Raw genomic sequence first — 45,300 nt, forward strand, 5'->3', positions numbered from 1 at the left:
CACGGGGGCCGAGATAGGCCGCCATAGCCTTGCCGCCCTCCTCCACCATCTGGGCAAGGTTGCGCGAGAAGACCTCGATGTCGATCCCGGCGCGCGCGCCCTCGCCGCTCCCGGCGCCGCCCCCCCCGCCAGCCGGCTTGGTGGCGGGCTTGGCTGCGGGTTGGGCCTCCGGTTTGGCCTCGGACTTGGAGGACGACGGACCCTTGGTGGCGGGATTGGCGCTTTCCGGGCTCGCAGCCGCGGTCTCGCGGGGCGACGGGGCCACGGGTTCGGGCGGTACGACGCTGAGATGCGGCGGCTTGTCCGCCGGCAGGATCTGCGCGCTCCCCGCCATGTTCGACGTCTCCTCAGCACGGGACATTCGTCATTTCCTTCTCGCGGGGCATACGAACGTTAGCCCATCTTTATCGCTGCCTGCGCTTTCGTCATACTCTAGAATGCGAAAATGACAGGATCGCGCCGTCCCGGACGGGCGAAGACATCCGACGCGCCGCATGCGCCACCGCTCCGCCTCCCGAAGCCACCGCTCCGGCGGCCGGCGTACACGGCCGAGGCCACGCAACCCCATCGAGGCTCATGACCCGTCATTTCTCAAAGCCGCGTTTCCGCTCCATCCCGTGTGTCGCAGTCGGATGGCGATTCGCCCGGGCCGCAGGTGCCGCGGCGGCCCTCACCTTGCTCGCCGCCTGCGCGGGCGGCGAGAGCGTGCCCGGCCTGACGCCGCCCAACCCGCCCGTGCCGCAGGTGCCGGAAAATGCCTTCCCCACCCTCGGCGCCCCCCCAGCGGACCGGCGGGAACCGCTGACGCCTGAAGGTCAGGCAAAGCTTCAGCGCGACCTGGAGCGCCTTGCGCGGACCCAGTCCAAATAGGCCCGCGCTCCCGCCAAAGGTGATTGTGCGGCGCCGCATTCGCGGCTTCGCCCCACTCCTATCGCATTCGTTGCTTTTTCATTCACCGAACAATGCTACAAAGCCCGACTGCCGCGCCGGGAGAAACAGCACGCGCGGCCTCTGGAGCCATTGAGATGACGACCGATTTCCACCGCATTCGCCGGCTGCCGCCCTACGTGTTCGAGCAAGTGAACCGTGTGAAGGCCGCCGCCCGCAATGCCGGGGTGGACATCATCGACCTCGGCATGGGCAATCCCGACCTCGATGCGCCGGCGCATGTCATCGAGAAGCTGAAGGAAACCATCGGCAAGCCGCGCACCGACCGCTATTCCGCCTCCAAGGGCATCCCCGGCCTGCGCAAGGCGCAGGCGGGCTATTACGAGCGGCGATTCGGCGTGAAGCTCGATCCCGAGCGGCACATCGTGGCGACGCTGGGCTCGAAGGAAGGCTTCGCCAACATGGCGCAGGCCATCACCGCCCCGGGCGACGTGATCCTGACGCCCAACCCGTCCTACCCCATTCACGCCTTCGGCTTCCTCATGGCGGGCGGCGTCATCCGCTCGGTGCCGGTGGAGCCGGGGCCGGAATTCTTCCACGCCATGGAGCGGGCGGTCCAGCACTCCATCCCGAAGCCCATCGCCGTGGTGCTGTGCTATCCCTCGAACCCCACGGCCTGCGTGGCGGATCTCGAGTTCTACAAGGACGTGGTGGCCTTCGCGAAGAAGAACGACATCATCGTTCTCTCCGACCTCGCCTATGCCGAGCTCTACTTCGACGGCAACCCGCCCCCCTCGGTGCTGCAGGTGCCGGGCGCCATGGACGTGACGGTGGAATTCACCTCCATGTCCAAGACCTATTCCATGGCCGGCTGGCGCATGGGCTTCGCGGTGGGCAACGAGCGCCTCATCGCCGCCCTGTCGCGGGTGAAGTCCTATCTCGACTACGGCGCCTACACCCCCATCCAGGTGGCGGCCACCGCGGCGCTCAACGGCCCGCAGGAGTGCATCGCCGAGATGCGCGAGACCTACAAGAAGCGCCGCGACGCGCTGGTGGACAGCTTCGGCCGCGCCGGCTTCCCGGTGCCCACGCCGCGCGCCTCCATGTTCGCCTGGGCCCCGATCCCGGAGCCCTTCCGGGCCATGGGCTCGGTGGAATTCTCCAAGCTTCTCATCGAGAAGGCCGAGGTGGCGGTGGCGCCTGGCGTCGGCTTCGGCGAGCACGGCGACGATTATGTCCGCATCGCCGTGGTGGAGAACGAGCAGCGCATCCGCCAGGCGGCCCGCAACATCCGCCGCTTCTTCGAGCAGGCAGGCACCACGCTCCATAACGTGGTACCCCTCAGCGCCGCGCGCTGAACGCCGAGAGCCGAAGAAAGACACCGGACCAGACCATGAGTGAACTGAAAGTGGGCCTCGCCGGCCTCGGCACCGTCGGGGCCGCCGTCTTCCGCATGCTCGCCCGCCGCGCCGAGGACCTCGAGGCGCGTACCGGCCGCATGCTGAAGGTGACGGCCGTCGCAGCCCGCGACCGCAGCCGGGACCGCGGTCTCGACCTCGCCGGCGTTGCCTGGTTCGACGATCCGGTCGCGCTCGCACGCGAGGGCGACATCGACGTGTTCGTGGAGCTGATGGGCGGCGACGGCGACCCGGCCAAGGCATCGGTCGCCGCCGCGCTCGAGCGCGGCATTCCCGTCGTCACCGCCAACAAGGCGCTGCTGGCGAAATGCGGCGTGGACCTCGCAGGACGCGCCGAGGCTTCCGGCGCGGGCCTCCATTTCGAGGCGGCGGTGGCGGGTGGCATCCCCATCGTGAAGACGCTGCGCGAGGCGCTGGCCGGCAACGTCATCGACCGCGTGTCGGGCATCCTCAACGGCACGTGCAACTACATCCTCACCCGCATGGCGGAGGAGAAGCTCTCCTTCCACGTCTGCCTCACCGAGGCGCAGCGGCTCGGCTATGCGGAGGCGGACCCGACCTTCGACATCGACGGCTTCGACACCGCCCACAAGCTCTCCATCCTCACCTCCCTCGCCTTCGGGACACAGGTGGACGCCGAATCCATCTATGTGGAGGGCATCCGCCAGCTGACCCTCGCCGATCTGGAAGCCGCCGACGACCTCGGCTACCGGGTGAAGCTGCTCGGCGTGGCGGTGAAGACCGACACCGGCATCGAGCAGCGCGTGCATCCCACCATGGTGCCGAAGCACTGGCCCATCGCCCAGGTGTCCGGCGTCACCAATGCGGTGGCGGTGGATGGCGATGCGGTGACGCTCACTCTGGTCGGCCCGGGCGCCGGCGGCGACGCCACCGCCTCCGCCGTGGTAGGCGACCTCGCCGACGTGGCCCGCGGCGCGAAGGGCTTCGCCTTCGGCCTGCCGGTGGCGCAGCTCCAGAAGGCGGAGCGCGCGCCCATGCAGCGCCACGAGGGCGGCTACTACATCCGCCTTGCCGCCGTGAACAAGCCGGGCACCGCTGCCACCATCGCCCGGCGCATGGCGGACGAGCAGATCTCGCTGGAATCCATCGTCCAGCGCCGGCCGGGGGGCGCCGCGCCCGCCGAGACCGCCCATGTGATTCTCATCACCTATGCGACGACGGAGGCCGCGGTCCGCCGCGCCATTGCCGCCATCCAGGCGGACGGCGTGGTCGCCTCATTGCCCCAGGTCATCCGGATCGAGAAGGACTGATCCGGCTGAGTACGGTTTGACGGCGCGGGAATCGACGGGAGAAGGATCGACGTCATGGCCGCTGCGCGGATGCCCCAGGTGCTCGACCGCCGCCTCGCCCTCGACATGGCGCAGGCCATGGAGCGCTGCGCGGTGGCCGCCGCCCGGCTGCGGGGACGGGGCGACGAGCAGGCCGCCGACCTCGCCGCCATGGCCGTCTGCCACCGCGAGATCAACCAGATCCCCGTCTCGGGCACGCTGGTGATCGGCGAGGGCCTGGAGGGCGAGTGCGAGCATCTGTTCGTCGGCGAGGCGCTGGGCTCCGGCGGCGTCGCGGTCGATCTCGCCGTGGATGCGCTGGAAGGCTCGACCCTCTGCGCCAAGAACATGGAGGGTTCCCTCTGCGTCCTGGTGCTGGCGGAGGCGGGCACCCTGCTCAAGGTCCCGGGCTGCTACATGGACAAGATCGCCATCGGCCCGGGCTATCCCGAGGGCATCGTCTCCCTGTCCCAGAGTCCGCAGGACAATATCCGCGCGCTGGCCGAGGCCAAGGGCGTGCCGCCCACCGAGGTTTCGGTTCTGATCCTCGACCGTCCGCGCCACGCCGGGCTGATCGACGCGGTGCGCAAGACCGGGGCGGCCATCAAGCTCATCACCGACGGCGACGTGGCCGGCGTGGTCCACACCACGACCCCCGAAAAGAGCGGCATCGACATCTATCTCGGCCTCGGCGGCGCGGCCGAGGGGGTTCTGGCGGCCGCGGCCATGCGCTGCATCGGCGGCCAGATGGAGGGGCGCCTCGTCCTCGACAGCGACAAGAAGCGCGCCCAGGCCAAGGCGCTGGGCATCCGCGACCCGTCCAAGATCTACAAGCTGGAAGACATGGTGCGGGGCGACTGCCTGTTCGCCGCCACGGGCGTCACCGACGGCGCCCTGCTCAGCGGCGTGCGATTCGGCCGCGAGGTGATCGTCACCGACACCATCGTCATGCGCGCCGCCACCGGCACGGTGCGCCGCATCGCCACCGAGCACCGGGACTTCTCCAAGTTCCGCCTGGATTCCTGAGCGCACGCGCGCCTTCGTCCCAGGCCCGGCGAGGTCTGCTGCCGCGCCCAAGTCTGCTATATCTTGAGCCAACTTAAGCTCAGGTGTCCCAGACTCAGGCTGTGTCATGGAGCATGCCGTGGACGAGCTCATGTTCCGCCTTGCGGTGGCTCTCGCCATCGGCCTCGTGGTCGGGGTGGAACGCGGCTGGCGCGAGCGCACCGATCCACCCGGCAGCCGCACCGCGGGCGTGCGCACCTACGCCCTGTGCGGCCTGCTCGGCGGCGTTTCGGCCGCCCTCGCCCAGGCGCTCCAGAGCCCGGCGGTGCTGATTGCCGCCAGCCTCGGCTTCACTGCGGTGTTCTCGGTCTTCAAGTATCGTGAGATGGTGAAGGACCGCGACTTCGGCATCACCGGCCTCGTCGCGGCTCTGCTCGTTTTCGCGCTCGGCGCCCTCGCCGTGGTGGGGGATGCGGCGGCGGCAAGCGCCGCGGCCATCGCGGCAACCGGCCTGCTTGCTGCCCGCGAGCGGCTGCACGGCCTGCTCGCCCGCCTCACCTGGGTGGAATTGCGCTCGGCGCTGGTGCTGCTCTCCATGACGGTCATTGTCCTGCCGCTGCTCCCCGACCGGACCATCGACCCGTTCGACAGCATCAATCCGCGCCAGATCTGGCTGTTCATGGTGCTCACCGCGACCATCTCGTTCGCCGGATATGTGGCGGTGAAGGTGGCGGGGCCGGAGAAGGGCATTCTCATCAGCGCGCTGGGCGGCGCCCTCGTCTCCTCCACCGCCGTCACGGTCGCCTTCGCCCGGCGCGCGGCGGCGGGCGAGCCGGCGGCGCTGCTGGCGGGGGGTGCGGCGCTGGCGGCCATGGTCTCGCTGCTACGGGTGATGGTGATCTGCATGGTGGTGGCGCCGGGCCTTCTGGCGACTCTCGCCCCGCCGGCGCTGGCCGCCGCCCTCGCCTTCGCCGTCGCCGGGGGCGTGATGGTGCGAAACTCAGGCGGCACGGCGGGAGAGACGGAGCCGGGCAATCCATTTGATCTCGGGCCGCTCGCCGCCTTTGCTCTGATGTTCGGCGTGGTTTCCGGCATCAGCGGCCTGTTGCTCGACAAGGTGGGGCCGCAGAGCCTCTATCTGGTGAGCGCGGTGGCCGGAATCATGGATGTGGACGTGCCGTCGCTGAATGCCGCCCGCCTCGCCGGCGGGGCGCTGACCTTCCAGGGCGCGGCGCTCGCCATTCTCATCGCCATCGGCATGAATGCCCTTGGGCGCGTGGGCTTTGCCGCCGCAGCCGGTTCCGCCGGCTTCACCTGGCGCCTCGGCGCCGCCACCGCGGCTGCGGTCGGAGCCGCCGCTGCGGTGCTCGCGGTGGCAGGGCTGTGAGCCTTGCGCTCGACGCGGAGCGCCGGGTCTGGCTTCATGCCGGCGTGAACATCGCTCTGCCGAATCGCCTCTTCCTCGACGTCGCCCGCTCGGTTACCGGCCGATCCTGGCGCGAGCGGCTCGACGCGCGCGGCGCGCAGACCGCCCTCGCCATGGCCCAGCGCACCGGCATCAGCGAGCTGCTCGCCCGCGTGCTCGCCGGCCGCAACGTGCCGCTGGACGAGGTGGAGCGCTATCTCGACCCCTCCATCCGCACCCTTCTGCCCGATCCCGACACCCTGACGGACATGCCCGCCGCCGTCGGCCGCCTCGCCCGCGCGGTCACGACCGGCGAACAGGTGGCGGTGTTCGGCGACTATGACGTGGATGGCGCCTGCTCGACCGCGCTGATGGTGGGCGTGCTGCGGGCGGGAGGGCTCGACCCCTTCTTCCACATCCCCGACCGCATCTTCGAGGGCTACGGCCCCAACGTGCCGGCCATCGAGCAGCTCGCGGCGCGGGGCGTGACCCTGCTGGTGACGGTGGATTGCGGCACCACCTCGCTGGAGCCTTTGGCCGCTGCGCAACGGCTTGGCATGGACGTGGTCGTCATCGACCATCACCAGGCCGGCGAGACGCCTCCTCCCGCTACCGCCATCGTGAATCCGAACCGGGAGGACGACCTCTCCGGCCTCGGCCATGTCTGCGCCGCCGGGCTCGCCTTCGTGGTCGCCGTGGGCCTCGTGCGCGCGCTGCGCCAAAGCGGGCATTTCAATGCCGACCGCCCTGCCCCGGACCTGCTGGACGCCCTCGACATCGTGGCGCTGGCGACGGTGGCGGACGTGGTGCCGCTCATCGGCCTCAACCGCGCTTTTGTCGCCAAGGGGCTCATCGCCATGCGCAGGCGCGGCCGCATCGGCCTCACCGCCTTGATGGACGCGGCGCGGCTCGACGGGCCGCCCCGGCCCTTCCACCTCGGCTTCCTCATCGGCCCGCGCATCAATGCCGGCGGGCGCATCGGCGAGGCGACCCTGGGCGCGCGCCTGCTATTGACCGACGATCCCGCCGAGGCGCGGGGCATCGCCGCCGAGCTGGACCGGCTGAATGGCGAGCGGCAGGAGGTGGAGCGCGCCATCCTCGCCGCCGCCGAGGCCGAGGCGCAGGCGGCGCTGGGCGTCTCGGACGACGGCGCCGTCGTGGTGGTGAGCGGCGAGGGCTGGCACCCCGGCGTGGTCGGCCTCGTGGCCGCGCGGCTGAAGGAGCGCTTCCAGCGCCCGGCCTTCGCCATCGCCTTCAACGGCGAGACGGGCACCGGGTCGGGCCGCTCCCTTCCCGGCGTCGACATCGGCCGCGCGGTGCGCGCCGCGGTGGAAAGCGGGCTCCTCGCCAAGGGCGGCGGGCACGCTATGGCGGCGGGACTCACGGTGGAGCGCAGTAAGCTCGGCGCGCTGCGCGCCGAATTCGAGCAGCGGCTCGCTCCCGACGTGGCGCGGGCGCGGGCGGAGGGGACGCTGTCCATCGACGGCGCCCTCACGGCGCGTGGCGCCACCGTGGACCTCGTGGAGACTGTGGCCCGCGCCGGTCCCTTCGGCGCCGGCAATCCCGAGCCGGTGTTCGCCTTTCCCGGCCACCGCATCAGCTTCGTGGAGAGCTTCGGCGCCGGCCATGTGCGCGCCCGCATCGCCTCTCCCGACGGCACGACGCTGAAGGCCACCGCCTTCCGCAGCGCCGAGGAGCCCCTCGGCCGCGCCCTCCTCGCCGCCCGCGGCCGGCCGCTCCACGTGGCCGGATGCCTGGAGCTCGATACCTGGCAGGGCGAGACTCGCGTCGCCCTGCGCATCCGCGACGTGGCGGAGGTGGGATGAGCCGGAAGGCCGCGTTTTCGCTTTCCGCTCCGGGAGCTTCCATGTCGTGAAGCGCTGGCTTGCGATCCTGCTCTGCTTCAACGCCGGCTTCGTCGACGCGGCCGGATTCGTGGCGCTCGGCGGCCTGTTCGCCGCGCACGTCACCGGCAACATCGTGACCATCGCGGCATCCCTCGCCCACGGTCACGCGCCGGCGCTCGCCAAGGTCATCGCCATGCCGGTCTTTGCCGTCGTGGTCATCATCGCCCGCCAGGTGAGCCGGGCGGCGGCGGAGCGCGGCAAGGACGATTTCCGTCTGCTCATGGCCTGCAAGCTTGTGCTGCTCGCCCATGCGGGGCTGGTGGCCGTCCAGGCCGGTCCCTTTCCCGACGCCGATGCGCCCGGCGCGATCATGATGGGGATGACGCTGGTGAGCGCCATGGCGCTGCAGAACGCGCTCCACCGCACACACCTGACCGACAGCCCGCCCTCCACCATGATGACCGGCACCTTCACCCAGATGCTGGTGGATCTCAGCAGCCTGTGGCGCCCGCCCGAGGGCGCCGACATGACGGCGACCCGCAGCCGCCTCGGCCGGATGAGCGCCAACCTTGCCGCCTTCGCCGCCGGATGCGCCGCCGCCGCCCTGCTCTATCTGACCGTGGGCATGTGGTGCCTGCTGATTCCGGCCTTCGTGGCGGTGGCGGAGATCTTCGCCCTCGGCCCGGACCCGCAGACCCAGTCCACCGCCTGAGCCCTCGCCTCAGCGCTCCTCGGACACCCGCAGCGCCGTGCGGCCGGTGATCCGGCGCTTGCGTGGCGCCGGCGCGACTTCGGGCGGTGCGACCTCGGGCGAGGGGGCGACCTCGGGCGACGGGGTGGCGGCCGGCTCTCTCGCCGCCGCTGCCTTTCGCCCACCAGCCTTGCGCGCCGGCTTCGCAACAGGCGCGGCAGGGGCGCAGCTGCCGTCGGCGAGGGCGAGCAGAGCCTTGATGCGATCGGCAGGCTGGGCAAGAGCCGGGGCATGCGGATCGACGCGGACGAGCAACTGCTTCGCCTTGGGCGCCGCGACCCCGTCCAGCGCCTCGGCGAAGCCGGCGGCACCAAGCAGGCTGCGCATGGCCTGAAGGGCGTCGAGCCCGGTCGTGTCCGCGGCGAGCTGGGCGCGGACGATCTCGTTCACCGCCTTGCGCGCGAGGTTGCCGGCGGCGGCGAACATCTCGCCGCGGCTGCCGATGGCCGCGAGCAGCCGAAAGAAATCCGTCTCCTCAGCCATCGAGCCGTCTCCGTGTCTCGCTCACCAGGTCGCGCACCGCATCGACCGCCCTGTACCATTTCTGTTCGAACGAGGGGGCATAGGGAAAGTTCTCGGGGTCCATGGCCCGCTCGATGGCCGCGAGGTTGTTCACCACCACGTCGTACATCTCGAACAGGGCGTTCTCCTCGGCCGCCTCCTCGCGCAGCGCGAGAAGGGTCTCGCGATGCTGGATCTTGTGGGCGTTCACCCGGCTCGCCAGCACCAGCGGCCGCCGCCGCGGCTGCGGCAGGGCCGAGCGCGTGACGTGGGCATTCTCCCACACCGAGGCGCGGAACGCATCGAAGCCGAGGGTGGAGAGATAGTCGGGAATGGTGGGCACGATCACCATGTCGGCGAGGCGGATGGCGACCTCGGTGAAGGCGGAGATGCCCGGCGCGCAGTCGAACAGCACCACGTCGTAGCGCGCCCGCAGGACGCCGAGCGCCTCCTGCAGCACCTTGAGCGACTGGCCCTCCAGCGAGCGGATGCCGTAGTTGCTCTCCGCGAGGCGCAGCACGATCTCGCGCTCCAAAAGGCGCAGGCGGGGGCTCGCCACCACCATGTCGATGGCCAGTTCCTCGCCCGCCTTCATCACATGGCAGATGCCGGGAGAAATATAGTCGGCGATGGACGTGCGATCGCCATAGAGCAGGCGGTCCGCGAGGAACGACGTGATGGAGCGGCGCTGGTCGAGGATCGCCCGCAGCTCCTCGTCGGGGGCGAAGCAGTAGGAGGCGTTGGCCTGGGCGTCGAGGTCGACCACCGCAACCTTCGACCCCGCCTCGGCGAAGCCTTCCGCCAGCATCACCACCGTCGTGGTCTTGCCCACGCCGCCCTTCATGTTGGCGACCGCGATCACCCGCCCCCCGGCGTCGGCCATGGTCCGTCTTCCCCCGAAAGCCCGTCCGTTCCGCCCGCCGAGGCGCCCCGCGCGGCGGTGTGGTCCGGCTCAATACAACCCGGTCAGGTAATAGAAGGCGATCACGAAGAACACTGCCATGGTCTTGATCAAGGTGATGGCGAAGATGTCCCCGTAGGATTGCCGGTGCGTCAGGCCCGTCACCGCGAGGAGGGTGATGACCGCCCCGTTGTGGGGCAGCGTATCCATGCCGCCGGAAGCCATGGCGGCGACGCGGTGCATCACCTCCAGCGGAATGCCGTGGGCCTGGGCCTGGGCGATGAACTGCTCCGACATGGCGGCGAGCGCGATGGAAAGGCCGCCGGAGGCCGAGCCGGTGATGCCGGCGAGCGTCGTCACCGTGATGGCCTCGTTGACCAGCGGATTGGGAATGGCGGTGAGGGCCGCCTTGATGACGAGGAAGCCCGGGAGCGCCGCGATCACCGCGCCGAAGCCGTATTCCGTCGCCGTGTTGAGTCCGGCGAGGAGCGCGCCGCCGACCGCGTCCTTGGAGCCGGCGGCGAAGCGCCCGGCGATCGCCCTGAAGCCGAACACCGCGACGGTGAGGATGCCGAGGAGCAGCGCCGCCTCCACCGCCCAGATGGCGGCCCACGTGTTGGTGGGGACGCTCACCGCCGGGGCGCCCTCCACCAGGGTGGCGCTGGCGGTGGGCCCGAACCAGCCCGGGATCAGCTGGGCGAAGATGAGGTTGGCGACGCCCACCACCACCAGCGGCAAAAGGGCGAGCAGCGGCGACACCAGCGGCACGCTCTCGTCCAGCTCCACCTCGTTGCTGTGGCCGGTGCCGTAGCCCTCCCCGGCCCGGCGCGCCTGCCGGCGGCGAAACTCGAGGTAGGAGATGCCGCAGACGAGGATGAACAGCGTGCCGACGACGCCGAGGATGGGCGCCGCATAAGCGGTGGTGTGGAAGAAGGTGGTGGGGATGATGTTCTGGATCTGCGGGGTACCCGGCAGGGTATCCATGGTGAAGGAGAAGGCGCCGAGCGCCACCACCGCCGGCAGCAGGCGCTTGGGGATGCCCACCTGGCGGAACATCTCCGCGCCGAACGGATAGACGGCGAACACCACCACGAACAAGGACACGCCGCCGTAGGTGAGCAGCGCGCCCACGAGGACGATGGAGATGATCGCCCGCGCCGGCCCGAGCAGCTTCACCACCGCCGAGACGATGGAGCGCGAGAAGCCCGACAGCTCGATGAGCTTGCCGAACACTGCGCCGAGCAGGAACACCGGGAAGTAGAGCTTGATGAAGCCCACCATCTTTTCCATGAACAGGCCGGAAAAGATGACGGGGACCGCCGCCGGATCAGTGAGAAGCACGGCGCCAATGGCCGCAACCGGGGCGAACAGGATGACGCTGAAGCCCCTATAGGCCACGAACATCAGGAAGAAGAGCGCGGCGAGGCAGACGAGGAAGCTCATGGGCGGTGATCCGGCGGAGGGAAGAATCCCCTCAAGAGACAGGGAAGCTATTCTGTCCTATCCGCACCCGCCAGCATACGTGAGTAGGGGGCACCGACTTGTGACAGCGCCCCGCGCACCATCATCCCCCACAGCCGGATGACGCGCCGGAGCGGTGCTCCGGCGCCAGCTTCCTTCAGGGCATCAAGGCGATCTGGTCGAGCCCCAGAGTCTCGGGGAAGCCCATGAGAAGGTTCATGTTCTGCACCGCCTGCCCGGACGCCCCCTTCACCAGATTGTCGAGCGTCGAGATGACGACGGCCCGGCCCGGCAGGCGGTCGGCGACCACCCCGAGGAACACCATGTTGGAACCGCGCACGTGCCGCGACTGGGGCACCTGCCCGAACGGCAGCACGTGGACGAAGGCCTCGCCCTTGTAGAAATCGGCAAGGATGCGATGCAGGTCCTCGGCGGTGGCGCCGGCGGTGCGCACGTAGATGGTGGCGTAGATGCCGCGATTCATGGGCGCCAGCACCGGCACGAACATGGGGCTCACCGGCCGGCCGGCGGCCTTGGAGAATTCCTGGTCGAGCTCGCCCATGTGCCGATGGCCGGAGACGGCATAGGCGTGGATGCCCTCCGACACCTCGGAGAAGAGCATCGCCTCCTTGGCCGAGCGCCCGGCGCCGGACATGCCGGTCTTGGAATCGATGACGATGCTCTCCGGCTCCAGCGCGCCGGCCTCCAGCAGCGGCACCAGCGGCAGGATGGCGGTGGAGGAATGGCAGCCCGGATTGGCGACCAGCCGCGCCTTGCGGATCTCGTCGCGATAGATCTCGACGAGGCCGAACACCGCCTCCTGCTGCAGTTCCAGCGCCTGGTGGGGATGGCCGTACCAGGTCTCGTAGGCGCCGGGATCCTTCAGGCGGAAGTCGGCGGAGAGGTCTACCACCTTCACGTTCGGCGCCGCGTCGAACACCTTCTTGATGACGAGCTGGGTCGTGGCGTGGGGCAGCGCGCAGAACACCACGTCCACGGCGGTGAAATCCACCTCGTCGATGGTCACCAGCTTCGGCAGGGCGAAAGGCGCGAACTGCGGGAACACCTCGGCCATGCTCTGGCCGGCCTTCCTATCCGCGGTGAGCGCAACGATCTCGACGCGGGGATGGCGCAGCAGCAGGCGCACCAGTTCGGAGCCGGTATAGCCCGAGGCGCCGAGAACCGCGATCCTAGCCTTTGCGTCAGCCATCTTGATCTCCCGCGAGGTCATCCGCCGTCAATCCCGGCGCACCGGGCCCGAGGGCAGGGCCACGGTCCTTACACCCTTTCTCCTGTCAGGGAAAAGACGCCGGCCCTGCGGGAGCAGCAGGGCTGCCCTTCCGCTGGGACGCAGGACGGCAGGCAGTGGGCCGCCGAAAATGTTGCCATTCCGTTCCCCTGCCCCGCCGGCTCTGCCACACTGGGGGCAACCCGGGCCGCGGCCGTGCCGTGAGTCGCGTCGCCCGTTCCCTTCTGCTATCGAGCGCCCATGTCCGACACCGACGACGATCTCTTCGGCTCCGCCTCCCGCCCCCGCCCGTCCGCCAAGGCAAATGCGAAGGCCAAGCCGCCCGCCGTGCCCACCATGGCGAACGATTATACCGCCGCACATATCGAGGTGCTGGAAGGGCTGGAGCCGGTGCGGCGCCGGCCGGGCATGTACATCGGCGGCACGGATTCCAAGGCGCTGCATCACCTCTTCGCGGAGGTGATCGACAATTGCATGGACGAGGCGGTGGCAGGCCACGCCACCTTCATCGAGGTCCAGCTCGGCGCCGACGGCTATCTCACGGTCTCCGACAACGGCCGCGGCATTCCGGTGGAGGACCATCCGAAATTTCCCGGCAAGTCGGCGCTCGAGGTCATCATGACCACGCTGCATGCCGGCGGAAAGTTCGACAGCAAGGTCTACGAGACCTCCGGCGGCCTGCACGGCGTCGGCGTCTCGGTGGTGAACGCCCTCTCCGATGATCTGGAGGTGGAGGTCGCCCGCAACCAGACGCTCTATCGCCAGAGCTTCTCCAAAGGCGTGCCGCAGGGTCCGCTGAAGGAAGTGGGGCGCATCACCAACCGCCGCGGCACCCGCGTGCGCTTCCATCCCGACCCGGAGATCTTCGGTCCCGCCGCCCATTTCGAGCCGGCCCGCGTGTTCCGCATGGCCCGCTCGAAGGCCTATCTGTTTGGCGGCGTGGAGATCCGCTGGTCCTGCGACCCGGACCTGCTGAAGGCCGGCGACGGCATTCCCGAGAAGACCGTCTTCCGCTTCCCGGGCGGCCTCAAGGATTATCTGGCCGCCGACCTCGAAGGCCAGACGCTGGTGCATCCGGACATCTTCTCCGGCCGCATCCAGAAGACCGGCGGGCATGGCTCGGTGGAATGGGCGGTGGCGTGGGTGGCGGACGCCGACGGCTCCATCTCCTCCTATTGCAACACCATCCCGACCCCCGACGGCGGCACCCATGAGAACGGCCTGCGCACGGTGCTGCTCAAGGGCCTGAAGGACCATGCGGAGCGCTCCGGACAGGGCAAGCGCGGCTCGGTCATCACCGGCGACGACGTCATCACCGGCTGCGCCGCCATGCTCTCCGTGTTCGTCCGCGAGCCGGAGTTCCAGGGCCAGACCAAGGACCGCCTCGCCACCGCCGAGGCCGCGCGCATCGTCGAGCAGGCGCTGCGCGATCCGTTCGACCACTGGCTCGCCGCCAATCCGGTGCAGGCGAGCCGCCTGCTCGACCACGTCATCGACCGCGCCGAGGAGCGGCTGCGCCGCAAGCAGGAGAAGGAGGTCTCCCGCAAGACCGCCGTGCGCAAGCTGCGCCTGCCGGGCAAGCTCGCCGACTGCTCCAACACCGAGGCGGCGGGATCGGAGATCTTCATCGTCGAGGGCGACTCGGCCGGCGGCTCGGCCAAGCAGGCGCGGGACCGCAAGACCCAGGCGGTGCTGCCCCTGCGCGGCAAGATCCTGAACGTCGCAAGCGCCACCCGCGACAAGCTCGCGGCCAACCAGCAGCTGGCCGATCTCGGCCAGGCGCTCGGCTGCGGCATGCTCTCTCACTATCGCGAGGCCGATCTTCGGTACGAGAAGGTCATCATCATGACCGATGCCGACGTGGACGGGGCGCACATCGCCTCGCTCCTCGTCACCTTCTTCTTCCGCCAGATGCCGAAGCTGATCGAGGAGGGCCATCTCTTCCTCGCCGTGCCGCCGCTCTACCGCATCACCCAGGGGGCGAAGACCCTCTATGCGCGGGACGACGCCCACAAGGACCAGCTGCTCAAGAAGGAATTCTCGGCCAAGGGCAAGGTGGACGTCGGTCGCTTCAAGGGCCTCGGCGAGATGATGCCGGCGCAGTTGAAGGAGACCACCATGGACCCACGCACGCGCTCGCTGCTGCGCGTCACCATCGAGGACGCCGAGCGCGCCGGCACCACCGACCTCGTCGAGCGGCTGATGGGCAACAAGCCGGAGGCCCGCTTCGCCTTCATCTCCGAGCGCGCCGCCTTCGCGGGCGAGGAAATGCTGGACATCTGAGCCGGCGCGGGGGCGCCGGGCTTGGATCGAAAGCATGAGTGCCGCCATTGCGGCACCGGTGGCGGCCAGCCTTGCTCTGGCGACGCTGCTGCCGGGGACGGCGCAGGCCCACTCGTTCGGCAATGACGAGCAGTCCTGCGTCTACTACGGCGACTGGGCGGTCTGCGTCATCGATCTGGCGGCGAGCCAGGGCTGCGACGTGAAGCGCGCCAAGGACGTACTTGTGCCGGGCCCCCACGCCCAATGGTGCATGCGCCAGTCCGCCGCCTCCGTGGCCAGGGCGACGCAGGTCCACCGCACGGGCGTGGTCGACCGCTGTGCCAAGCAGGGCGCTTCGGTGAAGATCAACATCTGACTGGCCGAGCCCGCCTCACTCCGGGGCGGGCTCCGCCTGCACGAAATCCACGAACGCGCGTAGCCGCGCTGGCGCGGGACGCGGTCCTAGACTTCGGAATGCGGGTGCGGCTCCGGTGTCACCCGTGCCTTGCGTGGGATGAGCAAGCCGGCGGGCGCGGCGAGCGCGATGAGCCCGACCCCGGCGGCGATGAACATGGGCACCACGCCGACGACGCCCGCCACCTGCGCCAGCACCAGCGCGCCGGACGCCTGTCCCACGAAGAAGGACGAGGCGAACAGCGCCATGCCGGAGCCGCGCGCTTCCGGCGCCAGCTCCGTGGCAAGGATCTGCATGACGTTGTGGATCATGTAGAAGGTGAAGCCGGAGAAGCCGAACAGCGCCGCCACCACGAAGATGTCCTCGACCCGCGCGACGGCGACGAACAGTCCGCCGGTCAAGGCGGCCCCGATGCCCACCATGCCGCCGAGGCCGAGGTGACGCACCAGATGCGGCACGGCGAAGGTATACAGCGCCCCGCCCACCGCGAAGGCACCGAGGGCGATGCCCGCCTCCTTCGCGTTGCCGATGCCGTGCGCCACCATCAGCGGCGCCACCAGCGGGAAGACGCCCAAGGTGAGCGCGCCCTCGATGGCGACCAGCCCATAGACCCTGACGGAAAGCGGATTGCGCAGCACCAGCGCGTAGCGGGCAAGGGAGTCGCGGAACGACAGGGGCTTGCGCGCGCTTTCCTCGGACAGGCCGAACGTCGCCGCCAGCGTCGCCAGCGCGGTGACGGCGAAGGCGCACCAGAACACCTCGCGCCATCCGGCAAGCTCGGCGATGAAGCCCGCGAGGGCGGAGCCAATGAGCTGGCCCAGCACCAGAGCCAGCAGCACGCGGCTGAGCGCCACCGGCCGCCGGTCGAAGGGCACGCGGTCGCCCACTGTCGCCAGCACGACGGGAATGATGCCCCCGGCGAAGGCGCCGGAGAAGACGCGCGAGGCGAGCAGCATCTCATGGCTCGTCGCCAGCGCCGACACCACAAGTCCGATGGAGAGCATGGCGAGGTTGAAGCGGATGAGGCGCACCTTGCCCACGGCATCGCCGATGGGGCCGAAGATCAGCTGCATGAGCGCGTAGGGCAGCGTGAAGGCGCTCGCCAGCAACGCCACCTGCTGGAGCGTGACCTTGAGGTCGGCGGCCAGGATGTTCAGCATCGGATCGACGACGCGCATGGAAAATGCGCTCGCGAAAGCGGCGAGGCCGAGGACGATGAGAAACGGCATGGAGACCCGCAGGTTGCGCGCCATCCGTGTAGCGCCCTCGCCAGATGGTCAACCCGACGCACGTGCATGGCTGCAGCGCTACACCATTCCCTGAGCGCATAGCGCGCCTCTGCGGAAAGAGAGATTGCCCACTTTTTGGCGCTCAACCCTGCCTTCATCCGGCCGAACCGTGCGGGAGAGCCGGAAAACATTGACACGGCGCACAATTTTCTTATGTTGCTCTGCGTCGTCCGAGATATGTCGAATCCAAGCGCGCCGACCGACGACCACTCGTCTGACCCCGTACGGCACGGGACGTTCGATCAGCGGCGCGCCGCCGCATCCAAAAGATGCAATGTCATTTTCCGAACTCGGCCTGAGCGAAAAGGTCCTCGCTGCGGTCGCCGCCACTGGCTACACGCAGCCGACGCCGATCCAGGCCCAGGCCATCCCCCATGTTCTGGCGCGCCGAGATGTGCTCGGCCTCGCGCAGACCGGCACCGGCAAGACCGCCGCCTTCACCCTCCCCATGCTGACGCTGCTGGAGCAGGGGCGCGCCCGCGCTCGCATGCCCCGCACGCTCATCCTGGAGCCGACCCGCGAACTCGCGGCCCAGGTGGAAGAGAATTTCACCCGCTACGGCAAGAACCACAAACTGAACGTCGCCCTGCTTATTGGCGGCGTCTCCTTCGGTGACCAGGACACCAAGCTGCTGCGCGGCGTGGACGTGCTGATCGCCACCCCCGGCCGCCTGCTCGACCATGTGGAGCGCGGCCGCCTGCTCCTGTCCGGCATCGAGGTGCTCGTCATCGACGAGGCCGACCGCATGCTGGACATGGGCTTCATCCCCGACATCGAGCGCATCTGCAAGCTCGTGCCCTTCACCCGCCAGACGCTGTTCTTCTCGGCCACCATGCCGCCGGAGATCCAGCGCCTCGTCTCGCAATTCCTCTCCAATCCGGTGCGCGTCGAGGTCTCCAAGCCCGCCTCCACCGCCACCACCGTGACGCAGCTTCTGGTTGCATCCGGCCGGGAGGATTTCGAGAAGCGCGAGGTGCTGCGCGAGCTGATCCGCAATTGCGAGGGGCTGCAGAACGGCATCATCTTCTGCAACCGCAAGCGCGACGTGGCGGTGCTCCACCGCTCGCTGCAGAAGCACGGCTTCAACGCCGTCGCCCTGCACGGCGACATGGACCAGCATGCCCGCATCAAGGCCCTCGACCAGTTCCGCGCCGGCGAGGCGACCCTGCTCGTCGCGTCTGACGTGGCCGCCCGCGGCCTCGACATCCCGGCGGTGAGCCACGTCTTCAATTATGACGTGCCCCACCATTCGGAGGACTACGTCCACCGCATCGGCCGCACCGGCCGCGCCGGGCGCTCCGGCACCGCGCTGACCATGGTCACGCATGTCGACGGCAAGTCGCTGGCTGCCATCGAGAAGCTCATCGGCAATCCCATCCCGTGGCAGGGCCCGCCCCTGGGCGAGGCTGCGCCGGGCGCGGAACGGCGCGAGCGGCGGGACGACGGCCGCCTGCGCGGCAAGCGCCGGGTGGAGCGGGAACCGCGTGAGGGCCGTCCCGAGCGCGAGCCGCGCCGCGAGCGCGAGCCGCGTCCTGAGCGCGAACCCAGGGCAGAGCGCGAACCCAGGGCGGAGCGCGAGCCGCGCGCGGAGCGGGAGCCCAGGCCGGAGCGCGAGCCCCGCGTCGCCGGCGAAGGGCGTTCGCCCCGTCCCGAGCGCACGGAGCGGGCGGAACGTCCCGAGCGCGCCGAGCCGGTGGAACGTGCGGCCCGGAGCGAGCGTCCCGAGCGGACAGACCGCGCCGAGCGTCCCGAGCGCAACCGCCGTCCCAGTCGCGAAGAGGCGGCTGAGGGCCGTCCCCCGCGCCGCGAGCGCACCCCGGCGAGCGAGCCGGCGGACATGTCCCACCTGCCGGCCTTCCTGCTGCGGCCGGTGCGGGTGAAGGCGGGCTGAGGCTCGCCGCATCGTCGCGCCGGCCATGGGCCCGGCGCGATCTCAGACCGGCGGGCGCATCTGCGGCGCCCGCGCGTTCGGCGCACTCACCCGGATTAGAGGCCGCGGCCGGCCTTGCGCCGTGATGCCGACCGGCCGGGCTGGGCCTTCACAGCTTCCGTGCCACGCGCGGGGGTTTTTGCGCCCGTTTTGCCAGCCGTCTTGGACTTGGCAGGTTTTTCGGCCTTGGAGGCTTGCGCCGAGCGGGCCACCGCGAGAGCGCGCCGCGCCAGGGTGGCGAGGTCGTCGCTGTCGTCCAGCGCCGCTTCCGGCACGGACCAGAAGCCGTTCATGGTGCGCACCGCACCCTTGGCCTCGTAGCTGAAGGGCGCCGATCCGCGCGCCGCCAGTTCCGCCGCCAGCGCCGCATCGGCCTTCAGATAGATGATGTCGCGCACCGCGACGGCGAACATCAGCCCGTCGGCATAGAGCCCCGCGCCGCCGAACATTCGCTTCACGCTTACCGGGCCGAAGGCGGCGAAGAGATCGGCGACCAGATCCGCGTCCATCGCCCCTCCTCCGCCGCTCAGGCGATCAGCGCGAGGAGGCGTGCGGCGGCCTCCATCTCCGTCCAACGGGCGGCGCGGCGGGCGCTGGCGATCTCGTCCTCGCCCCATTGCTCGCGGTTGAAATCCTCGTCCACATGGGCGGCGCTCCACGCGTCCTCGGCGCTCAGCGTGCCCTGCGCCACCGCCAGCGCCAGCAGCGCCGATCCGGTGAGCGTGGTCATGGAATGCACCGCCGCCAGCGCCAGTGCCGCGCGCGGCACCAGGGCTTCCACCTGGGCCAGTGCCTCGGCCGGCTGGGTCACGTGCCGCACCCCTTCGGCGAGGAAGAAACGCGCGCCGTGCTGCGCATGCATCCAGTCGAGCACCGGATCCCAGCGCGCGGCCTGCCGATCCAGCAGCTTCTGCGGCCCCTCGGCGCGGTAGAAGAGCATGTCGGTGCCGGCGTAGCGCGCCACCTCCGCCGCCACCGCATCCATCTCCGGCGCGACACGGTCGAGGGCGACGTTGACGAGCCGCGTCAGCGGCATGAGGAAGGGGTTGATCTCCTTCTCCTGCGCCGCCCATTCGGCGGCCAGGGCCTCCGCCAGCGCGCGCGTCGGTGCCAGCAGCAGACCGCGCGCCGGGGTGCGCACGGGCCGGCCGTCCAGAAGGATGGTGAAGCCGCCCTCGGCCTCCCCCACGCTCACCGCGCTGTAGAAGCGCTTGGGCAGCGAGATCTTCTGCGCGGCGCGCACGCGGGCGACCGGGTCTTCCCCCGGTTCGCCGGTGTCGATCTCCTCCAGGAAGTCACGCATGGCGGATCCTCACCCGATGACGACGCGCCGGCGCGCCAGAACGTCGGCGATGGCCGCGGGAACTTCCTCGAACCGGTGGACCACCTGGTCCGCGCCGGCCCGCTCCAGCGCCGAAGCCTCATGATAACCCCAGGAGACCCCAAGCGCCGAGGCCCCGGCCTGCAGCGCCATGGATACGTCGTAGGTGGTGTCGCCCACCACCACCGTCGCGTCCGGCCGTGCGCCGATCTCCCCCATGGCCTGGAACACCATGGCCGGATGCGGCTTGGAGGGCGCGTCGTCCGCCGTCTGGATGGTGGCGAACCAGCCCTCCATGGCATGGGCCGCCAGGACCCGGTCGACGCCGCGGCGCGACTTGCCCGTGACGATGCCGAGCACGATGTCCTCGCGCTGGCGCAGAGCGTCCAGCACCGCTCGGGCGCCGTCGAACATGGGCTCCGGCGGCTCGCCGTTGCGCAGGCGGTTGAAGGCGTTCTTGTAGGCGTCCACCATCGCTTCCACGGGATAGGACAGGTCGCCCTGGGAAAGCACGGCGAAGGCCTCCGGCAGGGACAGCCCGACCACCGAGAGCAACCGCTCGCGGTCCGGCAGGGGCACGCCGTGGGCGGCGTGGGCATCGCGCATGGCACCGACGATCATGTGCTGGCTGTCCACCAGCGTGCCGTCGCAATCGAACAGCACCAGGACCGGGCCATCTGGCGGGGAAGCGGGATCTGCGGCGCCGGGCGGTGAGGTCATCGCTGGGTCATCTGCTGGGTTGCCACATCATAGACCCATGTGATGCCCGATGGATCCACGAACAGCACCTGGCGGAAGCCGCGCTGCTCGCACTGCCGCGGGAACGGGCCGGCGACGATGAGCTCGGCCGCGGTCTTGGCCGGGAAATTGAACTTGATGGTGAGGGTGGTGGCATCTTCGCCCGACGTGGTGACCGTGAGGTCGAGGCCGTTCTGGGCGAAGCTGTCCTGCTTGCTCTTGGCGAAGGCGCGCCGCGCCTCGGCGTCCGCCGTGGGGACCGGCGGCGGGTTGGTCACGGTGGGCAGCGGCAAGCTCGCCTCCTGGCCAGCGCCGGGAGCGGTCGCGGCGGGCGCCGATGGCGTGCCGGGCTGGGCCTGGCCGCTCTGCATCTGGCCGGCCGGAGGCTGGGTGGGCTGGGGCGCGGGTGCCGCCGCCGGCGCAGCCGGCTGGGGTGCCGGCGCGGTGGCCACCACCGGCGGGCTGCCTTCGGGCGCGTCGTCGGGGGGTGCGGACATCACCCACCAGACGAGACCGCCCGAGATCAGTGCCACGGCCGTGCCGCCGACACCGACGAGGAAGGGCATCATCATGCTGGTGTGGAGCTTGCGGCCGCAGAAGGGGCAGTTCGCCTCTTCCGGATAGACCTGCGCCCCGCAGCCGGGACAGAAGTCGGGCCTGGGGTTCATTGCGATCACCTCCGCACGCGGCCCGGCCGAGGAAGCCGCGCCGCAAATCCTGTCCGTTGCCGCCGCGCGCACATGGACGCGTCGCGAATCGCCGGAGCCATTCCGCACCAGAAAGGCACGACGGGGCGGCGGACCCAAGCCCGCCGCAGCGCCCGCCGGCCGGTCCGCCACCCCGTCATGTCTTATCCGAATGCGCCCTTAGCAGGGCAGGCGCTGGCCTATCTGGAGGGTCCGAAGTCCAGCGGCGGCGGGGGCGGCGCCTCCAGCCCCGGCGAAAGGTTCTCGAACTGCTGCTGGATCTGCTGCTGATCGAGCTGCACGCCGCCGCTCTTGTAGTGGGTCACCATGCCGGGGAAGAGGATGATGAGCGCCACCATCACGAGCTGGATGCACACGAACGGCACCGCGCCCCAATAGATCTGGCCGGTGGTGACCGGCTCCATCATCTTTCCGGTGACACGGTCCACATAAGGCACCTTGGCCGCCACCGAGCGCAGGAAGAACAAGGCGAAGCCGAAGGGCGGATGCATGAAAGACGTCTGCATGTTCACCGCCAGCATCACCCCGAACCAGATGAGGTCGATGCCGAGCTTGTCGGCGGCCGGCCCGAGCAGCGGGATGATGATGAAGGCGAGCTCGAAATAATCGAGGAAGAAGGCCAGCACAAAGACGAGGGCATTCACCGCGATGAGGAAGCCCATCTGCCCGCCGGGCAGGGAGACCAGCAGTTCCTCAACCCATTTGTGCCCGTCCACGCCGTAGAAGGTGAGCGAGAACACGCGGGCGCCGAGCAGGATGAACAGGACGAAGGCGGAGAGCTTGGCGGTGGAATAGGTCGCCTGCCGCATCAGGTCGAACTTCAGCCGGCCGCGGGCAAAGGCGAGGATGACCGCGCCGAGCGACCCCATGGCGCCGCCCTCGGTGGGCGTCGCGACGCCGATGAAGATGGTGCCGAGCACGAGGAAGATCAGCGCCAGCGGCGGCACCATCACGAACACCACCTGCTCGGCCAGCTTGGAGAGCAGGCCCAGCCGGAACACGCGGTTGATCGCTGCCACCACGAAGGCGAGGCCCACCGTGGCCGACATGGTCAGCACCACGTAATCGGCGCCGAACTTCACGCCCGTCTCAGTCATCAGCAGGATGCCGCCGAAGATGGAGAGCGCGAGCACGATGAACAGCGAGGGGGTCAGCAGCTTCGCCGTGCCGGACATCACGAAGAACAGCAGCACGAAGGCCACAACGCCCCACAGCGCCATGTTGGCGACGCCGGGGATCAGCCCCGCCGTCAGCTGGGGGAGCGAGCCGGTGGCGATGAGATAGGCAAAGCCCGCCGCGGCGACGGCACCGAGGACCTGCGAGGGCACCGTCTTCTGATCCGGGTCGCGCAGGGTCTGCGCCTCCAGCGGCAGCCCGGGCGCGGCGGAGGGGAAGATGGTGGAGATGAAGAAGATGTACAGCGCATACAGGCCGGCGAGCAGCAGGCCGGGCACGAACGCGCCCTCGTACATGTCGCCCACCGAGCGGTTCAGCTGGTCGGCCATGACGATGAGCACGAGGGAGGGCGGGATGATCTGCGCCAGCGTGCCGGACGCCGCGATCACGCCCGATGCGACGCGCCGGTCGTAGCCGTAGCGCAGCATGATGGGCAGCGAGATGAGGCCCATGGAAATCACCGAGGCGGCCACCACGCCCGTCGTCGCCGCCAGCAGCGCCCCGACGAAGATCACCGCATAGGCGAGGCCGCCGCGGATGGAGCCGAACACCTGACCGATGGTGTCCAAGAGATCCTCGGCCATGCCGGACCGCTCGAGGATGAGGCCCATGAAGGTGAAGAACGGCACCGCGAGGAGCACCTCGTTGTTCATCGTGCCGTAGACGCGCTCAGGCAGCGCCTGCAGGAACTTCGGCTCGAACAGGCCGAGGCCGATGCCCACGAGGCCGAAGATGAGGCCGTTGGCCGCCAGCGAGAAGGCCACCGGGTAGCCGAGCAGCAGGAACAGCACCAGCGCGCCGAACATGATCGGCGCCATGTTGTGGATGAACCAGCCGCGGAAGCCGGGCTCGGCGGCAAGGGCCACGTCGGGAAGGGCAATGAGCAAAGCCGCCAGGAGCGCCACGGCGAGCGCGGCGCCGGGACGACGCTGAAGGAGCGTGCGGACGAACGACATGGGCGCGCTCCTACTTCTTGGCGGCAGGGGCGACGGACGCGCCCTCGGGAAGATCGGCATCGGCGAGCAGGCGCTCAGCCTCGGCTGCCAGCGCCGCATGGCTGCCGCCCGAGCCCTCGTGGGGGTCCTCCATCTTCCCTCTGAAGATGGCGATGCGTTTGATCAGCTCGGAGAAGCCCTGCAGCGTCAGGAAGAAGAAGCCCACCGGAACGAGCAGCTTCGCCGGCCACTGGGGCAGGCCGCCGGCGTTCAGCGACTGCTCGTTGATCTCGAAGGAGGCGAGGAAGAAGGGCCAGGACGTCCACAAGAGCAGGATCGAGAACGGCAGAAGGAAGAAGATGTGGCCGAAGATGTCGATGCCGTCGCGGGTGCGCTTGGGCAGTCGGGAGTTCACGATGTCGATGCGGATGTGCTCGTTGTCGATGAGGGTCCAGGACGCGCACAGCAGGAACACCGCGGCGAACAGCACCCATTGCAGCTCCAGCCACGAATTGGAGCTCATGTCGAACGCCTTGCGGATGATCGCATTGAGGGCCGACACAAGGATGGAGACGAGAATCAGCCACGCGGCGGCCTTGCCGATCCGGGTGTTGACGGCATCGATCCCCCGCGAGAGGGCGAGAAGGGCTGACATTGGGATCATTTCCCTCGGGCTCGGCCGGAGATCGCTCCGGACTGCTTCTTCTTTGGCCTTCAGGCCTTGGCGCGCACCATAGGGGAAGATGCTGTGACTTCAAGCCGGAGGGAGATACCAGATTACCGAATGCGGCAGCGGTGAGACCAAAGTTGAAGACGCCGGCTTCAGCGCGGCGCGGGCGCATCCGGCCAGGGTGGCGGGCCGGGGAGACGCTGCCCTTCCGTGAAGCGTGCCGTGGCCCGGTCCCACGCCAGAGCCCGGCCTGTTCCCGCGACGGGGCTGGGCACGACGCACCACACCGCAAGGTCGGTGCCCTGGCGCGGCAGCAGCGTGATGGCCCGGCCGAGGCCCTCGAACGCTGCCGTGCTCTCCTCAACCTCCTGCGCCTCGGTGCGGCAGAGGCTTTCATCCTGCGGGGGCATCACCCTGTCGGTAACCAGCGTCCACTGCCCGGACGCATGGGAATAGAAGCGCACCCGCCCGCCGAACGGCACGCCGCCGCGCAGTGCGCGCTCGCTGAGGCCGAGCAGCGGGAATCCCTCCCGGTCGAGCCACACGGCGACTTCAGTGACGAAGTGCGCCGCCCCGTCCCCATCGCCCCGGTCGTCGATGCGCAGGTAACCCTGCGCGACATCAAGGGTGAGCGTCACCCGCGCCAGCGGGCCGTAGAGCCGACCTCCGAAAGCCGTGGCGCCGACGCCCTGTCCCCGGATCTCATAGTCAGGGAACCCGTCCGACTGTGCGATCTGGAGGTCGCGGAACAGGTCGAGCACGTTGGCCCGTGCGGCACCGGCCGCAGCCACCGGCGCAACAACCAGCGCCGCAGCAACAAGCCACCGCCGGGCGGCGCGCCTCATGCCTCGGGCGCCTCGAGGATGGGATCGTACTGGGAGGCGTCGAAGCCGAGCACCGCAAAGGACTGGGCCATGTGTGGCGGCAGCGGCGCCGAGACGTCGATCACCCCCTGCCCGCGCGGATGCGGAATGACGAGCCGCCGCGCCAGCAGATGCAGACGGTTCTGCAGGCCACCCGGCAGCTCCCAGTTCTCGATGTCGAAATATTTGGGGTCGCCGACGATGGGGTGGCCGATATGGGCGAGGTGGGCGCGCAATTGATGGGTTCGGCCGGTGACCGGCTTCAGCGACAGCCAGCTCATCTTCTGGGCCGCCTGATCCACCACGGCATAATAAGTGATGGCGTGACTCGCCTCATCCTCCCCATGGCGAGCGACGCGCATCTTCTCCTCGTCCTCGTCGCGGGCGAGATAGGTGGAGATGCGCCCCTGGCGCGGCTTCGGCACGCCGGGCACCAGAGCCCAGTAGATCTTGCGCGCCTCCCGCGAGCGGAAGTTCTTGGCCAGAACCGAGGCGGCAAGGCGCGACTTGGCGATGAGCAGGCAACCGGAGGTATCCTTGTCGATGCGATGGACGAGGCGTGGCTTCTGCCCGTCTTTGTCCTTCAGCGCCTCCAGCAGGCCGTCCACATGGCGGTAGGTGCCCGAGCCGCCCTGCACCGCGAGGCCGAACGGCTTGTTCAGGACCATCACGTCCCTGTCCTCGAACAGGGTGATGGATTTGATGAAGGCCCGGTCCTCCTCCAGCTTGCGGACTGCTGGGTCTTTCGAGGCGCGGGACTTGGCCGGCGGATGGGCACCGGGCTCGGCGGAGGCCGTGCGGGCGCCGTCCTTGCCGGCCTCGCCGCTGCGCGCGCCATTCGCCGGGGCGGGCGACGCGTCAGGGTCTTCCATCCCAAGCGGGGGAATGCGCACGCTCTGGCCCGGCTCGACGCGGGAAGAGGTCTTCACCCGGCCGCCGTCCACCCGCACCTGTCCGGTGCGCACCAGCTTCTGCAGGTGCCCGAAGGAGAGGTCGGGATAGTGAACCTTGAACCAGCGATCGAGGCGCATGCCCGCCTCGTCCTCGGCCACGGTCTTGGTCACGACGGCCATGGTCGCAGCGCCTCACGGGTTTCCAGTGGAGGCAGACACATAGTCCATGCAGCCGGCCACGTCACGCCACCCGAGCCCACGAGCTAGCCGGCAGCGCTCACGCCAGGCTGCGCACCAGCATCATGCCCGCATAGACCCCGGCAAAGCCGAGCGCCACCGAACCTGCGGCATAGCCCAAGGCCAGGCCGTAGTCCCCCCGCTCCATCAGGTAGAGGAAGTCGAGGGAGAATGTGGAAAAGGTGGTGTAGCCGCCTAGCACGCCGGTGGTGAGGAAGAGCCGCGCCGTCTGGCTCCACGCCTCGCCATCGCGGAAGGCGAAATAGCCGGCGATCAGCCCCATGAGGAAGCTGCCCGACACGTTGATGACGAAGGTGGCGGCGGGAAAACCCGTGCCCAGGAGCTTCGGGACCATCAGGTTCATGGCATGCCGGATCATGCCGCCGAGGCCGGCGCCGATAAACACGACAAGGGCGGGGGGAAGGGAGAGAGCCATCGAACCGATCAAGCCTTTCTGTCCCGCGCCATGTGGATCACGGCGACGACTTCCACGTCGCCCGACGCCAGGACGCGATAGGTGACGATGTATCGTGTCCCCGGGACGACGGTCGCCCGAATACCCGCGCGCGACGTCAGGTGGCCCGAGTAGGGAAAGGTCGAAAGGCGCTCGAACGTGACGAGCAGCTGGCGAGCGGTGCCTGCGGCCGCAGCCGGGCTCTGCGCTCTCAAATAAGCATCGATTCTCTCGATGTTCTTACGGGCCGTCGCGCGGAGGCGGAAGCTCACGCGCCAAGACCACGCAGAAATCGACGGGCCTCGTCCTCCTCAAGCCCCGGTTCATCGTCCTCCAGCGCCTTGCGGACCTCCTCCTCCTGCTCGGGGGTCAGAACGAAGACTTCGCCGCCGTCGAGCACGTGAAGGAACTCGCGCGCCAGGGCATCCTGCTCCGCATCGGGCAGGGCCTCGAGCTTCTCGATCAGTTCGCGCATCAGCCTGGTCATGGTCGCCTTCGCCGGTGACGGACCCGTCAACCCAAGCATAGCGGAAGGCAGCCGCCGCCGCTATTTCCCGCCGCGCTCGGTGCGCAGCCGCGACCAGTATTCGAGGCGCTTCCTGATCTCGCGCTCGAAGCCGCGCTCCACCGGGTGGTAGAAGCTCTGCCGGCCCAGCGCCTCGGGGAAATAATCCTGGCCCGAAAAGGCGTCGGGCTCATCGTGGTCGTAACGGTATCCGGCGCCGTAGCCCTCGCCCTTCATGAGCTTGGTGGGGGCATTGAGGATGTGCTTCGGCGGCACCAGCGAGCCGCCCTCCTTGGCCGCGCGCTTCGCCGCCGAGAAGGCCTTGTAGACGGCGTTCGACTTGGGGGCGGTCGCCACGTAGACGATGGCCTGGGCCAGCGCGAGCTCGCCCTCCGGGGAGCCGAGGAAGTCGTAGGCCTCCTTCGCCGCATTGGCGACCACAAGGGCCTGCGGATCGGCATTGCCGATGTCCTCGCTCGCCATGCGCACGATGCGCCGGGCGAGGAACAGGGGGCTTTCCCCCGCATCCAGCATGCGCGCCAGATAATAGAGCGCCGCGTCCGGGTCCGAGCCGCGCACCGCCTTGTGCAAAGCGGAGATGAGGTTGTAGTGGCCGTCCTCGCTCTTGTCGTAGATGGGCGCCCGCCGCTGCACCACCTCCGCAAGGCCCGCCACGTCGAATACCTCGCCCGGCCTCGCGGCGCGCCAGACCTCCTCGGCCAGGGTCAAAGCGGCGCGGCCGTCGCCGTCGGCCATGTTGACGAGGGCGATGCGCGCTTCGTCCGTGAGCGGCAGCGCCCTGCCCTCCACCTCCTCCGCCCGCGCGAGCAGGCGCGCGACAGCCTCGGCGTCCAGCGACTTGAACACCAGCACCCGCGCGCGGGAGAGCAGCGCCGCGTTCAGCTCGAACGACGGATTTTCCGTGGTGGCTCCGACCAGCGTGACGGTGCCGTCCTCCATCACCGGCAGGAAGGAGTCCTGCTGGGCGCGGTTGAAGCGGTGAATCTCGTCCACGAACAAGAGCGTCGCCGTGCCGGTGAGGCGGCGCCCCCGGGCCTGCTCGAACACCTTCTTCAGATCGGCGACGCCGGAGAAGATGGCCGAGATCTGCTCGAAATGCAGATCCGTCGCGGAAGCCAGCAGCCGCGCCACCGTCGTCTTGCCGGTGCCCGGCGGCCCCCACAAGATCAAAGAGCCGAGGGAGCGGGTCTCCAGCATGCGGGAGAGCACGCCGTCCGGCCCCACCAGATGCTCCTGCCCCACCACCTCGGACAGATGCTGGGGGCGCAGCCGGTCGGCCAGCGGCCGTGGCACCCCCTCCCCCAGTCCCGCCGCCTCGAACAGGTCGCCCATCGCCCCCTCAGCCGCGCAGCACCGCGGTGATGTTGCGCCCGCCGCGCGCCACGGTCACGCGCCACATGCGCTGGGGGGTGGCGGTGAGCCCGCTGAGGTCGCGGGTGCGGGTAACCTTCTCGTTGTTCACCTCCACGATCACGTCGCCGGGGCGGAAGCCCGCGGCGGCCGCGGGGGAATTCTCCTCCACGTCATAGATCACGACGCCGCTGGCGTTGCCGTCCACCTTCAGCTCCTCGGCGACGGCGGGCGACAGATTGACGATGGTGGCGCCGGCGAAGGGCGAGCGGCCGCGCAGCTGCACCTCCTCGCGCGGCACCGTCTCCGGCGCGACTTCCAGCACCACCAGCAGGCTCTTCTCCTTGCCGCCGCGGCTGACCGCGAGGGCCGCCTTGCCGCCGATGGGGCGCGTGGCGAGCCGGTAGTTCAGGGATTCGGGATCATCGATGGCCTGGCCCTCCACCGCCACGATGAGGTCGCCAGTGGCAAGGCCGGCCTTGGCGGCGGGACTGTCCGCCGCCACGCTCTGCACCAGCACACCGGTGGGCCGGGGCAGGCCGAGGCTCTCCGCGATGTCCGGCGTCACTCGCTGGAGGCGGGCACCGAGCCAGGGCCGGCGCACCGACTTCGATCCGCTTTTCGCCTGCTCGATCACCACCCGCGCCATGTTGACCGGGATGGCGAAGCCAATGCCGTGGGAGCCGCCGGAGCGCGAATAGATGGCGGTGTTGATGCCCACGAGGCGCCCCGCCATGTCCACCAGCGCGCCGCCGGAATTGCCGGGATTGATGGCGGCGTCGGTCTGGACGAAGAATTGGTAGTCGGAGACGCCAACCTGCGTGCGCGCCAGCGCCGATACGATGCCCTGCGTCACCGTCTGGCCGACGCCGAAGGGGTCGCCGATGGCGAGCACGAGGTCGCCCACCGCCAGGGCATCGGAATTGCCGAGTTCCAGCGAGGCGAATGCTTCCTTCGCCTGGGTCTTGATGCGCAGCACCGCAAGGTCCGTGCGCTGCTCGCGCAGCAGCACCTCGGCCTCGAATTCGCGCTTGTCGTTGAGGGCGATGCGGATCTCGTCCGCCCCCTCGATGACGTGGAAATTGGTGACCACGAGACCCGCCGGATCGACGATGACCCCCGAGCCGAGGGAGCGCTGCACCCGCTCAGGCGCGCGCAGGCCGGGGCCACCCTGGGGATCGGGCATGCCGAAGAAGCGGCGGAAGAAGGGATCGTCGAAGAAGGGATTGGTCCGCTGCTGGGCCGTCTTCAGCGCATAGACGTTCACCACCGCCGCCGCGGTCTTCGCCACCACCGGCGCGAAGGACAGCGTCACCTCCGCCTGGGATGCCGGCACGCGCGGCTGGACGGCGGGCTGAGCGGAGGCGCGGCCCGGCGCGATCAGGACCGAGGCGGCGAGAGCCGCCGAGACCAAGAGACGTATGACCATTCCGCCACCCTTGAAACCTTGCCCGGCCCGAGGCTCAAACCATCACTCCTGCCGCACGTCGCAAGCCGCGTGCGGCACGGCCCGAATCGCCCCTCAGGCAAACCACCCCTGAACGCAAAAAAGGGCGGCCCGAGGACCGCCCCTTCACATCCCGTGCGGGAGAAGCCTCACGCGGCCTCGGCGGCCGCCGCGGTGCGGGCGTGGTCGGCGGCGCCCTTGGCGTCCACGTCGCGATCGACGAACTCGATCACCGCCACCGCGGTGTTGTCGCCATAGCGGAAGCCGGCCTTGACGATGCGGGTGTAGCCACCCGGACGCTCGGCATAGCGGGGCGCCAGCACGTCGAACAGCTTCTTGACCACGGCCTGGTCCTTCAGCTCGGCGATGGCCTGGCGGCGGGCGTGCAGGTCGCCGCGACGGGCGAGGGTGACGAGCTTCTCCACCACCGGGCGAAGATCCTTCGCCTTGGGCAGGGTGGTGACGATCTGCTCATGGGTGATGAGCGCGCCCGCGAGGTTGGAGAACATCGCCTTGCGGTGCTCCCAGGTGCGGTTGAACTTGCGATGTACCTTGCCGTGACGCATGACGGCGAACTCCTGAAGATAGCGACGGACGAGCCGGTCGATCGGGTTACGCGGCTCGGGCCGCTCGAATGGGGATCGGGGCGGCTGGCCGCCCCAGGCTCAAGATCAGTAGTGCTCCTCGAAGCGCTTGGCCAGCTCCTCGATATTCTCCGGCGGCCAGCCGGGCACTTCCATGCCCAGGTGCAGGCCGAGGGAGGCGAGCACTTCCTTGATCTCGTTGAGCGACTTGCGTCCGAAGTTCGGCGTGCGGAGCATCTCCGTCTCGCTCTTCTGGATCAGGTCGCCGATGTAGACGATGTTGTCGTTCTTCAGGCAGTTCGCCGAACGCACCGACAGCTCGAGCTCGTCCACCTTCTTCAGCAGCGCCGGGGAGAACGGCAGCGTCTGGATGGCGGTCGCCTCGCTCTCGCGCTTGGGCTCCTCGAAGTTGACGAAGATCTCCAGCTGGTCCTGCAGGATGCGGGCGGCATAGGCCAGCGCGTCCTCGGCCGTGATCGAGCCGTTGGTCTCGATCTGCATGGTGAGCTTGTCATAGTCGAGGATCTGGCCCTCGCGGGTGTTCTCGACCTTGTAGGAGACCTTGCGCACCGGCGAGTAGAGGCTGTCGATCGGGATCAGGCCGATCGGCGCGTCCTCGGGGCGGTTGCGGTCGGCGGCCACGTATCCCTTGCCGGTGTCCACGGTGAACTCGATGCGCAGCTCCGCGCCCTCGTCGAGGGTGCAGATGGGCAGGTTCGGGTTCAGCACCTGGATGTCGCCGACGGTCTGGATGTCGCCCGCATGCAGCACGCCGGGACCGGTCTTCTTGGCCACCATGCGCTTGGGGCCATCGCCCTGCATCTTGATGGCCACATCCTTCACGTTGAGGATGATGTCGGTCACGTCCTCACGCACGCCGGGGATGGACGAGAACTCGTGCAGCACGCCGTCGATGTGGATCGAGGTGACGGCGGCGCCCTGGAGCGACGACAACAGGATGCGGCGCAGGGCATTGCCGAGGGTCATGCCGAAGCCACGCTCCAGCGGCTCGGCGACGACGGTCGCGAAGCGCTTGGGATCGTGGCCGGGATTGACCTGAAGCTTCTCGGGCTTGATCAGCTCTTGCCAGTTCTTCTGAATCACTTGCTTCACCTTGCTTTCTCGCCGGGCCGCGGCAGCTGCCGGGGTATTCGACCTCGTCCGGAGGCCTGGCCCGTCCCGATCGGGGGAGGAGAAACCGGGCAGACGATCCGCGGAGCCTTCTCCGCGGGGATCGAAGAGCAGATCAGACGCGGCGGCGCTTGCGCGGACGGCAGCCGTTGTGCGGGATCGGCGTCACGTCGCGGATCGAGGTGACGAGGAAGCCCGCCGCCTGCAGCGCGCGCAGCGCCGATTCGCGGCCCGAACCGGGACCGGAAACTTCCACTTCCAGCGTGCGCATGCCGTGCTCGGACGCCTTGCGGGCCGCGTCCTCGGCGGCCACCTGCGCCGCATAGGGGGTGGACTTGCGCGAGCCCTTGAAGCCCATGGCACCGGCCGAGGACCAGGAGATGGTGTTGCCCTGGGCGTCGGTGATGGTGATCATGGTGTTGTTGAACGAGGCGTTCACATGCGCCACGCCGGAGGCGATGTTCTTGCGTTCGCGGCGCTTTACGCGGGTAGCTTCTTTTGCCATTTCGTCCTTGATCCTTCAGGCGCGCCCGTAACTCCAGGCGCTCGGGATGGCCCGTTGGGGCCGCTTTTGGGACGGACCGGCAGCAAAGCCGCCCGCCGTCCACGTCAACCAGCCTTGCGGCCGCTCACTTCTTCTTGCCGGCGATGGGTTTCGCCGGACCCTTGCGGGTGCGGGCATTGGTGTGGGTGCGCTGGCCGCGCACCGGCAGGCCGCGGCGATGGCGCAGGCCGCGGTAGCAGCCGAGGTCCATCAGGCGCTTGATGTTCATCGCCACTTCGCGGCGCAGGTCGCCTTCGACGATATAGTCGCGGTCGATGGTCTCGCGGATCTGCAGCACTTCCTGGTCGGTCAGCTGGTTCACGCGGCGCTCGGCGGGAATGCCCACCTTTTCCACGATCTCCTCGGCCTTCCTGGCGCCGATGCCGTGGATGTACTGGAGCGCGATGACGACGCGCTTGTTGGTCGGGATGTTGACGCCTGCAATACGAGCCACTGCTCTCTCCATGTGCCGCCATCCGCGCCCTGGGGCGCCCTGGCGGTGGGTGAACCCCGCGTCCGGTGGAGGCCGGCCCATGCGGGGAGAAAACGAAACGCGCACCGGATACGACAAAGCGGCCGCCCTGCCCGACCCTTTCGGGTGGACCGAACGGCACCTGTTCCGAAGCGAGGGAGTGCCCATAGCGGGCTTTCGACAAAAGGTCAAGGGGGGCTTCCGCACCCCTTGACATTGAGCAGCCTCAGGCCGCCTCGGCGAGCACCCCGTCGATGGCGGCGGTCACCTGGTCGATGGGCGCCATGCCATCGATCTGCTTCAACTGGCCGCGCGCCTTGTAATAGGGCGCCACCACCGCGGTGTCGCGGTTGTAGGCCTCGAGGCGGGTCTGGAAGACCACCGGATCGTCGTCCTTGCGCACCGGCTCGCCGCGCGCCTGTGCCTCGGCGGCGCGGTTGAGGATGCGGCTGACCAGCTTCTCCTGGTCCACCACCAGCTCGATGACCGCGTCGAGCTTCATGGCCGTGTCGGCCAGCAGCTTGTCCAGGGCCTCGGCCTGCGCGACCGTGCGCGGGAAGCCGTCGAGGATGAAGCCGTTGGCAGCGTCCGGCTGGGCGAGTCGCTCGGCGATGATGCCGATGACGATCTCGTCCGACACCAGCCCGCCGGCTTCCATCACCGCCTTCGCCTTCAGCCCCACCGGCGTGCCGGCCGCCACCGCCGCGCGAAGCATGTCACCCGTGGACAGCTGGACGATGCCGTGACGGGCGACCAGCCGTTGCGCCTGTGTTCCCTTGCCTGCCCCGGGCGGGCCCAGCAGCACCAGCCTCATCTTATCTCCTCCTCCCCCCGCGCAGCTTGGCCTTCTTGACCAGTCCTTCGTACTGGTGGGCCAACAGATGTCCCTGGATCTGGGACACCGTGTCCATGGTCACGCTGACCACGATCAGAAGCGACGTCCCTCCGAAATAGAACGGAAGCGATGCATAGGAAATCAGCAGTTCGGGGAAGAGGCAAACGGCCGCAATGTAGGCAGCGCCCACGACCGTGATGCGGGTGAGGACATAGTCGATATATTCGGCGGTCCGCTCGCCGGGGCGGATGCCCGGAATGAAGCCGCCGTGCTTCTTGAGATTGTCCGCCGTCTCCACCGGATTGAACACGATCGCGGTGTAGAAGAAGCAGAAAAACACGATCAGAAGCACGTAGAACACCATGTACAGCGGGCGCCCGTGCCCGAGGTGCGTGGTGATGACCTGCAGCCAGTCCGGCCCCGATCCCTGCATGAAGCTGGCGATGGTGGTGGGAATGAGCAGCAGCGAGGAGGCGAAGATCGGCGGGATCACGCCCGAGGTGTTGAGCTTCAGCGGCAGATGCGAGGACTGGCCCTCGTAGATTCGGTTGCCGACCTGGCGCTTGGGATACTGGATCAGCAGCCGGCGCTGGGCCCGCTCCATGAACACGATGAAGGCGATGACCACCACCGCCATCACCAGAGCGGCAAGAATCACCACCGTGGAGATGGCGCCCTCGCGGCCGAGCTCCAGCGTGCGCACGAAGGCGCCCGGCAGCTCGGCGACGATGCCGCCGAAGATGATGAGCGAGGTGCCGTTGCCGATGCCGCGCGAGGTGATCTGCTCGCCCAGCCACATCAGGAACATGGTGCCGCCGGTCAGGGTGATGACAGTGGTGATGCGGAAGAACCAGCCGGGATCGGCCACCACGCTGCCCGAGCCCTCGAGGCCCACGGAGATGCCGTAGGCCTGGAACACCGCCAGCACAACGGTGAGGTAGCGCGTGTACTGGTTCAGCTGCTTGCGGCCGGCCTCACCCTCCTTCTTCAGCGCTTCCAGCGTCGGCGAGACGCTGGTGAGCAGCTGGATGATGATGGAGGCGGAGATGTACGGCATGATGTTCAGGGCGAAGATGGCCATGCGCTCCACGGCGCCGCCCGAGAACATGTTGAAGAGGCCGATGATGCCCTGCTGGGCGTTCTTGAACACATCCGCCAGCGCATCCGGATTGATGCCGGGCATGGGGATGTAGGTGCCGAGCCGATAGACGATGAGCGCGCCGAGGGTGAACCAGATGCGCTTCTTCAGCTCCTCGGCCTTGCCGAGGGCACCGAAATTGAGGTTCGCCGCGAGTTGTTCCGCCGCCGAGACCATGCCTTGCTCCGCTGGACGCCGCCCTTGCCGGGCAGCCCTTATATGAGGGCGCAACGCTGGGTGCCAAGGGACGCACCGACCAGTGACGCACCGGTGGGCGTACCGGCGGAAGCGTGCGGCCGAGCCGGCATCCGAACGAGACGGACCGGCGCACGCAATGTTCCGGCAGGAACGGGATCGGTCCGCGGCGAACCGGGGCGAGCCCCATCCGCGGGCGTTTGCCCGTCACGCGTCCGGCGGCACCAGAGCATCGCCCGGAAAATGACATACCCGGCCTCGGGCCGGGTTTCCAGAGCGGATGGCCGGACGGGACGAACCGCCACGGCCACCGGGACTGAGAAAAGCGCGGTGGGAGCGACCCGCCGCGCTTCGTTTCACTCCGCCTCGGCCGGGGCCGGGGCAGCCAGCATGGTAATCGAACCGCCGGCCTTCTCCACCGCGGCGACGGCGGACTTGGTGGCGTAGGCCACCTCCAGCGTCACCTTGGCGGACAGTTCGCCGGAACCGAGCACGCGCACGCCGGCCTTGGGGCGGCGCAGCACGCCGGCCGCCACGAGAGCCGCCTCGTCCACCTTCTGGCCGGCATCGAGCTTGCCCGCGTCCACCGCGGTCTGGATGCGACCGAGGGTCACCTCGTTGTAGTCGAGGCGGAAGATGTTATGGAAGCCGCGCTTCGGCAGGCGCCGATGCAACGGCATCTGGCCGCCCTCGAAGCCCTTGATGGCGACGCCGGTGCGGGCCTTCTGGCCCTTCACGCCGCGCCCGGCGGTCTTGCCCTTGCCGGAGCCGATGCCGCGGCCGACGCGCATGCGCTTCTTGCGCGCGCCGGGATTGTCCCTGATTTCGTCGAGCTTCATGTCCCGCTCCTCACTCGACCACGCGGACGAGATGGGCGACCTTGGCGATCATGCCGCGCACGGCCGGGGTGTCCTTGAGGGTGGAGCGGCGATGCCGCTTGTTCAGCCCGAGGCCGACGAGGGTGGCCTCCTGGTCGAACGGGCGGCGGATCGGCGAGCCGATCTGCTCCACGGTGATGGTCTTGTCGCTCATGTTGCGCGCTCCTGTCCTTCGGTTCGCGCCGCTCAGTCCGTCGCTTCCGCGTCTTCGACGCGGCGGCGGGACTGGAGCTGCGACACCTTGATGCCGCGACGCGCCGCGACCGAGCGCGGAGAGTCCTGGTTCTTCAGCGCGTCGAACGTGGCACGCACCATGTTGTAGGGGTTGGAAGACCCGAAGGACTTCGCCACCACGTCGTGCATGCCGAGCGTCTCGAACACCGCGCGCATCGGGCCGCCGGCGATGATGCCGGTACCCGCCGGGGCGGCGCGGAGCACCACCTTGCCGGCGCCGTGGTGGCCGTGCACGTCGTGATGCAGGGTGCGGCCCTCGCGCAGCGGCACACGGATGAGGGCGCGCTTGGCGCTCTCGGTGGCCTTGCGGATCGCCTCAGGCACCTCGCGGGCCTTGCCGTGGCCGAAGCCGACGCGGCCCTTCTGGTCACCCACCACCACCAGGGCGGCGAAGCCGAAGCGCCGGCCGCCCTTCACCACCTTGGCGACGCGGTTGATGTGGACCAGCTTGTCCACGAACGTGTTGTCGCGGTCCTCGCGCTCGTGGCGCTGTTCCCGTTCACGGGCCATTTTCGCTCGTCCTTGCGTCAGAACTGAAGGCCGCCTTCGCGGGCGCCCTCAGCGAGCGCCTTGACGCGCCCATGATAGATGTATGCGCCACGATCGAAGACGACCGAGGTCACGCCCTTCGCCAGAGCCCGCTCGGCCACCAGCTTGCCAATGGTCTTGGCCGCATCGGTGTCCGCCCCGGTCTTCAGCGCGGCGCGCAGGTCCTTTTCAAGGCTCGACGCGGCGGCCAGGGTCTCCCCCTTCGCATCGTCGATGACCTGCGCATAGATATGCTGCGAGGTGCGGTGCACCGACAGGCGCGGACGCCCGTTCGCAGCGACGCGGATCGCACGGCGCACCTTGGCCTTGCGGCGCGCCAGCGCCTCCAAATCCTTAGCCATGGTTCGCCTCCGTTACTTCTTCTTACCTTCCTTGCGGAAGATGAATTCGCCGGCATACTTGACGCCCTTGCCCTTGTAGGGCTCGGGGCCGCGGAACTCGCGGATCTCCGCCGCCACCTGGCCGACCTTCTGGCGGTCGATGCCGGTGATGACCACTTCCGTGGGCTTCGGCGTCACGATCTGGATCCCCTCCGGGATCGGGTAGATCACGTCGTGGCTGTAGCCCAGCGACAGGTTCAGGTTCTTGCCCTGGACCGCCGCCTTGTAGCCGACGCCGGTGATCTCGAGCTTCTTCTCGAAGCCCTTGGTCACGCCTTCCACCAGGTTCGCCACCAGGGTGCGGGACATGCCCCACATGGCCTTGTGACGGGTGGTCTCGCCGGTCATGGAGACCTGGAGCTCGGAGCCCTCGATCTTGGCGGCGATCTCTTCCACCAGGGTCAGCTCGAGAGCGCCCTTGGGACCCTTCACCTTCACCGTCTGTCCGTCCAGGCTGGCGGTGACGCCGGCCGGAATGGCGACGGGCAGCTTGCCGATCTTCGACATCTTGTCCTCCGTCGTCAGAACACGGTGCAGAGCACTTCGCCGCCGACGTTCTTGTCGCGGGCTTCGTGGTCGGCCATCACGCCCTGGGGCGTGGAGACAACCGCGATGCCGAGACCGTTGGCGACTCGGGGCAGGTTCTTGACCGACGCATAGACGCGCCGGCCGGGCTTCGACACGCGGGCGATCTCGCGGATCACCGGGGTGCCATCGAAATACTTCAGCTCGATCTCGAACTCGGTGCGGCCGTTGCCGTGGTCGGTCGAGGTGTAGCCGCGGATGTAGCCCTCGTCGCGCAGCACGTCGAGGACGCTGGCGCGCAGGCGCGAGCCCGGCGTCGAGGTCTTGTCCTTGCGGCGCATCTGGGCGTTGCGGATGCGGGTGATCAGATCGCCGATGGGATCAGTGACAGCCATCGTTCCCTCCTCACCAGCTCGACTTCACGAGGCCGGGGACCATTCCCTGGTTCCCCATCTCGCGCAGCGCGATACGGCTCATCTTGAGCTTGCGGTAGAACGCACGGGGACGGCCGGTCACCTCGCAGCGGTTGCGGATGCGGATCTTCGCGCCGTTGCGCGGCATCTCTGCCAGCTTGAGGGTCGCCTGGAAGCGCTCCTCGATGGGCAGGGTCTTGTCGTTCACGATCGCCTTCAGACGCGCGCGCTTCGCCGCCTGGCCCAGGGCCAGCTTGCGACGGCGCTCGTTCGTCTCGATCGCGCTCTTCTTCGCCATCTCTTGCTCCTGTTCTCCGCGTCTGAGGCGGCTAGACGCCCCTCACGGCCGGAAAATCAAACGGTCACTCGTCTCGTCCTTGGGTCACGGCGCAGGCCGGAACCCGAAAGGGCGCCTCGAGCGAAGCGCCCCTCATAGCCGCTCACTGGCGGAAGGGGAAGTTGAAGGCCTTGAGAAGCGCACGCGCCTCGTCGTCGGTCTTCGCCGTGGTGCACACGATGATGTCCATGCCCCAGATCTGCTCGACGCGGTCGTAGTTGATCTCGGGGAACACGATGTGCTCCTTGATGCCCATGGCGTAGTTGCCGCGGCCATCGAAGCTCTTCGGGTTCAGGCCGCGGAAGTCCCGCACGCGCGGCAGGGCCATGGTCACGAGCCGGTCGAGGAACTCGTACATGCGCACCTTGCGGAGCGTGACCTTGGCGCCGACCGGCTGGTTCTCGCGCAGCTTGAAGTTCGAGATCGCCTTGCGGGCCCGCGTCAGGACCGGCTTCTGGCCAGCGATCTGCGCGAGGTCGGCGGCGGCGGTCGTCGCCTTCTTGGTGTCGGCGGTGGCTTCGCCCACGCCCATGTTGATGACGATCTTCTCGATGACCGGCACTTCCATGGGGTTCTTGTAGCCGAACTGCTCGATCATCTTCGGCCGCACCACCTCGTCATAATAGGCGCGCAGCTTCGGAGTGTAGGTCGCCTCAGCCATCGATCTTCTCCCCGGAGCGCTTGGCCACGCGGACCTTGCGCCCGTCCGCCAGCACCTCGAAGCCGACGCGGGTCGGCTTGCCGTCCTTGGGATCGGCGAAGGCGACGTTCGACAGGTGGATGGGAGCCTCCTTGGAGATGATCCCGCCCTCCTGGTTCGCCGACTGGCGCTGGTGGCGCTTGACGATATTGACGCCGCGGACGAGCGCACGCTCCTCCTTCGGCATCACCTGAATGACCTCGCCGGTGCGGCCCTTGTCGCGGCCGGCGAGGACGACGACCTTGTCGCCCTTCTTGATCTTCGCGGCCATCACAGCACCTCCGGCGCCAGCGAGATGATCTTCATGTGGTTCTTGGAGCGCAGCTCGCGCGGAACCGGTCCGAAGATACGGGTCCCCACCGGCTCCTTGTTGTTGTTGATCAGCACGGCCGCGTTGCGGTCGAAGCGGATCACCGAGCCGTCCACGCGGCGGATGTCCTTGGCGGTGCGAACCACCACGGCCTTCATCACGTCGCCCTTCTTCACGCGGCCGCGCGGAATGGCCTCCTTGACCGACACCACGATGATGTCGCCCACGTGGGCATACTTCCGCTTGGAGCCGCCAAGCACCTTGATGCACATGACGCGACGCGCACCGGAATTGTCCGCCACGTCGAGATTGGTCTGCATCTGGATCATGACGCACCTGTTCTCGTCATCCGGCGCCGCCGGCGCGCCGGCATTGCCTCAACCCTTGTTCGCCGTGCCCGCTCATCGGAACACGGTGTTGCCGCGGTGCGGTCTCCACTCGGCCTCTCGGCTGAAAGCCGACGGACCCGGCACCGGAGCCCTCTTCCGGCCGGACGATCCATCCGGACGAAAAACCTTGAAATCAGACCTCGGCGCGCTTCTCGCCCTGGACCACGATCCAGTTCTTCAGCTTCGAGATCGGACGGTGCTCCTCGATCCACACCGTATCCCCCACCTTCCAGGCATTGGCCTCGTCGTGGGCGTGATACTTCTTGGACCGGCGCACGGTCTTCTTCAGCAGCGGATGGGTGAAGCGACGCTCCACCCGGACCACCACGGTCTTGTCGGTCTTGTCGCTCACCACGACGCCCTGGAGCACGCGCTTCGGCATCGCTTCCTCACTTCGCCTTCTGCACCGGCGAACCGGTGCGCTTCGCAGTCTGCACGGTCTTGATCCGCGCGATGTCGCGGCGGATCTGCTTCGACCGCGCGGTGTTCTCCAGCTGGCCGGTCGCCTTCTGGAAGCGCAGGTTGAACTGCTCCTTCTTCAGCTTCAGCAGCTCATCGGCGAGCTGATCGGGGCTGAGGGCCCGAACGTCCTCGGCTTTCATGAGCCTCTCCTCACTCGGCGATGCGCTGGATGAAGCGCGTCTTGATGGGCAGCTTGGCCGCCGCGAGGGTCAGCGCCTCGCGAGCGATCTCGACGCTCACCCCGTCAATCTCGAACATGATGCGGCCGGGCTTGACCCGGGCCGCCCAGTATTCCGGCGCGCCCTTGCCCTTGCCCATGCGGACTTCGGTGGGCTTGGCCGAGACCGGCACGTCGGGGAACACGCGGATCCACACGCGGCCGGCGCGCTTCATGTGGCGGGTGAGCGCGCGGCGGGCCGCCTCGATCTGGCGGGCGGTGACGCGCTCCGGCTCCACGGCCTTGAGGCCGAACTCGCCGAAGTTCAATTCCGTGCCGCCCTTGGCGACGCCGTGGATGCGTCCCTTGAACTGCTTGCGGAACTTGGTGCGCTTGGGTTGCAGCATGGCTTGATCGCCTTCTCTCTAGCCAGCCGTCACGCGCGGTCGCGGTCGCCGTGACCACGGTCACGGTCGCGATCGCCACGCTCGCGGTCGCCGCGCTCGCGCCGCGGGGGACGCGACGAGGGACCGGCTTCCTGCTCGGCCTGGCGCTTGTCCTGCGCCATGGGATCGTGCTCGAGGATCTCGCCCTTGAAGATCCACACCTTCACGCCGCACGTGCCGTACGTGGTGAAGGCGGTGGCGGTGCCGTAGTCCACGTCCGCCCGCAGGGTGTGCAGCGGAACGCGGCCTTCGCGGTACCATTCGAGGCGCGCGATCTCAGCGCCGCCAAGGCGGCCCGAGCAATTGATGCGGATGCCTTCGGCGCCGAGACGCATGGCCGACTGCACCGCGCGCTTCATCGCCCGGCGGAACGCCACGCGGCGCTCCAGCTGCTGGGCGATGGACTCGGCGACGAGGCGCGCGTCGATCTCGGGCTTGCGGATCTCGACGATGTTGATGAAGACCTCCGAGGAGGTCATCTCAGCCACCTTCTTGCGCAGCTTGTCGATGTCCGCGCCCTTCTTGCCGATGACCACGCCCGGACGCGCCGAGTAGATGGTCACGCGGCACTTCTTGTGCGGACGCTCGATCACCACCTTGGACACCGCCGCCTGCTTGAGCTGCTTCATCAGCATCTCGCGGATCTTGATGTCCTCGTGCAGCAGCTTGCCGTATTCGCCCTTGTTGGCGAACCAGCGGCTGTCCCACGTGCGGTTGATGCCGAGCCGAAGCCCGACCGGATTGACCTTCTGACCCATCAGGCCCGCTCCTCGACTTCCCGCACCACGATGGTGATGTGGGCGAAGGGCTTCTCGATGCGCGAGGCGCGACCGCGCGCCCGCGGCGAAAACCGCTTCATGACCAGACCCTTGCCCACGTGCGCCTCGGCGACGATGAGATCGTCGACATCGAGCTCGTGGTTGTTCTCGGCATTGGCGATCGCGCTCTCGAGGCACTTCCGCACGTCGCGGGCGATCCGCTTGTGGGAGAACTCGAGGTCGGCGAGCGCCGTCGCCACCTTCTTGCCGCGGATCAGGCCCGCGACCAGGTTCAGCTTCTGCGGGGAGACGCGCAGATTGCGCGCGACCGCCTTGGCTTCGTTGTCCGCGAGCGCGCGGGGACGTGCCTGCTTACCCATGACCGATCACCGCCGCTTCGACTTCTTGTCGGCCGCGTGCCCGTAGTAAGTGCGCGTCGGAGCGAACTCACCGAACTTGTGGCCGATCATTTCCTCGGAGACGTTCACGGGCACATGCTTCTGCCCGTTGTAGACGCCGAAGGTTAAGCCCACGAACTGGGGCAGAATGGTGGAGCGCCGGCTCCAGATCTTGATGACGTCGCGACGACCCGTGCCCGAAGCGGCCTCCGCCTTCTTGAGCAGGTAGCCGTCGACGAACGGGCCTTTCCAAACAGAGCGAGACATGGCTCAGGCCCTCACTTCTTGCGCTTGTGGCGGCTGGACACGATGAACTTGTCCGTCGCCTTGTTGCTGCGGGTCTTCTTGCCCTTGGTGGGAATGCCCCAGGGCGTCACGGGATGACGGCCGCCCGAGGTGCGGCCTTCGCCGCCGCCGTGCGGATGGTCCACCGGGTTCATGACGACGCCGCGGTTGTGCGGGCGCTGGCCGAGCCACCGGTTGCGCCCGGCCTTGCCGAGCGAGATGTTCATGTGGTCCGGGTTGGAGACCGCACCCACGGTGGCGTAGCACGCCCCGTGCACGAGGCGCTGCTCGCCCGAATTGAGGCGCACGATCACGTAGCCCTCGTCGCGGCCGACGATCTGGGCGTAGGTGCCCGCGGACCGGGCGATCTGGCCGCCCTTGCCGATCTTCAGCTCGACGTTGTGCACGATGGTGCCCACCGGCAGGGAGGACAGCGGACCGGCATTGCCGGGCTTCACGTCCACCTGGTCGCCGGCGATCACCTGGTCGCCCACCGCGAGGCGCTGCGGCGCCAGGATGTAAGCGAGCTCGCCGTCCTCATACTTGATGAGGGCGATGAAGGAGGTGCGGTTCGGATCGTACTCGAGCCGCTCCACCACGCCGGGGACGCCGCGCTTGGAGCGCTTGAAGTCCACGAGGCGGTAGGTCTGCTTGTGACCGCCGCCGCGGAAGCGGACGGTGATGCGGCCGTTGTTGTTGCGCCCGCCCGAGGAGCTCTTGCCCTCGGTGAGCGTCTTCACCGGCTTGCCCTTGTAGAGGCCGGAGCGGTCCACGATCACGAGCTGGCGAAGGCTCGGCGTGACCGGCTTGAAGTGCTTCAGCGCCATGGTCTTGTCCCGTTTCCCTCGGCTCTCACAGGCCCGTGGTGATGTCGATCTTCTGGCCCTCTTCGAGGGTCACGACCGCCTTCTTGACGTCGCTCTGGACGCCACGGCGGCCCTTGAAGATCTTCACCTTGCCCTTGCGGACCAGCGTGTTCACGCTCTTCACCTTCACGTCGAAAAGCTTCTCCACGGCCTCCTTGATGGCAGGCTTGGTGGCGGTCTTGGCGACGTTGAAGACGACCTTGTTCTGATCGCTCGCCGTCGTCGCCTTCTCGGTGATGACGGGGGAGACGATCACGTCGTAATGACGCGGTTCGATGTTGCGCGTGCTCATTTGAAGCGCGCCTCCAGCGCGTCCACGGCGGCCTTGGTCAGGACCAGGGTGTCGCGGCGCAGGATGTCGTAGACGTTGATGCCCTGGATGGGCAGCACGTCCACGTAGGGCAGGTTGCGCGCCGCGAGCGCGATGTTCTGCTCCACCTGGGCGCCGTCCACGAAGAGAACGGACGAGATGCCGAGCTTCTCAAGCCGCTCCTTGAGCGCCTTGGTCTTGGGATCGGCAAGGCTGGCGGCGTCGAGCACGATGATCTGCTCGGCCTTGGCCTTCGAGGACAGCGCATGCTTCAGGGCGAGGGCGCGGACCTTCTTCGGCAGGTCGATGGCGTGCGAGCGCACCACCGGTCCGAAGGCGCGACCGCCGCCGCGGAACTGCGGCGCCGAGGCCGCGCCGTGGCGGGCATTGCCGGTGCCCTTCTGCTTGTACATCTTCTTGGACGTGCGGTTGATCTCCGAACGGCCCTTGGTGCGGTGCGTGCCGGCCTGGCGGCGCGACAGCTGCCAGGTCACGCAGCGGTGCAGGATGTCCGCGCGCGGCTCGAGACCGAAGATCTCGTCCGACAGGGTCACGGAGCCGGCTTCGGAGCCGTCGAGCGTCTTGACGGTGAGTTCCATCACACGCCCTCCTCAATGGCGGCTTCGGCGGGGGCTTCCGAACCGTTGCCGAGCTTGAACGCGCCGGGCTTCGGAGCCGCCTCAGGCAGCTTCTTCTTCACCGCGTCGCGCACGGTGATCCAGCCGCCCGCATGGCCGGGAACGGCGCCTTCGACGGCGATGAGGCCGCGCTCGACGTCGGTCATCACGACCTTCAGGTTCTGGGTGGTGACGGTGACGTCACCCATGTGGCCGGGCATCTTCTTGTTCTTGAAGGTCTTGCCGGGGTCCTGGCGGCCGCCGGTCGAACCGATCGAACGATGCGAGATGGACACGCCGTGGGTGGCGCGAAGACCACCGAAATTGTGGCGCTTCATGCCGCCGGCGAAGCCCTTGCCGATGGTGGTCCCGGTCACGTCCACATACTGGCCCACGACGAAGTGGTCAGCGGTGATCTCGGCGCCGACGGGGATCAGCGCCTCTTCCGGGACGCGGAACTCGGCCATCTTGCGCTTGGGCTCGACCTGAGCCACGGCGAAGTGGCCGCGCTCGGCGCGGGTCACGTTCTTGGGCTTGCGGCGGCCGGCACCGAGCTGGACCGCGACATATCCGTTCTTGTCGAGCGTGCGGTGGGCGACCACCTGGCAGCTCTCAACCTTCAGCACAGTGACCGGCACGTGCTCGCCAGCATCGGTGAAGATGCGGGTCATGCCGACCTTCTGTGCGATGACGCCTGACCGCATGGTCGTGTCTCCTCGCACCACGTCAGAGCTTGATTTCGACGTCAACGCCAGCGGCGAGGTCGAGCTTCATCAGCGCGTCCACCGTCTGGGGAGTCGGATCGACGATATCGAGCAACCTTTTGTGCGTGCGCATCTCAAACTGCTCGCGCGACTTCTTGTCGATGTGCGGAGACCGGTTGACGGTGAACTTCTCGATCCGCGTGGGCAGCGGAATCGGGCCGCGCACCTGCGCACCCGTGCGCTTGGCCGTGGCGACGATCTCGCGCGTCGACGCATCGAGGATGCGGTGATCGAACGCCTTCAGGCGAATTCGAATGTTCTGGCCGTTCATGGCTCAAAGGCTCCGGGAATGAAGGACGCGCGCGGATCGCGGCGCGTCCCCGTTTCTTCTTGTCTAGATCACTCGATGATGGCGGCGACGACGCCGGCGCCGACGGTACGACCGCCCTCGCGGATGGCGAAGCGCAGCTTCTCTTCCATGGCGATCGGCACGATCAGCGCCACGTCCATGGACACGTTGTCCCCCGGCATCACCATCTCGGTGCCCTCGGGCAGCGTGCACACGCCGGTCACGTCCGTCGTGCGGAAGTAGAACTGCGGGCGGTAGTTGGTGAAGAACGGCGTGTGACGGCCGCCCTCTTCCTTCGTCAGGATGTAGGCCTCGGCCTTGAACTTGGTGTGCGGCTTCACCGAACCCGGCTTGCACACAACCTGGCCACGCTCCACGTCCTCGCGCTTGGTGCCGCGCAGCAGGA

Annotated in this window: 56 protein-coding genes and 1 pseudogene; 10 read left to right on the forward strand and 47 right to left on the reverse strand. The window is 68.5% G+C overall.

Features of this window, described 5'->3' with window-relative positions:
- Nucleotides 1-361 (reverse strand): annotated as a pseudogene (locus ABLE93_RS23715) (hypothetical protein); the annotation flags it as partial.
- A gap of 215 nt (nucleotides 362-576) precedes the next feature.
- On the opposite strand from ABLE93_RS23715, the gene ABLE93_RS23720 reads away from it, so the two are divergent.
- The 7 genes from ABLE93_RS23720 to ABLE93_RS23750 all read left to right on the forward strand — a co-directional run bounded on the left by ABLE93_RS23720 (nucleotide 577) and on the right by ABLE93_RS23750 (nucleotide 8,564).
- The gene (locus tag ABLE93_RS23720; protein WP_348842209.1) at nucleotides 577-870 is read left to right on the forward strand and encodes a hypothetical protein; all 294 of its coding nucleotides are present in this window, start codon (nucleotides 577-579) and stop codon (nucleotides 868-870) included.
- A gap of 155 nt (nucleotides 871-1,025) precedes the next feature.
- On the forward strand, nucleotides 1,026-2,246 hold the full coding sequence (locus tag ABLE93_RS23725; protein WP_348842210.1) for an LL-diaminopimelate aminotransferase: 1,221 nt from the start codon (nucleotides 1,026-1,028) through the stop codon (nucleotides 2,244-2,246).
- Between the two features lie 35 nt (nucleotides 2,247-2,281).
- Complete coding sequence (locus tag ABLE93_RS23730; RefSeq protein WP_348842211.1) at nucleotides 2,282-3,577, forward strand: homoserine dehydrogenase; 1,296 nt, start codon at nucleotides 2,282-2,284, stop codon at nucleotides 3,575-3,577.
- Between the two features lie 54 nt (nucleotides 3,578-3,631).
- Complete coding sequence (locus ABLE93_RS23735) at nucleotides 3,632-4,621, forward strand: class II fructose-bisphosphatase family protein (protein ID WP_348842212.1); 990 nt, start codon at nucleotides 3,632-3,634, stop codon at nucleotides 4,619-4,621.
- Nucleotides 4,622-4,739: 118 nt separating this feature from the next.
- The gene (locus ABLE93_RS23740) at nucleotides 4,740-5,987 is read left to right on the forward strand and encodes an MgtC/SapB family protein (RefSeq protein ID WP_348842213.1); all 1,248 of its coding nucleotides are present in this window, start codon (nucleotides 4,740-4,742) and stop codon (nucleotides 5,985-5,987) included.
- A gap of 44 nt (nucleotides 5,988-6,031) precedes the next feature.
- Entirely contained in the window at nucleotides 6,032-7,831 is a 1,800-nt protein-coding gene (recJ, locus tag ABLE93_RS23745; protein WP_348842256.1) for a single-stranded-DNA-specific exonuclease RecJ, read from the forward strand.
- A gap of 46 nt (nucleotides 7,832-7,877) precedes the next feature.
- Nucleotides 7,878-8,564, forward strand: a complete 687-nt coding sequence (locus ABLE93_RS23750) for a YoaK family protein (RefSeq protein WP_348842214.1) — start codon at nucleotides 7,878-7,880, stop codon at nucleotides 8,562-8,564.
- A 9-nt stretch (nucleotides 8,565-8,573) separates the two neighbouring features.
- Here ABLE93_RS23750 and ABLE93_RS23755 read toward each other — a convergent pair whose 3' ends face one another.
- From ABLE93_RS23755 to argC, 4 genes are all read right to left on the reverse strand, one after another.
- Nucleotides 8,574-9,086 (reverse strand): hypothetical protein, encoded by a 513-nt coding sequence (locus ABLE93_RS23755; RefSeq protein ID WP_348842215.1) that lies wholly within the window; start codon nucleotides 9,084-9,086, stop codon nucleotides 8,574-8,576.
- Nucleotides 9,079-9,987 carry a ParA family protein gene (locus ABLE93_RS23760; RefSeq protein WP_348842216.1) on the reverse strand — a complete coding sequence of 303 codons (909 nt, stop codon included), beginning with the start codon at nucleotides 9,985-9,987 and terminating at the stop codon, nucleotides 9,079-9,081. The genes ABLE93_RS23755 and ABLE93_RS23760 overlap by 8 nt, the downstream gene beginning before the upstream one ends.
- Nucleotides 9,988-10,056: 69 nt before the next feature.
- Complete coding sequence (locus tag ABLE93_RS23765; protein ID WP_348842217.1) at nucleotides 10,057-11,448, reverse strand: GntP family permease; 1,392 nt, start codon at nucleotides 11,446-11,448, stop codon at nucleotides 10,057-10,059.
- A 175-nt stretch (nucleotides 11,449-11,623) separates the two neighbouring features.
- On the reverse strand, nucleotides 11,624-12,676 hold the full coding sequence (gene argC, locus ABLE93_RS23770; RefSeq protein ID WP_348842218.1) for an N-acetyl-gamma-glutamyl-phosphate reductase: 1,053 nt from the start codon (nucleotides 12,674-12,676) through the stop codon (nucleotides 11,624-11,626).
- Nucleotides 12,677-12,955: 279 nt separating this feature from the next.
- On the opposite strand from argC, the gene parE reads away from it, so the two are divergent.
- Both parE and ABLE93_RS23780 read left to right on the forward strand, forming a co-directional pair.
- On the forward strand, nucleotides 12,956-14,998 hold the full coding sequence (parE, locus tag ABLE93_RS23775; protein WP_348842219.1) for a DNA topoisomerase IV subunit B: 2,043 nt from the start codon (nucleotides 12,956-12,958) through the stop codon (nucleotides 14,996-14,998).
- 34 nt (nucleotides 14,999-15,032) lie between these two features.
- On the forward strand, nucleotides 15,033-15,353 hold the full coding sequence (locus ABLE93_RS23780; RefSeq protein WP_348842220.1) for a hypothetical protein: 321 nt from the start codon (nucleotides 15,033-15,035) through the stop codon (nucleotides 15,351-15,353).
- Nucleotides 15,354-15,439: 86 nt separating this feature from the next.
- On the opposite strand, the gene ABLE93_RS23785 is transcribed toward ABLE93_RS23780, so the two are convergent.
- Nucleotides 15,440-16,645 carry an MFS transporter gene (locus ABLE93_RS23785; protein WP_348842221.1) on the reverse strand — a complete coding sequence of 402 codons (1,206 nt, stop codon included), beginning with the start codon at nucleotides 16,643-16,645 and terminating at the stop codon, nucleotides 15,440-15,442.
- 310 nt (nucleotides 16,646-16,955) lie between these two features.
- On the opposite strand from ABLE93_RS23785, the gene ABLE93_RS23790 reads away from it, so the two are divergent.
- Entirely contained in the window at nucleotides 16,956-18,572 is a 1,617-nt protein-coding gene (locus ABLE93_RS23790; protein ID WP_348842222.1) for a DEAD/DEAH box helicase, read from the forward strand.
- A gap of 95 nt (nucleotides 18,573-18,667) precedes the next feature.
- Here the strand turns inward: ABLE93_RS23790 and ABLE93_RS23795 are convergent, their stop codons facing one another.
- The 41 genes from ABLE93_RS23795 to ABLE93_RS23995 form a co-directional block, all read right to left on the reverse strand.
- The gene (locus tag ABLE93_RS23795) at nucleotides 18,668-19,120 is read right to left on the reverse strand and encodes a TfoX/Sxy family protein (protein ID WP_348842223.1); all 453 of its coding nucleotides are present in this window, start codon (nucleotides 19,118-19,120) and stop codon (nucleotides 18,668-18,670) included.
- A gap of 17 nt (nucleotides 19,121-19,137) precedes the next feature.
- Nucleotides 19,138-19,914, reverse strand: a complete 777-nt coding sequence (locus ABLE93_RS23800) for an ATP12 family chaperone protein (RefSeq protein WP_348842224.1) — start codon at nucleotides 19,912-19,914, stop codon at nucleotides 19,138-19,140.
- 9 nt (nucleotides 19,915-19,923) lie between these two features.
- The gene (locus ABLE93_RS23805; RefSeq protein ID WP_348842225.1) at nucleotides 19,924-20,652 is read right to left on the reverse strand and encodes an HAD-IA family hydrolase; all 729 of its coding nucleotides are present in this window, start codon (nucleotides 20,650-20,652) and stop codon (nucleotides 19,924-19,926) included.
- Nucleotides 20,649-21,338: a zinc ribbon domain-containing protein gene (locus ABLE93_RS23810; RefSeq protein ID WP_348842226.1), complete on the reverse strand. Its 690-nt coding sequence runs from the start codon at nucleotides 21,336-21,338 to the stop codon at nucleotides 20,649-20,651. The genes ABLE93_RS23805 and ABLE93_RS23810 overlap by 4 nt, the downstream gene beginning before the upstream one ends.
- Nucleotides 21,339-21,556: 218 nt before the next feature.
- Complete coding sequence (locus ABLE93_RS23815; protein WP_348842257.1) at nucleotides 21,557-23,371, reverse strand: TRAP transporter large permease; 1,815 nt, start codon at nucleotides 23,369-23,371, stop codon at nucleotides 21,557-21,559.
- A gap of 148 nt (nucleotides 23,372-23,519) precedes the next feature.
- Nucleotides 23,520-24,143 (reverse strand): TRAP transporter small permease subunit, encoded by a 624-nt coding sequence (locus ABLE93_RS23820; RefSeq protein WP_348842227.1) that lies wholly within the window; start codon nucleotides 24,141-24,143, stop codon nucleotides 23,520-23,522.
- A gap of 167 nt (nucleotides 24,144-24,310) precedes the next feature.
- A complete protein-coding gene (locus tag ABLE93_RS23825) occupies nucleotides 24,311-25,003 on the reverse strand; it encodes a hypothetical protein (RefSeq protein WP_348842228.1) in 693 nt (230 codons plus the stop codon).
- The gene (locus tag ABLE93_RS23830) at nucleotides 25,000-26,094 is read right to left on the reverse strand and encodes an RluA family pseudouridine synthase (RefSeq protein WP_348842229.1); all 1,095 of its coding nucleotides are present in this window, start codon (nucleotides 26,092-26,094) and stop codon (nucleotides 25,000-25,002) included. Before ABLE93_RS23830 ends, ABLE93_RS23825 begins: the two co-directional genes overlap by 4 nt.
- 97 nt (nucleotides 26,095-26,191) lie before the next feature.
- Nucleotides 26,192-26,587 carry a fluoride efflux transporter CrcB gene (gene crcB / locus ABLE93_RS23835; RefSeq protein WP_348842230.1) on the reverse strand — a complete coding sequence of 132 codons (396 nt, stop codon included), beginning with the start codon at nucleotides 26,585-26,587 and terminating at the stop codon, nucleotides 26,192-26,194.
- An 8-nt stretch (nucleotides 26,588-26,595) separates the two neighbouring features.
- Nucleotides 26,596-26,877 carry a type II toxin-antitoxin system RelE/ParE family toxin gene (locus ABLE93_RS23840; RefSeq protein ID WP_348842231.1) on the reverse strand — a complete coding sequence of 94 codons (282 nt, stop codon included), beginning with the start codon at nucleotides 26,875-26,877 and terminating at the stop codon, nucleotides 26,596-26,598.
- Nucleotides 26,874-27,092, reverse strand: a complete 219-nt coding sequence (locus ABLE93_RS23845; RefSeq protein ID WP_348842232.1) for a hypothetical protein — start codon at nucleotides 27,090-27,092, stop codon at nucleotides 26,874-26,876. Before ABLE93_RS23845 ends, ABLE93_RS23840 begins: the two co-directional genes overlap by 4 nt.
- A gap of 60 nt (nucleotides 27,093-27,152) precedes the next feature.
- Nucleotides 27,153-28,463, reverse strand: coding sequence for a replication-associated recombination protein A (locus tag ABLE93_RS23850; RefSeq protein ID WP_348842233.1), 1,311 nt, complete (start codon nucleotides 28,461-28,463; stop codon nucleotides 27,153-27,155).
- A gap of 7 nt (nucleotides 28,464-28,470) precedes the next feature.
- Nucleotides 28,471-29,910 carry a Do family serine endopeptidase gene (locus ABLE93_RS23855; protein WP_348842234.1) on the reverse strand — a complete coding sequence of 480 codons (1,440 nt, stop codon included), beginning with the start codon at nucleotides 29,908-29,910 and terminating at the stop codon, nucleotides 28,471-28,473.
- 167 nt (nucleotides 29,911-30,077) lie between these two features.
- Nucleotides 30,078-30,494 carry a 50S ribosomal protein L17 gene (gene rplQ / locus ABLE93_RS23860; RefSeq protein WP_348842235.1) on the reverse strand — a complete coding sequence of 139 codons (417 nt, stop codon included), beginning with the start codon at nucleotides 30,492-30,494 and terminating at the stop codon, nucleotides 30,078-30,080.
- Nucleotides 30,495-30,599: 105 nt separating this feature from the next.
- Entirely contained in the window at nucleotides 30,600-31,616 is a 1,017-nt protein-coding gene (locus tag ABLE93_RS23865) for a DNA-directed RNA polymerase subunit alpha (RefSeq protein WP_348842258.1), read from the reverse strand.
- A 142-nt stretch (nucleotides 31,617-31,758) separates the two neighbouring features.
- Nucleotides 31,759-32,148, reverse strand: a complete 390-nt coding sequence (gene rpsK / locus ABLE93_RS23870; protein WP_348842236.1) for a 30S ribosomal protein S11 — start codon at nucleotides 32,146-32,148, stop codon at nucleotides 31,759-31,761.
- A gap of 124 nt (nucleotides 32,149-32,272) precedes the next feature.
- Nucleotides 32,273-32,641, reverse strand: a complete 369-nt coding sequence (gene rpsM / locus ABLE93_RS23875) for a 30S ribosomal protein S13 (RefSeq protein ID WP_348842237.1) — start codon at nucleotides 32,639-32,641, stop codon at nucleotides 32,273-32,275.
- A gap of 244 nt (nucleotides 32,642-32,885) precedes the next feature.
- Complete coding sequence (locus ABLE93_RS23880) at nucleotides 32,886-33,473, reverse strand: adenylate kinase (RefSeq protein WP_348842238.1); 588 nt, start codon at nucleotides 33,471-33,473, stop codon at nucleotides 32,886-32,888.
- A 1-nt stretch (nucleotide 33,474) separates the two neighbouring features.
- Nucleotides 33,475-34,809, reverse strand: a complete 1,335-nt coding sequence (secY, locus tag ABLE93_RS23885; protein ID WP_348842239.1) for a preprotein translocase subunit SecY — start codon at nucleotides 34,807-34,809, stop codon at nucleotides 33,475-33,477.
- A gap of 374 nt (nucleotides 34,810-35,183) precedes the next feature.
- Nucleotides 35,184-35,666 carry a 50S ribosomal protein L15 gene (rplO, locus tag ABLE93_RS23890; protein WP_348842240.1) on the reverse strand — a complete coding sequence of 161 codons (483 nt, stop codon included), beginning with the start codon at nucleotides 35,664-35,666 and terminating at the stop codon, nucleotides 35,184-35,186.
- Between the two features lie 10 nt (nucleotides 35,667-35,676).
- The gene (gene rpmD / locus ABLE93_RS23895) at nucleotides 35,677-35,859 is read right to left on the reverse strand and encodes a 50S ribosomal protein L30 (protein WP_024278458.1); all 183 of its coding nucleotides are present in this window, start codon (nucleotides 35,857-35,859) and stop codon (nucleotides 35,677-35,679) included.
- Between the two features lie 32 nt (nucleotides 35,860-35,891).
- Nucleotides 35,892-36,449 carry a 30S ribosomal protein S5 gene (rpsE, locus tag ABLE93_RS23900; protein ID WP_024278457.1) on the reverse strand — a complete coding sequence of 186 codons (558 nt, stop codon included), beginning with the start codon at nucleotides 36,447-36,449 and terminating at the stop codon, nucleotides 35,892-35,894.
- Between the two features lie 17 nt (nucleotides 36,450-36,466).
- Nucleotides 36,467-36,829: a 50S ribosomal protein L18 gene (rplR, locus tag ABLE93_RS23905; RefSeq protein ID WP_348842241.1), complete on the reverse strand. Its 363-nt coding sequence runs from the start codon at nucleotides 36,827-36,829 to the stop codon at nucleotides 36,467-36,469.
- A 12-nt stretch (nucleotides 36,830-36,841) separates the two neighbouring features.
- Nucleotides 36,842-37,375 (reverse strand): 50S ribosomal protein L6, encoded by a 534-nt coding sequence (gene rplF / locus ABLE93_RS23910; RefSeq protein ID WP_348842242.1) that lies wholly within the window; start codon nucleotides 37,373-37,375, stop codon nucleotides 36,842-36,844.
- A gap of 14 nt (nucleotides 37,376-37,389) precedes the next feature.
- Nucleotides 37,390-37,788: a 30S ribosomal protein S8 gene (gene rpsH / locus ABLE93_RS23915; RefSeq protein ID WP_348842243.1), complete on the reverse strand. Its 399-nt coding sequence runs from the start codon at nucleotides 37,786-37,788 to the stop codon at nucleotides 37,390-37,392.
- A gap of 10 nt (nucleotides 37,789-37,798) precedes the next feature.
- The gene (gene rpsN / locus ABLE93_RS23920; RefSeq protein WP_348842244.1) at nucleotides 37,799-38,104 is read right to left on the reverse strand and encodes a 30S ribosomal protein S14; all 306 of its coding nucleotides are present in this window, start codon (nucleotides 38,102-38,104) and stop codon (nucleotides 37,799-37,801) included.
- Nucleotides 38,105-38,246: 142 nt separating this feature from the next.
- Nucleotides 38,247-38,804: a 50S ribosomal protein L5 gene (gene rplE, locus ABLE93_RS23925; protein ID WP_348842245.1), complete on the reverse strand. Its 558-nt coding sequence runs from the start codon at nucleotides 38,802-38,804 to the stop codon at nucleotides 38,247-38,249.
- A complete protein-coding gene (gene rplX, locus ABLE93_RS23930; RefSeq protein ID WP_348842246.1) occupies nucleotides 38,797-39,114 on the reverse strand; it encodes a 50S ribosomal protein L24 in 318 nt (105 codons plus the stop codon). The genes rplE and rplX overlap by 8 nt, the downstream gene beginning before the upstream one ends.
- Complete coding sequence (rplN, locus tag ABLE93_RS23935; protein WP_138398138.1) at nucleotides 39,114-39,482, reverse strand: 50S ribosomal protein L14; 369 nt, start codon at nucleotides 39,480-39,482, stop codon at nucleotides 39,114-39,116. Before rplN ends, rplX begins: the two co-directional genes overlap by 1 nt.
- Nucleotides 39,483-39,675: 193 nt before the next feature.
- Complete coding sequence (gene rpsQ, locus ABLE93_RS23940; protein WP_282890028.1) at nucleotides 39,676-39,924, reverse strand: 30S ribosomal protein S17; 249 nt, start codon at nucleotides 39,922-39,924, stop codon at nucleotides 39,676-39,678.
- 7 nt (nucleotides 39,925-39,931) lie between these two features.
- The gene (gene rpmC, locus ABLE93_RS23945; protein ID WP_348842247.1) at nucleotides 39,932-40,144 is read right to left on the reverse strand and encodes a 50S ribosomal protein L29; all 213 of its coding nucleotides are present in this window, start codon (nucleotides 40,142-40,144) and stop codon (nucleotides 39,932-39,934) included.
- 10 nt (nucleotides 40,145-40,154) lie between these two features.
- Complete coding sequence (rplP, locus tag ABLE93_RS23950) at nucleotides 40,155-40,568, reverse strand: 50S ribosomal protein L16 (protein ID WP_348842248.1); 414 nt, start codon at nucleotides 40,566-40,568, stop codon at nucleotides 40,155-40,157.
- Nucleotides 40,569-40,597: 29 nt separating this feature from the next.
- Nucleotides 40,598-41,365: a 30S ribosomal protein S3 gene (gene rpsC, locus ABLE93_RS23955; protein ID WP_348842249.1), complete on the reverse strand. Its 768-nt coding sequence runs from the start codon at nucleotides 41,363-41,365 to the stop codon at nucleotides 40,598-40,600.
- Nucleotides 41,365-41,745 carry a 50S ribosomal protein L22 gene (gene rplV / locus ABLE93_RS23960; protein WP_348842250.1) on the reverse strand — a complete coding sequence of 127 codons (381 nt, stop codon included), beginning with the start codon at nucleotides 41,743-41,745 and terminating at the stop codon, nucleotides 41,365-41,367. The genes rpsC and rplV overlap by 1 nt, the downstream gene beginning before the upstream one ends.
- Before the next feature lie 6 nt (nucleotides 41,746-41,751).
- Nucleotides 41,752-42,030, reverse strand: a complete 279-nt coding sequence (gene rpsS, locus ABLE93_RS23965; RefSeq protein WP_348842251.1) for a 30S ribosomal protein S19 — start codon at nucleotides 42,028-42,030, stop codon at nucleotides 41,752-41,754.
- A gap of 11 nt (nucleotides 42,031-42,041) precedes the next feature.
- Nucleotides 42,042-42,875 carry a 50S ribosomal protein L2 gene (gene rplB / locus ABLE93_RS23970; RefSeq protein ID WP_348842252.1) on the reverse strand — a complete coding sequence of 278 codons (834 nt, stop codon included), beginning with the start codon at nucleotides 42,873-42,875 and terminating at the stop codon, nucleotides 42,042-42,044.
- Between the two features lie 25 nt (nucleotides 42,876-42,900).
- Nucleotides 42,901-43,206 carry a 50S ribosomal protein L23 gene (locus ABLE93_RS23975; protein WP_348842253.1) on the reverse strand — a complete coding sequence of 102 codons (306 nt, stop codon included), beginning with the start codon at nucleotides 43,204-43,206 and terminating at the stop codon, nucleotides 42,901-42,903.
- The gene (gene rplD / locus ABLE93_RS23980) at nucleotides 43,203-43,823 is read right to left on the reverse strand and encodes a 50S ribosomal protein L4 (RefSeq protein WP_348842254.1); all 621 of its coding nucleotides are present in this window, start codon (nucleotides 43,821-43,823) and stop codon (nucleotides 43,203-43,205) included. Before rplD ends, ABLE93_RS23975 begins: the two co-directional genes overlap by 4 nt.
- Nucleotides 43,823-44,545: a 50S ribosomal protein L3 gene (gene rplC / locus ABLE93_RS23985; protein WP_348842255.1), complete on the reverse strand. Its 723-nt coding sequence runs from the start codon at nucleotides 44,543-44,545 to the stop codon at nucleotides 43,823-43,825. Before rplC ends, rplD begins: the two co-directional genes overlap by 1 nt.
- 22 nt (nucleotides 44,546-44,567) lie before the next feature.
- A complete protein-coding gene (gene rpsJ, locus ABLE93_RS23990; RefSeq protein ID WP_012113701.1) occupies nucleotides 44,568-44,876 on the reverse strand; it encodes a 30S ribosomal protein S10 in 309 nt (102 codons plus the stop codon).
- A 68-nt stretch (nucleotides 44,877-44,944) separates the two neighbouring features.
- Nucleotides 44,945-45,300 (reverse strand): EF-Tu C-terminal domain-related protein (locus tag ABLE93_RS23995; protein WP_510183077.1); only part of this gene is annotated, 356 nt, incomplete at its 5' end.

This window comes from Xanthobacter pollutisoli (assembly GCF_040044995.1).
Classification (GTDB): domain Bacteria; phylum Pseudomonadota; class Alphaproteobacteria; order Rhizobiales; family Xanthobacteraceae; genus Xanthobacter.

Bases quoted from the DNA above. Each gene is read 5' to 3' on its own strand.
- ABLE93_RS23720 (WP_348842209.1), top strand. From the start codon at position 577: ATGACCCGTCATTTCTCAAAGCCGCGTTTCCGCTCCATCCCGTGTGTC.
- ABLE93_RS23725 (WP_348842210.1), top strand. From the start codon at position 1,026: ATGACGACCGATTTCCACCGCATTCGCCGGCTGCCGCCCTACGTGTTC.
- ABLE93_RS23730 (WP_348842211.1), top strand. From the start codon at position 2,282: ATGAGTGAACTGAAAGTGGGCCTCGCCGGCCTCGGCACCGTCGGGGCC.
- ABLE93_RS23735 (WP_348842212.1), top strand. From the start codon at position 3,632: ATGGCCGCTGCGCGGATGCCCCAGGTGCTCGACCGCCGCCTCGCCCTC.
- ABLE93_RS23755 (WP_348842215.1), bottom strand. From the start codon at position 9,086: ATGGCTGAGGAGACGGATTTCTTTCGGCTGCTCGCGGCCATCGGCAGC.
- ABLE93_RS23760 (WP_348842216.1), bottom strand. From the start codon at position 9,987: ATGGCCGACGCCGGGGGGCGGGTGATCGCGGTCGCCAACATGAAGGGC.
- ABLE93_RS23765 (WP_348842217.1), bottom strand. From the start codon at position 11,448: ATGAGCTTCCTCGTCTGCCTCGCCGCGCTCTTCTTCCTGATGTTCGTG.
- argC (WP_348842218.1), bottom strand. From the start codon at position 12,676: ATGGCTGACGCAAAGGCTAGGATCGCGGTTCTCGGCGCCTCGGGCTAT.
- parE (WP_348842219.1), top strand. From the start codon at position 12,956: ATGTCCGACACCGACGACGATCTCTTCGGCTCCGCCTCCCGCCCCCGC.
- ABLE93_RS23780 (WP_348842220.1), top strand. From the start codon at position 15,033: ATGAGTGCCGCCATTGCGGCACCGGTGGCGGCCAGCCTTGCTCTGGCG.
- ABLE93_RS23785 (WP_348842221.1), bottom strand. From the start codon at position 16,645: ATGGCGCGCAACCTGCGGGTCTCCATGCCGTTTCTCATCGTCCTCGGC.
- ABLE93_RS23790 (WP_348842222.1), top strand. From the start codon at position 16,956: ATGTCATTTTCCGAACTCGGCCTGAGCGAAAAGGTCCTCGCTGCGGTC.
- ABLE93_RS23795 (WP_348842223.1), bottom strand. From the start codon at position 19,120: ATGGACGCGGATCTGGTCGCCGATCTCTTCGCCGCCTTCGGCCCGGTA.
- ABLE93_RS23800 (WP_348842224.1), bottom strand. From the start codon at position 19,914: ATGCGTGACTTCCTGGAGGAGATCGACACCGGCGAACCGGGGGAAGAC.
- ABLE93_RS23805 (WP_348842225.1), bottom strand. From the start codon at position 20,652: ATGACCTCACCGCCCGGCGCCGCAGATCCCGCTTCCCCGCCAGATGGC.
- ABLE93_RS23810 (WP_348842226.1), bottom strand. From the start codon at position 21,338: ATGAACCCCAGGCCCGACTTCTGTCCCGGCTGCGGGGCGCAGGTCTAT.
- ABLE93_RS23815 (WP_348842257.1), bottom strand. From the start codon at position 23,371: ATGGCGCCGATCATGTTCGGCGCGCTGGTGCTGTTCCTGCTGCTCGGC.
- ABLE93_RS23820 (WP_348842227.1), bottom strand. From the start codon at position 24,143: ATGTCAGCCCTTCTCGCCCTCTCGCGGGGGATCGATGCCGTCAACACC.
- ABLE93_RS23825 (WP_348842228.1), bottom strand. From the start codon at position 25,003: ATGAGGCGCGCCGCCCGGCGGTGGCTTGTTGCTGCGGCGCTGGTTGTT.
- ABLE93_RS23830 (WP_348842229.1), bottom strand. From the start codon at position 26,094: ATGGCCGTCGTGACCAAGACCGTGGCCGAGGACGAGGCGGGCATGCGC.
- crcB (WP_348842230.1), bottom strand. From the start codon at position 26,587: ATGGCTCTCTCCCTTCCCCCCGCCCTTGTCGTGTTTATCGGCGCCGGC.
- ABLE93_RS23845 (WP_348842232.1), bottom strand. From the start codon at position 27,092: ATGACCAGGCTGATGCGCGAACTGATCGAGAAGCTCGAGGCCCTGCCC.
- ABLE93_RS23850 (WP_348842233.1), bottom strand. From the start codon at position 28,463: ATGGGCGACCTGTTCGAGGCGGCGGGACTGGGGGAGGGGGTGCCACGG.
- ABLE93_RS23855 (WP_348842234.1), bottom strand. From the start codon at position 29,910: ATGGTCATACGTCTCTTGGTCTCGGCGGCTCTCGCCGCCTCGGTCCTG.
- rplQ (WP_348842235.1), bottom strand. From the start codon at position 30,494: ATGCGTCACGGCAAGGTACATCGCAAGTTCAACCGCACCTGGGAGCAC.
- rpsK (WP_348842236.1), bottom strand. From the start codon at position 32,148: ATGGCAAAAGAAGCTACCCGCGTAAAGCGCCGCGAACGCAAGAACATC.
- ABLE93_RS23880 (WP_348842238.1), bottom strand. From the start codon at position 33,473: ATGAGGCTGGTGCTGCTGGGCCCGCCCGGGGCAGGCAAGGGAACACAG.
- secY (WP_348842239.1), bottom strand. From the start codon at position 34,809: ATGGTCTCGGCGGCGGAACAACTCGCGGCGAACCTCAATTTCGGTGCC.
- rplO (WP_348842240.1), bottom strand. From the start codon at position 35,666: ATGAAGCTCGACGAAATCAGGGACAATCCCGGCGCGCGCAAGAAGCGC.
- rpmD (WP_024278458.1), bottom strand. From the start codon at position 35,859: ATGAGCGACAAGACCATCACCGTGGAGCAGATCGGCTCGCCGATCCGC.
- rpsE (WP_024278457.1), bottom strand. From the start codon at position 36,449: ATGGCCCGTGAACGGGAACAGCGCCACGAGCGCGAGGACCGCGACAAC.
- rplR (WP_348842241.1), bottom strand. From the start codon at position 36,829: ATGGCTAAGGATTTGGAGGCGCTGGCGCGCCGCAAGGCCAAGGTGCGC.
- rplF (WP_348842242.1), bottom strand. From the start codon at position 37,375: ATGTCGAAGATCGGCAAGCTGCCCGTCGCCATTCCGGCCGGCGTCACC.
- rpsH (WP_348842243.1), bottom strand. From the start codon at position 37,788: ATGGCTGTCACTGATCCCATCGGCGATCTGATCACCCGCATCCGCAAC.
- rpsN (WP_348842244.1), bottom strand. From the start codon at position 38,104: ATGGCGAAGAAGAGCGCGATCGAGACGAACGAGCGCCGTCGCAAGCTG.
- rplE (WP_348842245.1), bottom strand. From the start codon at position 38,804: ATGGCTGAGGCGACCTACACTCCGAAGCTGCGCGCCTATTATGACGAG.
- rplX (WP_348842246.1), bottom strand. From the start codon at position 39,114: ATGGCCGCGAAGATCAAGAAGGGCGACAAGGTCGTCGTCCTCGCCGGC.
- rplN (WP_138398138.1), bottom strand. From the start codon at position 39,482: ATGATCCAGATGCAGACCAATCTCGACGTGGCGGACAATTCCGGTGCG.
- rpsQ (WP_282890028.1), bottom strand. From the start codon at position 39,924: ATGCCGAAGCGCGTGCTCCAGGGCGTCGTGGTGAGCGACAAGACCGAC.
- rpmC (WP_348842247.1), bottom strand. From the start codon at position 40,144: ATGAAAGCCGAGGACGTTCGGGCCCTCAGCCCCGATCAGCTCGCCGAT.
- rplP (WP_348842248.1), bottom strand. From the start codon at position 40,568: ATGCTGCAACCCAAGCGCACCAAGTTCCGCAAGCAGTTCAAGGGACGC.
- rpsC (WP_348842249.1), bottom strand. From the start codon at position 41,365: ATGGGTCAGAAGGTCAATCCGGTCGGGCTTCGGCTCGGCATCAACCGC.
- rplV (WP_348842250.1), bottom strand. From the start codon at position 41,745: ATGGGTAAGCAGGCACGTCCCCGCGCGCTCGCGGACAACGAAGCCAAG.
- rpsS (WP_348842251.1), bottom strand. From the start codon at position 42,030: ATGTCTCGCTCTGTTTGGAAAGGCCCGTTCGTCGACGGCTACCTGCTC.
- rplB (WP_348842252.1), bottom strand. From the start codon at position 42,875: ATGGCGCTGAAGCACTTCAAGCCGGTCACGCCGAGCCTTCGCCAGCTC.
- ABLE93_RS23975 (WP_348842253.1), bottom strand. From the start codon at position 43,206: ATGAGCACGCGCAACATCGAACCGCGTCATTACGACGTGATCGTCTCC.
- rplD (WP_348842254.1), bottom strand. From the start codon at position 43,823: ATGGAACTCACCGTCAAGACGCTCGACGGCTCCGAAGCCGGCTCCGTG.
- rplC (WP_348842255.1), bottom strand. From the start codon at position 44,545: ATGCGGTCAGGCGTCATCGCACAGAAGGTCGGCATGACCCGCATCTTC.
- rpsJ (WP_012113701.1), bottom strand. From the start codon at position 44,876: ATGAACGGCCAGAACATTCGAATTCGCCTGAAGGCGTTCGATCACCGC.